Here is a 54924-nt window from a genome sequence, read left to right as displayed (position 1 = left end):
CGACGCGGGTACGCCCGAGGACCGCGCTCTGTGCGACTGCCCTCGCCTGGTCGATCGGGCAGGGCGGCGTGCTCGGCTACTACCTCGGCACCCTGCGACTACCGGTCCCCGCTGTCGCCGGTGTGGTCCTGCTCGGCGTCGTTCTGGCGACCGGCACGATCCTGCTCGCCCGCGTACTACTGCTGCGCGGACGAACCGTCCTCGCCGTCCTGGCGGTGCCCTCGCTCTGGGTGCTGGGGGAGTACGCCGCGTCCCGCCTGCTGCCGCACGGCACCTGGTGGAGCCTCGCCTACACCCAGGCCGACGTCCGCCCGGTCATCCAGCTGACCGCGCTCACCGGAGTCTGGGGCGTCACCTACCTGCTGCTCGCCGTCCCGATCGCCCTCGCCGCCCTGCGCGCAAGCCCACGCCCCGCGCTCACCTGCCTGCTCGTCCTCCTGCTCGGCACCGGCGGATGGTCGGCCTGGTCACTGGGCCGTTCCCCCGACCCGGCCGAGCCGCTGACCATCGGCCTGGTGGCCCTGCGCCAGCCCGAGGACGGGCTCCCGATCGACGAGCCGCCCGGCCGTGACCTGCTCGCGCGCTACGCCGCGCGGGTCGAGGGTCTGGTCGCCCGTGGGGCACGGATCGTCGTCCTGCCGGAGAAGGTGTTCGCCGTGACGGACACGACGATGCCCGTGCTCGCGGCCGCGCTCCGGCAGACCGAGGCTCAGGTCGTCGTCGGCGCGGTGCGGCAACGGGCCGGTAGGGCGAGCAACGTCGCGCTGGTGCTCAAACCGGGTGGGACCGTCGCGACGTACGAGAAACAGCATCTCATCCCGGGCCTGGAAGACTGGCTGACGCCGGGTGACGGCGAGGTGCTCGTGGACGGGCGGTTCGGCGTCGCGATCTGCAAGGACCTCGACTATCCCGGCCTGGTCCGGCGGTATCGGGCGCGAGGCGTCTCGGTGCTGCTCGTCCCCGCCCTTGACTTCACCTCCGATGGCTGGCTGCACGGTCGGATGGCACTGGTCCGGGGAGTGGAGAACGGGCTCGTCGTGGTCCGGGCCGCGGCGTTCGGCCGGCTGACGGTCACCGACCCCGGCGGCAGGATGCTGGGTGAGGCCACCGCCGGTGACGCGGAGATGCTGGTGGCCGCTCCGACGTCGGGCTGGGGCACTGTCTATTCGCGTACCGGAGACTGGTTTGCGCTGTTGTCCGTGGCCCTGTTGGTCCTGGCCGTGGGTGCGGCGGCGCGGTGGTGGCCGGTGGCCTGGCTCCGCCACGACAGCTGAACGCTCGGCCGGACAACCGGCCGAGCGTTCGCCTGTGCGGTGCGGATCAGCGCAGGGGTTGGTGGCCCGTCACGCCGCGGAGGCGGCCTTCGACCCTCGGTGCGACGCCACCGGTCCGGCGTTCCAGCCCCAGCGGGGGGCCGGTACCGCCGCGTCGCGGCTCCCGTCCGTGTCGACGTCGTCGCCGTCGGTCCCGTCGACGGTCAGCTCGACCGAGGCGGGTGTGCTGCGGGCCAGCCGCAGCGAGTGCTCGGCACCGGTGCGGGCCGCGCACGGCCAGGACTGCCCGGCACACTGGAGGTTGCGGCACTGGCCTTCGTCGTCCGGCTCGTGTGCGCTCAGCACGTCGATCGCCAACTGCCACAGCAGCGGGTCGGTCACGTCGTGCGGACGCTCGGCGGTGCGACTCGGTCGGTTGCTGGTGTCGTCGGACATGGTGGGCCCCCCTCGTCAGGCTGTACCCCCCAAGGGTCACCCGTCAGCCGCCGGCTAAACCGCCGACCTGCTGTGATGTGTCTCTGATCGCAGCTCGACCGTGGACGCCGCACGCTTATCGGTCAGTCCGGCAGAAGTGGCATCTCCACGCCCGGCTCCCGGCCGAGCAGTATCGCCCGGGTGAGCGCCGCTGATCCGAACCGGTCGCGGACCGCGTCGACCGCAGCGTCCAGATGGGACCCTGGGTCCGGCTGGAACGGCAGTTCAGGCTGGACCGGGTTGTCGTCGAGGTTGGCCACTGAGACACCGATCAGGGTGATGCCACGGCGATCGATCTCGGGCAGCGCCGCGCGTAGCAGCGCACGCGCGGCGGCGAGCAGTGGCGTCGTGTCCGCCGTCGCCTTACCCACCGTGTGCGAGCGGGTCGCCCGGGTGTAGTCGCCGAAGCGCAGCCGCAACACCACGGTGCGGCCGGACCGCCCGGCCGTCCGCATCCGCCGGCTGACCCGGTCGACGAGACCGGCGAGGATGGCGTCCAGTTCCGTCGAGGCGTGCGGGCTGCGACTCAGCGCGTGCTGCGCGCCCATCGAACCGCGCCGCCGCCCCACCTGCACGGCCCGGGGGTCGCGATTGTGCGCCAGCGCGTGCAGGTGCCGGCCGGCGCCCGCACCGAGCAGCGACACCAGCGCCGCCTCACCGAGGCGGGCCACCTCCCCGACGGTACGGATCCGGCGTTCGCGCAGTCTGGCGGCCGTGACCGGGCCGACGCCCCAGAGCCGTTCCACCGGCAGCGGGTGCAGGAATGCCAGCTCGGCGTCCGGTGCGACCACCAGCAGGCCGTCCGGTTTCGCCACGCCGCTGGCCACCTTGGCCAGGAACTTCGTGCGGGCCACCCCCACCGTGATCGGTAGGTGGACCCGGTCGCGGACCTCCCGTCGCAGTCGTTCGGCGATCTCGGCCGGTGGCCCGGCCAGCCGCCGCAGACCACCCACGTCGAGGAACGCCTCGTCGATGGAGAGCCCCTCGACCAGCGGTGTGGTCTGCCGGAAGATCTCGAAGACCGCGCGGCTCGCCGCCGTGTACGCCGACATCCGCGGCGGCACGACGATCGCGTCCGGGCAGAGCCTTCGCGCCTGCTGGCCGCCCATCGCGCTGCGGACGCCCCGCGCCTTCGCCTCGTAGCTGGCCGCGAGCACCACGCCGCCACCGACGATCACCGGCCGCCCACGCAGGCGCGGATCGTCACGCTGCTCGACCGACGCGTAGAACGCGTCCAGGTCGGCGTGCAGGATGCTGGCGCCGGGCGACACGTACACATGTTCGCATGGCGTCCGGCTGGTGCGGCAGTGAGCTGGGCGAACGCCGATCAGTCGAGGCAGAACTCGTTGCCCTCGGGATCGGCCATGATGAGATGACCGGCGCCCAACGGGGGAGCGGGCTCGTGCCGACTGAGCCGCTTGGCACCATGCGAGACGAGCCGTTCGGCTTCGGCCTCCAGGGCCGCCATCCGTTCGTCACCCTCCAGCCCGGGGGCCGCGCGTACGTCGAGGTGGACGCGGTTCTTCACCTGCTTGTGCTCCGGCACCCGCTGGAAGAACAGCCGTGGCCGCGTGCCCTCGGGGTCGACCACCGCCGACGCGTCGTTGCGGTTCTCCGGCGGCACACCCATCGCCTCCAGCGCCTGGTCCCACGACTCGAAGTCTCCGGGTGGTGCCTGCACCTGGTAACCGAGCGCCTCGGCCCAGAACGTGGCCAACCGCGCCGGGTCGGCGCAGTCGAACGTGATCTGGACGTCGCGGGTCACGGCGGATTCCTGCTTCCTGTTCTGGTCGGTCATGATCCCAGCCTCTCGCGGATAGCGGACAGGGTTGTTCCGCTATCCGTGCAACGATCGACGGGTGACCGTCGAGGCGACCACCGAGCGGGTGCTGCGCCTGCTGGCGCTGCTGCAACGACGACTGTCCTGGACGGCCGCCGAACTCGCCGCCGAGCTGGGGGTCACCGGCCGGTGCGTGCGCCGCGACGTGCAGCGTCTGCGGACGCTGGGCTACCCGGTGCGCGCGGTGTCGGGCGTCGGTGGTGGCTACCAACTCGGTGCGGGCACCCGGCTGCCGCCGTTGCTCCTCGACGACGAGGAGGCGATCGCCACGGCGGTGTCTCTGCGGCTGGCATCCGGGGGCACGATCGCCGGGGCGAGCGAGGCGGCGCTGCGGGCGCTCGCGAAGCTCGACCAGGTGATGCCGTCGCGGCTCCGCGCCGAGGTACGGGCGGTGCACGGCTCCACCGACACCCTCATCGGCCCGGTCGCCGAGATCGACGCGGAGCTGCTGGTGACACTCGCCCGGGCCTGTCGGGACGGGGTACGCGTTCGGTTCCACTATCCCGGCCGGGACGCTGGTGAGCAGGAACGGACGGTCGAGCCGATCCGGATGGTCACGACCGGCCGCCGCTGGTATCTGATGGCCTGGGACGTCGACCGCGCCGACTGGCGGACGTTCCGGCTGGATCGGATGCGGGCTGCGGTGGCGACGACCTGGCGTTTCCCGGAGCGCGAGCACCCGGATCCGGTCGCCTTCGTGCAGCGGGCCGTGACCGGGGCACCGTACCGCTACCTCGCCCGGGTGCGGGTGCATGCCCCACCGGAGCGGCTGCGGGAGGTGGTCCCACCACAGGTGGGGCGGGTCGAGGACGACCGCGACGGATGGTCCGTGCTGGTCGTCGGCGGCGACAACCTGGACTGGCTCGCCGCGCACCTCGCCCGCCTGGATCACGAGATGGAGGTGCTGGAGCCTCCCGAGCTGCGCGAGGCCGCAGGCCGGCTCGCCCGTCGCCTGGCGGTGCTGGCCGGTGCGACGTCGGAGCCCGGCGCGCGGTGACGCAGCGTGTAGTGGCGCAGCGACACCGGGCTGCCGTCGGGAGCGGCCCATGGTGCGGTGCTGGTGCCGACGCACCGCCATCCTGCGCGCTCGTACAGCGCGGCGGCCGCGGTGCCACCGGCGGCCAACTCCAGCACCAGGTCCGTTGCGCGTTTGTCCGCCCACTGGCGGGCCCGGTCCAGCAGCGCGCTGCCCAGCGCCAACCCACGAGCTTTCGGCACCACGAAGAGACGAGCCACCTCGGCCGTCGGCCGGCCGGGCGGCCCGTCCACCTGATCGGGGATCCGATGCACCGCGACGTGTCCGACAACGGCCGCGTCGGCGTCGACGGCGACCCAGGCTCGTGCCGGGTGCGGCTCGCGCAGCCAGCGGTGCGGGTCGGCGGGCCAGTTCAGCGGGTACCCGTCGACCCGGTGAACCTCGGCCAGCGCCGCGACGCAACCGTCCAGGTCGGTGGCGCGCCGCCGACGGACAGCGGGTCGGTTCACAGGTCGTCGAACGGGCCGGCGTAGCGGAACTCGCCCCGGATCGACTCGCGCCACGCGTGCAACGGGCGAGCCATGAAGTACTGCGGTCCCCACGGCTGCGGCGGGGTGACGCCCAGCTCGACGGCCGGCCGGAACCCGAAGCGCGGGTAGTAGTCGGGATGCCCGAGCAGGACGACCAGCGGCTCGTCCCGCGCGTCGGCCGCGCCGAGCACCGCGTGCATCAACGCACTGCCGACCCCGCGTCGCTGCCAGTCGGGCAGCACCCCCAGCGGCCCCAGCCCGAGCGCCACCGGCGCACCCCCCACCCGCCCGCGGGTCGCCACCACGTGCCCCACCACCTGGCCGTCCGAATCGGCCGCCACCAGCGAGTACGCGGGCAGCCAGCCCTCGTCGGCGCGCAGCGCGTCGACAAGGGTCGCCTCGACCGGTACGTCGTCACCGCCGTCGGCCTTGGCGAAGGCTGCCGAGTGCACCGCCCGAATGGCGTCGACGTCGGCGGGTGTCTCGCGTCTGATCAGCACCGCGCCACCATACGGGTGCCCTCGGCAGCGGCTCCACGCGTTATCCCGTCAAAAGCCGGACGACGCGGCGTCCTCGGCCCGCCCCACCCGGAGCGCTGGCGGCGATCGTCAGGATGTCCGCGGGGTGTCGCGGCAGGCCACGCGCCCAGCACCGCACCGCCGAGCAATGCCGGAGCGGCGCGGGCCGGTCGGTCGCTGAGCCGGGGCTGTTGCCGCATCGGCGGCGGCTGGAGGGCATGTCGCGGAAACGGGACATACCTCTGAGTCATAAGTATGACTCAGAGGTATATCGCTCAACGGCGAATATGGCTCCCCGGTCGGAGACCAGCGGGTCAGAGCCCAGGCCCGGTCGGGGAGCAGCGGGTCAGTGGCCGGCGGGTCGGAGGCCGGCGGGGTCGGAGTCCAGGTCCGGGCCGAGGCCGCGGGTCAGAGCCCAGGCCCGGTCGGAGGCCGCGCGGCTCAGCGGTCAGGCCGGAGCCGAGGTCAGGCCCGAGCCCAGGCCGGCAAGGTTCGGACGTTATCTCAGCCGACGGCGGTGGCGGAGGGCGGGGCGCTGCCGCCCTGTGGTGCCTCCGGGACCATCAGCCGGATGATCTCCGCCTGGTCGGCGGGCGAGGGCAGTCCCCATTCCGGTCGGTAGCCGTACACCTGGTGCAGTGGGGTGGAGCCGGTGCGGCCGTCCAGGATCTCCACGGCGTCGGTGCCGATCAGGCCGGGGTGTTCGACGCCGCAGGCCTCGGCAACCTTGGTCAGGTCGCGGCGCAGCGTCCGCAGGTAGTTGGCCGCCCGGACCGACTTCAACGTCGGGTCCAGGCCCCGGGCGAGCCACGTGTTCTGGGTGGCCACGCCGGTGGGGCAGGTGTCGGTGTGGCACTTCTGCGCCTGGATGCAGCCGATCGCCAGCATCGCCTCCCGACCGACGTTGACCAGGTCGCAGCCGAGCGCGAACGCCACGATGGCGTTGTCCGGCAGGCCGAGCTTACCGCCGCCGACGAAGACCACCTGTTCGTGCAGATCGTGCTCGGCGAAGATCTTGTACACCCGGGAGAAGCCCTGTTGGAACGGGAGCGACACCGAGTCGGTGAAGATCAGTGGTGCGGCCCCGGTGCCGCCCTCGCCGCCGTCGATCGTCACGAAGTCCACACCCCGGCCGGTGTCCCGCATCAGGGTGGCCAACTCCTGCCAGAAGCCCAGGTCACCGACCGCCGACTTGATACCGACCGGCAGTCCCGTCTCGGCGGCCAGCAACTCCACCCAGTCGAGCAGACTGTCGCAGTCGGAGAACTCGGCGTGCCGGGACGGGCTGACGCAGTCCTGACCGGCCGGGATGCCCCGGGTAGCGGCGATCTCGGCGGACACCTTCGCCCCGGGCAACAGCCCACCGAGGCTCGGCTTGGCGCCCTGGCTCAGCTTGATCTCCAGCGCCTGCACCGGTGCGCCGGCAACCAGGTCCTTCAGCCGGTCGAGGCTGAACCGGCCGTACTCGTCACGGCAGCCGAAGTACGCGGTGCCGAGTTGGAAGACCAGCTCACCACCGTTGCGGTGGTACGGCGACAGGCCGCCCTCGCCGGTGTTCTGCAGGCAGCCGGCGAGCGCCGCCCCCTTGTTGAGCGCGGTGATGGCGTTTCCGGAGAGCGAGCCGAAGCTCATCCCGGAGATGTTGACGACCGACTCCGGTCGGAACGCCCGGGCGCGTCCCCGTGCCGCGCCGAGCACCTTCGCGCTGGGCAACCGCACGTCGTGCCCGGCGGTCGGTGACGACGGCGGCACGGCACGGCCGAACGTGCGGTGCTTGATGATCGGGTACCCGGGGGTGTACTCGATGTCGTTGTCCGTGCCGAAACCGAAGTAGTTGTTCTCCTGCTTGGCCGACGCGTACACCCAGCGGCGCTGGTCGCGGGTGAACGGCCGCTCCTCGTTGTTGCCGGCCACGATGTACTGCCGTAGCTCCGGCCCGATCGTCTCCAACAGGTAGCGGGCCCGGCCGAGGACCGGAAAGTTGCGCAGCAGCGCGTGGTCGCGCTGGATCAGGTCCCGCGCGGCGAGGGCCGCGACGGCGGCGGCGACAGCGGGTACGGCTCGACGGGCCCAGGTCATGCCCGGGACTCTTTCCGCCCGGGCGGCGGATCAAACCGGTGAGCCGGCTGGTGGCGGTGCGGGTGCGCCCCGCACCGCCACCACGCGCTCAGCGGTGCCGGAACGACTCGCGGACCGATCCGCCGACGACCGTGCACCACGTGCTCGTGCTGAGCTTGCCGTTGCGGGGCAGCCCGTGCAGCGCCTGGAGGTCCTGCACCGCCCTCCGGGTGGCGTGGTCGTACGCCCCGGTGACGGTGACCGCGTACCCCTTGGTGGCGAGGATTTCCTGCACGGCCGTGACCGGCGCTCCGGCGGCGTGCTGGTCCAGCTCCGGCGCCAGCGTCTCCCAGGTCGGCGTGGTGAGTGTGGCGTCCACGTCCACCGCGATGCCGTTGCGGGCCTGCCAGTCCTGCACTGCCGCGACGGTCGCGGCGTCGAACGTGCCGCTGACGGTCACCGGGTAGCCCCGGTGGGCGAGCAGGTGCTGCACCACCCGGACCGAGGGGGAGTTGACGAAACGCCACAGGTCCGGCCAGCGGCGCGCCGGCACGTCTCCGAGCTTGGTGCCCAGGGCGGCGTGCACCCGCCGCCGCAGCTCGGGGAACTGCCGATAGAAGGCAGCGCCCGGGCACTGGGTGGTGCGGAAGTCCCAGTGGCCGAAGATGTCGTGCGCGTGCAGCCCGTACTGCCGGCAGATCGCGACGCAGAGCTTGACCAGCGAGTCGGTCAACGCCTCGGGTGGCGTCTCGGTGACGTAGGTGCCCTCGTTCTCGATGCCGATGGCCCGGCCGTTCTCACCCGGACAGTGCGCCGAGATCATCTGCCGGTCGCCGGCTTCGAGGCGCTCCAGGCTGCCCCGGCGGCCCTCCAGCACGTACCCGCCACGGCTCACCGTGAAGTGCTGGCCGGTGTCCGACCAGCCGTTGCCGTCCATGTGCAGGTCCTGGCAGTCGTGGGCCAGCTTGACCGCCTGCTCGCGGGAGTAGTCGGTGACGTTCGGGAACGCCATGTGGTGCACGATGATCTTGTTGGTGGCGATGGCGCTCACCGACAGCGGATCCTTCGGCGGGCGGGCGGCCCACTCGTCACAGCTGATGATCCAGTCCAGGTCGGTGCCCGGCGCGGCCTGCGCCGCGCCCGGGAAGGCGAGTTCGCTCCCGACGACGGCGACCGTGGCGGCGCCGAGACCGGCCCGCAGCAGCGTCCGGCGATCCACTTCGGAATGGTCGACGTGCATTGCATCTCCTCCTGCGGCCGACGGCGGGGGGATGAAAAGTAGCTCCAGTGGCCGCACGCACTCCGGAGAATATTGCCAAGACTCGTCCGCGCGCTAGAGGTCCGGCAGACCAGGTGATCACTTGTGTTTCCGCGCGTCGGGTCGGGGGTAGGTCCGGGGCTGACCGTTCCGGCTGCCCCATTTAAGGAATGACCAGATGAGTGACAACGTCAGCGACGCGGTGGGCGACGCTCTCCGCTCGGTGATGCTCTTCCTGCCCAAGGCCGTCGCCTTCCTGGCGATCCTGGTGGCCGGATGGCTGATCGCCAAGGCCGTACTGAAGATCGTGGAGAAGGTCCTCGAACGGGTCGGCTTCGACCGCGCCGTCGAACGCGGCGGCATCCGCCGTGCGTTGAGCCGCTCCCGGTACGACGCCAGTGACATCGTCGCGAAGCTCGTCTACTACGCGGTGCTGCTGTTCACCCTTCAGCTCGCCTTCGGCATCTGGGGCCCGAACCCGATCTCCGACCTGCTCGGCGCGGTGATCTCGTGGCTGCCCCGCGCCTTCGTCGCGATCGTCATCGTCGTGGTCGCCGCCGCCATCGCCAACGCGGTCAAGGACATCATCAGTGGCGCGCTCGGCGGCCTGTCGTACGGCCGGGTGCTGGCCACCATCGCCTCGGTGTTCATCCTCGGCCTCGGTGTCATCGCGGCGCTGAACCAGATCGGCGTGGCCACCGCGGTCACCACTCCCGTGCTGATCGCCGTGCTGGCCACGATCGGCGGCATTCTCGTCGTCGGTGTCGGCGGTGGTCTGATCCGTCCGATGCAGAGCCGTTGGGAGTCGTGGCTGACCCGCGCCGAGCAGGAGTCGCAGCTGATCGCCGAGCACGCCCAGGCGTACCGGGCCGGTCGCCGCGACGCCGAGGCCGAGCTGGCCCGCCGGTCGGCCACCACCAGCGGCGCGGAGGCCACCCAGGTGGTGCCCCGGCCGGCCGACGCCGACGCCACCCAGGTGGTGACCCGGCCCACCGATCCGGAGGCCACCCAGGTCGTCCACTTCCCGGTCAGCTCGGACGCCACCCAGGTGGTCGATCGCGGCGCCGTCGACGACGTTACGCCGACGTCGGCCCGGCCCTCCGCGACCGAGGACACGACCCAGGTGGTCAGCGGCTCGGCCGATTCGGACGTCACGCAGGCGGTGGGCACCGGCGCCGACCCCGACGCCACCCAGGTGGTCACGGGCGGCACCGATCGCGCGGTGCCCGGGCAGCGCACCAGCGACGACAGTGAGACCACCACTGTCATTCCGCCGATCGACCGGCGCTGACACCAGCGGTACGGCGGCGGGGCGGGATCGATCTGATCCCGCCCCGCCTCTCGTTGTCCGCCCCGCCTCGCTCACCCGGCACGGTTCGCGCTGCCCGGCACGCCGAAAGCGCTGGCCGCGGCCGCGCCGGTTGTCTAGCATCGCGGGCATGACCTGGCGACATTGATCCAGCAGCGTCGGCCGATCCCGTGGGCCACCACGGGCACCGCACGTCCGGTGTCCGTCTCCACTCCCACGGGAAGGCCCCATGATCCTCATCGCTTCGCGCGTGCCCGAGCCGGCGGTCCGTCGGCTGACGGCGACCCTCTACGGGTACGCGTTCCTCAGTGACCTCGTTCTGCTCTACCCGCTGTACGTGGTGTTCTTCGCCGACACCGGGCTGTCGGTGGGGCAGATCGCGTCGCTCTTCGTCATCTGGTCCGCCGCCGGCATCCTGTTCGAGGTGCCCTCCGGCGCCTGGGCCGACGTGCTGTCCCGCCGGCTGCTGCTGTGCCTCGCCCCGCTGGTGGCCGCCGCCGGTTTCGCGCTCTGGGTGCTGCTGCCGTCGTACCCGGCCTTCGCTGTCGGTTTCCTGCTCTGGGGCGCCGGTGGCGCACTGGTCTCCGGTGCGCTGGAGGCGTTGGTCTGGACCGAGTTGGACCGGCTCGGCGCTGTCGGCCGGTACGCCCGGGTGCTCGGGCGGGCGCGGACGGCGGGCGTGCTGGGCGTGGTGGTCTCCGGAGTGCTCGCCGGCCCGGTGCTCGCCGTCGGCGGGTACCCGGTGGTCGGCGCGGCGAGCGTGCTCGCCTGTCTGCTCGCCACCATCGTGGCCACCCGGTTCCCGGAACACCGCGCGCCCGCCGCCGTACGCGTTCCGGTCGCCGAGCCGGCGCTGACCGCCCGGCCGGTGGGCGCCGCACCGACCCGGCGGGACGAGCCGGACACCGCCCCGCCCGCGAGCCCGGACGACGATGGTGACCTGGGGTGGTGGGACACGCTGCGGGCCGGAGTGTCGCAGGTCCGCACCCGTCCGCCGGTACGGGCGGCCGTGCTGCTGGTGGCCGTGGTCGCCGCCGACTGGGGTGCTCTGGACGAGTACACCCCGCTGCTCGCCCTGGACACCGGCGTCGGGGCGCAGGCCGTACCCCTGCTGCTCCTGCTGCTCTGGGCCGGAGTGACAGTCGGCGGGCTGCTCGCCCCGGCGGGGGAGCGGCTGGGCAGCCGAGGCTACGCCGCGCTGCTGGGGCTGGTCGGCGTCGCGCTGGCCGCAGGTGCCCTGCTCCGGCACCCGGCGGGGTTCGTGCTGCTCGCGGTGGCCTTCGGCGCCGCGCAGTTGGCCACCGTGCTGGCCGACGCGCGGCTCCAGGCCCGGATCACCGGCACCAGCCGCGCCACCGTCACCTCCCTGGCCGGGATGGCCACCGACGTGCTGATCATCGTGACGTACGCCGGCTACGGTCTGGTCGCCACGGCGGCCGGCAACGCGGTGGCGTTCGCGCTCACCGCCGGGGCGTACCTCGTGGTGGCGCTGGTGCTGCTGACCCGCCGGCGCCGGACGGCCGTGCCCGCCGGCGTGGTCGCGGCTGTGCCGGGCCCGGACTGACCGAGGCCCGGCGGCGGCCTCCTCGGGCCGCCGCCGGGCCGCACGGTCAGCGGGCCATGTGCAGGAACGACCACTGGTGGCCGTCGAGGTCCCGGAAGCCGCGCATGTACATCGGCCCGTTGGCCATTCCCGGCCCGAGCGACTCCCCGCCGGCGACAGCCGCCTGGTCGACCAGTTCGTCGACCTGCCCTCGGCTCGACGCCGACAGCCCGACGATGACCTCCCGGCTGGTCGCCGTGTCCGTCGTGGCGACCCCGGTGTACGCCTCGAAGCCCGAGCGGAGGTGCAGCACCAGCCGGGTGGTGTCGGAGATGGTGAGCACCATGCTGTCGCCGTCCGGCTCGGTCTGGTCGCTGGTGAAGCCGATCGCCCGGTAGAACTCGGTCGCGGTGGTCAGGTCGCGCACCGGCAGGTTGATGAATGTCATGGTCATCGGTGGTCTCCGTCCGTTTCGAACAACACCTTCAGCGCGGCGAGCCGGTCCCGCCAGTACGCCTTCAACTCCGCGGCCTGCTCGGCTCCGGCCAGCTTCTCGTGCAGGACGTTGACCCGGGCCTTTGACTCGCCGACAGCGTCGATGCCGACGACGATGCGGGTGGGGCCACCGGCCCAGTCGGCCCGGAAGCTGCGCGGCGCGGTGGCGGTGCGGACGCGCACTTCGACGTCGGGCAGCCAGCGGGCGCGTGCCGTCTCGTCGGCGAACGCCTCGAACAAGCGCAGCGCCGGCACGGCTACCGTCCGGCTCGCGCTGGCCTCGAAGCCACCGCCGCGTCGTTGACCCGGCGCGCGCAGGCCGCGTGCCTGCTCGTACCCGACGGTGATGGTCTGCGCCCACCAGCCCGGCACCTCGTGTTCGGTGACCAGGTGACGGGCGATGCGGGTGTGCGTCCACTCGGTGGCGGACGTGGCGTCGAGCACTGCGAACCACTCGTCCCAGCCGCGGCCGGTCCGGGCGCGGATCAGGTCGTCGGCGATCCGCTCGGTCTGGGCCGCGGCAGCCGTGGCGGTCGGTTCGGTAGGTGCCGGCGGGGACGCGGCGGCGGACGCCGGCTCGGCGGCCCGATTGATCAGGTGCCGGCGGGCGGTGGTGTAGCTCTCGCCGGTCTTCTCCATCCGGGCTCGGACCCGGGCCTTGAACGATCTCTGGGTGGTCATCACATGCTCCCGGTCAACGGCACGGTCACCGGGACTCACGCTCCCGCCGACCCCGCCGAGTGGGGCATGTGGCACCACGTCCCGAGGGCTAAGGCCCCCTTTGCCTCCGCGTTGCCGGCGGCGTGAGCGCCGGGAGGGAGGTGCGGCGCAGGACTACGCCGACGTCATCCTACGCCCAAACCGCCGTCAGGGTTGGTCACCGTCGAGGTAGACCCACCGGCCGTCCTCGCGGACGAACCGGCTGTGTTCGGTCAGCGTGCCGGGCCGGCCCGCGTCCCGGTAGTGGGCGTGGAAGGTCACCGTGCCGGCGGTGTCGAGCAGGCCGCCCCGCTCGGTCTCCACGATCTCCAGTCGGGTCCACCGCTGCCCCGGGTCGAGCTCCAGGGAGGCGGGCCGGGTCGAGGAGTGCCAGCTGCGCAGCAGGTAACCGGAGTCGCCGAGGGCGAAGGCGCTGAACCGGGAGCGCATCAACGCCTCGGCCGTCGCCGGGGCGTCGCCGCCGTGCGCCGGCGCGCAGCAGTCCGCGTACGCCCGGCTGGAGCCGCACGGGCACACCCGTCCCGTCGTCGCGTTCGCCCGCCGACGTCCCGCACCCTTACCCACGTCGCCATCCTGCCGCACGCGCTCTAGTCCAGCGGCACCGGCAGCGGCACCGGCCGCTTGGCCACCCGGTCGTCGCCCGACGACTGGCCGCGCAGGTGCCGGGCGATCCAGGGCAGCAGGTGCCGGCGGGTCCAGGCCAGCTCGGCGCCGAACACCTCGCCGCGGCGCCGGCGGGGTGCCGGCGGCAACGGCTGCGTCCAGGAGTCGTCGAACCCGGGCAGACCCGCCGTATACGCCAGTGCGGCGGCGATGCGCTCGTGCCCGGCGCTGTTGGCGTGCAGCCGGTCGTCGCTCCACAGCCGGGGATCGGAGGAGACCGGGTGGGCGCCCAGGTCGAGGAGGGTGGCGCCGGTCCGTGCGGTGGCGGCCCGCAGCGCCTCGTTGAGCGCCAACATGCGACCACGGAGCGGCCGGGCCAGCGGCATCACGGGTGCCGGATCCGGCATCGTGAAGGTCAGCACGGTGGCCCCCTGCTCGACCAGTGCCTGCTGCATCGCCGCGACATCCCCGGCGACCTGGTCCGCGTCGAAGGAGGGGCGCAGCACGTCGTTCATGCCGGCGACCACGGTGGCCAGGTCGGGGGCCAGGTCGAGGGCGGGCTGGAGCTGCTCGGCCCGGATCAGCGCGGTGGTCCGGCCACGGATGGCCAGGTTCGCGTATTCCAGACCGCCCTGGGCGCGGGCCACCGCCAGGGCGAACCGGTCGGCCCAGCCCCGGTAGCCGCCGACGCCGTCCGGGTCGTCGAGCCCTTCGGTGGTGCTGTCGCCGATCGCCACGTACCGCTGCCACATCACCCGCGCGAGGTTAGCCCTCCGTCAACCCAGGCGGGCCGCCGGTGGGTCGAGAACGACAGTTGACGATCGCTCCTAGACTCGCGACATGACGCGAGCCCCTGCGGTGCCACTGGCCCCGAACGTCTGGCGTATCCCCACGGTGGGCCGCTCGGCCGTCAACTCGTACGCCTTCGTCGACGACGACGGCAGTGTCACGCTGGTCGACTGCGGGCTGGCCAAGGCGCCGGCCCGGATCGTGCGCGGGCTCGCGGCGATGGGGAAGGCGCCGGCGGACGTCACCCGGATCGTGCTCACCCATGCGCACCCCGATCACGCCGGCGGCGCGGCGGAGTTGGCCCGCCGCACCGGCGCCCCGGTCGCGGCGCACGCCGCCGACCTGCCGTACGCGCAGGCGGGTCGCGCGCCGGTCAGCGATCCGACCGTGACCGGCGGGCGGCTCTTCGCCCGGCTCAACAGCGGCCGGTTTCCGGCGGTCGAGGTGGCCCAGCCGCTGGCCGACGGGGACCTGCTCGACGTCGGTGGTGGCCTGCGTGTGGTGCACACCCCCGGGCACTCGCCCGGGCATGTGTCGCTGCTGCACGAGCCGACCCGCCTGCTGATCACCGGGGACGCGTTGTTCAACGTGCTCGGCGTCCGGTGGCCGATCAAGTGGCTGTGCAGCGACTTCCAGATGACCCGGGAGACCGCGCACGTCCTCGGCGAGTTGGATTACGACCTCGCGGCCTTCACCCACGGCCCCGAGCTGACCGACAAACCCCGCGACCGCATCCGCGCCTTCCTCTCCGCGCGCCGCTGAGCAGCCCGTCGGCGGGGCTCACAGCCAGCCGGAGCGGCGGAACAGCCGGTACAGGAACAGGGCCGCTGCCGCCATCAGGGTGAGGGCCCCGGCGTAGCCGTAGCGCCAGGCCAGCTCGGGCATGTGGTTGAAGTTCATGCCGTAGATGCCGGCGATGCCGGTCTGGGTGGCCGCGATGGCCGCCCAGGCGGCGATCTTGCGCATGTCGTTGTTCTGCTCGACGGCGAGCTGCGCCAGTCGCGACTGGACGATCGAGGTGAGCAGATCGTCGTACGCGGCCACCCGATCCACCGCCCGGCTCAGCCGGCCGTCGACGTCGACGAACCAGCGGTGCAGGGCACGCGGCGGGCCGTCGGGTTCGAGCAGCGTACGCATCGGCGCCTGCAACGGCAGGACCGCCCGCTTGAACTCCACCACCTCCCGTTTGAGCTGGTAGATATGCTGGATGTCGGTCGTGCGGTCGCGGGCGAACACCGCCTCCTCGACCCGCTCCAGGTCCCGTTCCACGTGCCCGGCCACCTCCAGGTAGGAGTCGACCATGCGGGCGCAGACCGCGTACGCCACCGCCCACGGTCCGGCGGCCAGCAGTGTGGGGCGGCGCTCGATGTCGGCGCGGACGCTGCGCAGCGCCCCGGCGGCGCCGTGTCGCACCGTGATGGCGAAGCGGTCACCGAGCAGCACCATGACGTCCCCGGTGTCGATCACCTCGGAGGTGTCGGTCAGCTCGTCGTGCTCCACGTACCCGGCGGTGCGCAGGACCAGCAGCGTGACCGGCCCCTGGCGCTGCACGGTGGGTCGGTGTCCGTCGGCGAGCGCCTGTTCGACGGTCAGCTCGTCGAGGCCGAAGGTCTGCCCGACCGCGGCGAGCACGGCCGGGCCGGGATCGTGCAGTCCCAGCCACACGAAGGTGTCGCGGCCGTGCCGCGCCCGGGCGTACGCGTCGGCGTAGTGCGGTTGACCGGGTTCCCGCCGGCCGTTGACGTAGACGGCGCAGTCGACCACGGCGTCCGGGTTGGACCGGCGAGGGGTGGGAGAGTCGCCCTCGACGCGTCCGAGCAGTCGCCGGGCCAGGGCGCGTACGCCTCGACCGGTCCGGTCGCGTACCGGTCGCTGATCCACCGCGTGCCTCCCCGTCGCCGGCGCACCGTCCCGATCAGGGGATGGTGCCACCGCATTCTGCCGAGCGGGGTCCGGCTCCCGACAGCGGGGAGGCGACTCGGGCGGCTCGGGCGGTTCGGCGCGGCTCGGGCGGTTCGGCGCGGCTCAGGCGGTGCGGGTGGCGAAGACGACGACGTTGTCGACGTAGTTGCCGGTGGCGGCGTCGAACCGGCCGCCGCAGGTGATCAGGCGCAGCCCGGCGGCGTCCGCCGGGCCGTAGACCAGGGTGGTGGGGAAGTGCTCCTTGGGGTACGCCCGGACGTCGTCCACTGTGAACGTGGCGACCCGTGCGTCGGCGCGGGTGACCTGTACCTGCTGCCCGGCGCGGAGCCGACCGAGGTCGAAGAAGACCGCCGGGCCGGACGGTGCGTCGACGTGTCCCACCAGGACGGCGTTGCCGGTCTCACCGGGGCTGACCCCGTGCCGGTACCAGCCGGCGAGGGTGGGCCGGTCCAGTGGCGGCACCTCCAGCACCCCGGTGGCGTCGGCGCCGACGGGGACGATGTCGGCGCGTACGTCGATGGCGGGGATCTGCACCCGGACCGGCGCGGCGGGTGGCAGCGGCGCCAGGTCCGGTGCGGGGTGGGTGCGGGCCGGCGCGTCGGCCGACGGTCGTGGTGGCCGCGCCGGGTCGGCGGTGAGGCCGACGGTGATCAGCCCGAGCCCGGTCACGCCGAGCAGGGCGACCACTGCCGGTAGGGTCCGCCGCCACCACACGTGTGCACCTCCGTACCGGATCGTCGGGGTGCCCGCACCGGTGTCACCGGCGCGGGCACCCGTCTCAGGGATGGAACGGTCGCCCGATCAGGCGACAGTGGACACCGGACGGCGCCGGCGGATCAGGATCACCGCGCCGGCGAGGGCGGTGCCGAGCAGCGTGCCGCCGGCGGCGAGAGCGCCGGTGTCACGGTTGTCGCCGCCGGAGCCGGCCGGTGCGCCGCCGATCGGGGTGACGGCGAAGGTGGCGGTGCCGGCCGAGCTGCCGTCGCCGCAGGTCGCCGCCACCGTGTACGTACCCAGGGTGAACCCTGCGGTGAAGAGCTCGGCGCTCAGCCCGCCGCCGGCGGCGGCCGTGGTGGATCGGACGTTCTGGTCGCGGTTGGGGCCGGTGACCCGGAAGAGGGCGTCACCCGACTTCGGGTTGCAGGTCGTCGCGGTGAGCACGACGGTCCCACCGACCGGAGTGGTGGCCGGTGACACAGTGGTGTCGGCCAGTGCGGCGCCCGGCAGCAGGAGCGTGCCGAGGCCCACGCCGAGCGCCGCCGAGCAGAGTGCTGTTGAGACCTTCATTCGCGTCTTCCCTCACTTTTCGTCCGCTGACTGCGTGGGACGTCGTTCGGGTGGCCAACTCCGTGACTAGCACCGGTGTGCCCAACACTAGGTGGGTTGGGTCCTCGATCAGGTGAAAATGAGAAATCCTCGTTGCCGTCACGTGTCCACCCGAAGGCGGGGAGAGCTGCGGAAAGGCCCGGACGGCCCGACCGGCACCGGTGCTCCGATCGATGTCTGCTCCGGCCGAGCTGTCGCCGCTGGGCCGATGGCGAGGTATTGCCGAAGACGGCGGAAATGCACCACCCGGGTCGCTCGATGCGCGCTCGGGTCAGCGGGCCTGGGCCTGGGTCGGGTCGGGCATCGGCTCGCCGGTCTCCAGCAGGGTCTTGAGGCTGGCCAGCAGCTCCGGCCAGCCGCCGCTGCCGTCGAGTTGGCCGCTGATCGCCCGGTGCATCTCACTGTCGGGGGAGAAGTCGTCGTGGATGACGGTCAGCCGGACGGTCGACCCGCTGTGCGGCTCGATCTCGAAGGTCACCGTCGACCGGCGCTCACCGAGCCGGGCGGCCAGCTCCTCGGCGGACCAGCCGAAGTGCGCGGCGTGTTCGGCCTGGAAGCCGTGCCAGCTGTAGGAGAGACGACGGTACGGCTCGGCGACGAGCACCCGCTGGCCGAGGTCGCGCGGCTCGGCGTCCGGTGCGTCCTGCCACAGCACGGGTGACCCGACCTGCCAGTCCGAAACCAGCGCGACTCCACCCCAGTAGCGACGGGTGAAGGCCGGATCGGTGAGCGCGGACCACAGTCGCTGCGCGGTGGTGGTGACGTAGGTGGTGTAGGCGAAGGTCGGGCTCTCCATGGGTTGTCGCTCCAATGCGGTGGTCAGGTCGGCCAGGGTGGCGGCGCGCTCACGGTCGTAGCGGCTGAGCCACCGGTCGGCGATGGCGTTGATCGGGGCGGCGTTGAGGTAGTGCAGCTTCTCCCGGCCGCGCCGCACGGTCGTGACGAGATTGGCCGTCTCCAGCACCGACAGGTGCTTGCTGACGGCCTGTCGGGTGCCGGCCAGCCCGTCGCACAGCTCCCGCAGGGTCTGGCCGTTGCGCTCGTTGAGCCGGTCCAGCAGTCGACGCCGGCTGGGGTCGGCCAGTGCCCGAAACACGTCGTCCATCGGCCCTCCCCGCAACAGGCAACCATTCGGTTGCTTGCCAATTTAGGCAACCAATAGGTTGCCTGTCAACCTGGCCGGGGCGGCCTTCTGACGGCGGGATAAATCCCCGTGCGGCCAGGGGAGACGCTGGTAGGTTCGCTCGCCGTGACACGGACCGTGGGAGATGGCCTGGGAACGGTGTTCGGCAAACTCTGGGCGGCGAGCACCCTCTCGGCCCTGGGCAGCGGCCTGGCCACCGTCGCCGCGCCACTCTTCGTCGCGTCGCGTACCGATGACCCGCTCGTGGTCGCCGGGGCGTCCGCCGTTGCGTGGTTGCCGTGGCTGCTCTTCGCCCTGCCCGGCGGGGTGCTGGTCGACCGGATGGACCGGCGCCGCCTGATGATCGTCATCGACCTGGTCCGGGTGGTCGCGCTCGCCGTTCTGGCCACGGCGATCCTCAGCGGCCGGGGCGGGGTGGCGCTGCTGTTCGCGGTGCTGTTCCTGGTCAACACCGGTGAGATCGTGTTCCGCGCGGCGAGCCAGGCCATGGTGCCGGTCGTGGTGCCACGGCACCGGCTGGAGCGTGCCAACGGCTGGCTCAGCGGCGGCGCCACCCTCATGCACAGCATGCTCGCCGGCCCGCTCGGCGGCTTCCTGTTCGCGCTCTCGGCGGGCAGCCCGTTCCTGGTCAACGCCGTCACGTACGCCCTCAGCGCCGTACTGGTGGCACTGATCGGCGGGGACTTCCGGGCCGCCATCGGCGACGGGCAGGCACGCCGTACCCGCTCGATGGGCGGCGAGATCGTCGAAGGACTGCGCTGGCTGGCCAACCAGCGGCTGCTGCGCACGATGGCCGTGCTGATCGGTCTGCTCAACGTGACCCTCACCGCCGCGCTCGCGGTGCTGGTGCTGCTCGCCGGCGAGCGGCTCGGACTCGGATCCGTCGGCTACGGTCTGCTCTTCACCTGCATGGCCACCGGTGGGGTGCTCGGCGCCCTCCTCGGCGACCGGATCATCGCCCGGATCAGCGCCACCTGGACGATCCGGATCGGCCTGCTCGTCGAGGCGGGGCTGCACCTGGCGTTGGCCGCGTCCCGCAGCACCATCGTGGTCGGGTTCGCGCTGTTCGCCTTCGGCGTGCACGGCGGGCTGTGGAACATCGTGTCGAACTCACTGCGCCAACGACTCACCCCAGCGAACCTGCAGGGTCGGGTGGCCAGCACGAACCTCTTCGTGGCGGCGGGCGGCAACTGCGTAGGCGCACTGCTGGGCGGGCTGCTGGCCGCCCGATTCGGCATCACCGCGCCGTACTGGGTCGGGTTGGTGGTGGCGATCGGTGTCTCCGCCGCCACCTGGCGGGTCTTCAACCGCGCCGCGGTGGCGCGCGCGTTCGCCGACCCGCCCCCGGTCGAGTCGCCCGCCCCGGTGGCCTGAGCGCCGCTCCGGCCCCTCCGGTGGTGCCGGGCGGCGGTGTGGCAGCGTGGTGCGGGTGACCGACTCCGCGCCGCTCGACGTCGACCTTGCGCTGCTCGGTGGTGGCGGTGCCGCGTCGTTGCTGCTCGCCGCTCTGGACCGGCACGGTGTCCGGGATCTGCGGATCGCCATTGTCGATCCGGTGCGCCGCCGCGGTCAGGACCGCACCTGGGCGTTCTGGGGCCACCCGGACAGCGACCTGGACCCGCTGCTCAGCGCGAGCTGGCAGCAGGTCGAGGTGGCGACGGCGGCGCGACGCCGCGTCCTGGACCTCACCCCGCTGCGGTACGCCATGCTCCGCTCCGGCCCGGTCTACGACCGGGCTGCCGATGCCGAGCGTCGCCTCGACGCCACCCGGATCGTCGCGCCCGCCGAGACGGTGCGCGACGACGGTGACCGGGTGCTGGTGGGTACCGGGGACGGGCGCGGCGTACGGGCCCGCTGGGTGCTCGACTCCCGCCCCCGCCCGCCGGCACGAGCGGGGCGAACGACCTGGTTGCAGCACTTCAGGGGGTGGTGGCTGGAGGCCGACCGGCCGGTGTTCGACCCGACGCGTGCGGTGCTGATGGACTTTCGTACCCCGCAGCCGCCCCGGGGCGTCTCCTTCGGGTACGTGCTGCCGGTCAGCGACCGCTACGCCCTGGTCGAGTACACCGAGTTCTCGCCGGACCTGCTCACCGATGCCGGGTACGACGCGGCGCTGGCCGGCTACCGGGATCTGCTCGGGCTGGATCCGACCGGGTTGCGGGTGCGCGAGGTGGAGAACGGGGTGATCCCGATGACCGACGCGCCGTTTCCGGCCCGGCCCACTCCTCGCGTGGTCCGGCTCGGCACGGCCGGTGGCGCGACCCGTCCCTCCACCGGCTTCACCTTCTCCGCCATGTACCGCCAGGCGGATCAGGTGGCCCGCGCCCTCGCCGCGGGCCGCGCGCCGGTGCCCGCGCCGGCGTACCCGCGCCGGCACCGTTGGATGGACGCGGTGGCGCTGCGCGCGCTGGACCGGGGCGGGGTGGGCGGTCCCGAGTTCTTCGACCGGCTCTTCGACCGCAACCCGGCCGAGCGGGTGTTGCGCTTCCTTGACGGCGGCACCACTCCGGCCGAGGAGGTTGCGATCATGAATTCGACCCGGCTGTGGCCGATGATCTCCGCGACCGCCGGTGACGCTGTCCACCGGGTCCGCGACCGGGTGCGCCCCATCCGGCCCGCGCCGGCCATCCCACCCGCGGTGGTGGGCGGTCCACCGGGTTCGACGCCGACGGCTCGGCGCGGCGGCCCCCCGAGCGGGGAGGACGACGTCCGCGCCCGGTAGGTTGCCGGGCATGGTGGACGCGGCGGCCGGCAGGGGCGTGCAGATCTGGACCGACGGGGCGTGCAGTGGCAACCCCGGTCCGGGTGGTTGGGGTGCGCTGCTGCGCTACGGCGATCACGAGCGGGAGTTGTGCGGCGGTGAGGCCACGCCCACCACGAACAACCGGATGGAACTGATGGCGGCCATCCAGGCGTTGGAGAGCCTGAACCGGCCGGTCACCGTGGAGCTGCACACCGACAGCACGTACGTGCGCAACGGCATCACCAGTTGGCTGGCGTCGTGGAAGCGCAACGGTTGGCGGACCGCCGCGAAGCAGCCGGTGAAGAACGCCGACCTGTGGCAGCGGCTGGAGGCGGCCTGCGAACGGCACGAGGTCACCTGGCTGTGGGTCAAGGGGCACAACGGCCACCCGGAGAACGAGCGGGCCGACGGGCTCGCCAACAAGGGCATGACCGAGGCTCGGGGCGCGCTGACCAGCCGCTGAGCCCGGATCAGCGGGTCGCGTCGGGGTGCCCCGGCATGCTCGACCCGCCGCCGCTGCTGCCCGACGAGCCACCGGCGACGCCCGAGTTGTCGGGCTCGGTCACGATGTCCGGCCGGACGTCGGTGTCCGCCGGTGCGGGGACCTCGGTGTCCGTCTCGACCTGCACCAGTGGCGTCTGGCCGACCTCGTCCTCGCTGTGCTGCGGGTCGCCCGGCTGCTCACCCTGGCGATTTCGGTAGCCCACGCCGTGCCCCCCGTCGATGCCGGTCCGCGTCGGCGCTGGCTACCCGGCGTCGTCCCGGCCGAAACCTGACCCGCCGGCGGTGACCGCCGAGCCGACCGTCTCGGCCTGCGGCGCAGCGGACGGCAGCCGCAGGGTCCGGCGGCGGCTGAGCGCGACGATCAGCGCCAGCGCGAGCGCACCGACGACCACCAGGAACGCCCAGGTGTTACCGAGGTGGTCGTTGACCACGCCACTGGTCGCCGAGCCGGCGGCGATCCCGAGCTGCCCGGCCGTCTGCAACCACCCGTACGTCTCGGGGAGCCGGACCGCCGGGGTGGACCGGGCGAGGATCTCGTCGGTGACGGCGAGGAACGGTGCCAGCGCGAGACCGAAGACCGCCAGTGCGACGGCCATCTGCGGCACGTTGCGGGGCAGCAGCAACGCCACCGAGGTGGCGGCCAACGTGCCGAGCATCGTCAGGTACGCCGCTGCCGGGCTGCCGGGCCGCCCGCGGCTCGCCAGCAGCACGCCGCCGGCCAGGCTGCCCACCGACCAGATGGTCACCAGCAGGCCGGCCTGGTCCGGGTGCCCGACAGTGGTGGCGAACGCGGGCACCAGCACCCACATCGCGCCGATGCCCATCATGTAGCCGATGTGGGTGCCGACGACGGTGCGGCGGGTGGCCTGGCCGGGCAGCGCGGATCCCTTCGCGCGAGGCTGCCGGTCGGCATCGCGCGGTGGCAGCACGGCGACCATGCCGAGCAGCCCGGCGCTGCCGATCACCGCGAAGGAGAGCAGTGCGGCAGTCGGTCCACTGATCAGCAGGCTCAGTGTCACCGCGAGGGGGCCGCCCACGTAGAGCACCTCCTGCCCGACGGCGTTGACCGCGTACGCGCGGGCCAGCGCGGCGGGGGCGACGAGCCGGGCCAGTTGGGCGCGTCCGCTGCCGACCGCCGGTGGCGTGCTGAGCCCGGCGACGGTGGCCAGCGCCACGAACGCCACCGGTTCGGTGGTGACGGCCAGGCCGAGCAGGGCGAGCAGATGGGCGAGGCCGGTGGCGAGCAGCACCGGCCGGGCACCGAGCCGGCCCAGGAGTCGGCCGACCAGCGGCGCGGTGACCGCCAGCCCGATCCCGCAGCCGGCGCTGGCCACGCCGGCGGTGGCGAAGCTGCCGGTGTTCTGGTGACCGAGCAGCACGACGAGCAGTTGCCGCAGTGCGACCGGCAGCTGCGCCACTGTCATCAACACGATGAGCAACATCGCTCGTCGAGGTACATTCACAAGTTATGAATCTACCCGAGGACGGCTCGCCCAACCTGCTCGGCGCACTCGCCCTGCTCGTCGGCTCGCGGATGCGGGCGTCGGTCAGCGCGTCCGTCGGGGCCGGTGGCGCGCTCGCCGAGGCGCTCGTCGTCCTCAAGGACCAGCCGGGGGTGACCGCCGAGTGGTTGGGCCAGGTGCTGGGGCTGACCCAGCCGGGCGTCGCGCACCTGGTCCGGCGGCTCGGGGAACAGGGCTGGGTGGAGCGGCGTCCCGGCGCCGACGCGCGCAGCCGCGCCCTGCACCTCACCACCGAGGGCACGGCGGTGGCCGTCCGGACCCTGCGCGCCCGACAGGAGGTGCTGGACGCGCTGCTCGCCCCGCTGACCGTCGAGCAGCGCGTCCAGCTCGCCGACATCGCCCGCGCCCTGCTGCACGACGAGGTGGCGGACGCCGGCAGCCTGGCCCACCTCTGCCGGCTCTGCGACCGCGCCCGCTGCCCACAGTGCCCGGTCCATGCCGGCTTCCAGGAGTTGACGGGAGCGTGCGGCGGACCGGGCCGAGCCGTTCCTAGCGGCGACGGCCCCGACGGGCGGGGGAGCGAGCCGGCTGACGGACCGGGGTGAGCGGCAGCGCCGTCCAGTGCGCCGGCCGGGTGAGCGTCTGCGGCAGCCCCGTGTGGGTGTCACCTCGGGCGGCGTCCAGCTGGGTCTGGTGCAGGAAGAGCGTGCGCCGCAGGTCCGCGCCCCGCAGGTCGGCGCCGCGCAGGTCCGCGCCGGTGACATCGGCCAGGCCGAGATCCACTCCGCGCAGGTCGGCGCCGATGAGCAGCGCCCCGCGCAGGTTGGCCCGGCGGAGGTCGGCGCGGCGCAGGTCCACCCCGAGCAGGTGCGCGCCCCGCCGGTCGGCGCCGCCGGGGGCGCGGGCCACGTCGCTGGCCCGGGACAGCAGCGGATTGACCCTGTTCCGGTGGTCGGCGACGTCCACCGCGCGAAGTTGCGCCGGGTCACCCTCGGTGAGCGTCAGCGTGTCGACGCGGGCGCGTTCCAGCTCGGCGTGCAGGTCGGCCGGCGGGCGCAGCGCCACCGCCTCGGTGAGGTACCAGAGCAGTTCGTGCAGCGGTCGCAGCACCGCGAACGCCTCCGCCATCGCCGGTAACGTCTCCGGCGCGTCCCGCCAGTCCCGCCCGCCGAAGGTCACCTGGGCGACCTGCTGCCCGGCCCCGAAGCAGTCGAACACCGTGCAGCCGGGGAAACCACGCTGCCGCAGCTCGGTGTGGATGCCGCAGCGGTGGTCGGGACGCAGGTTGGGGCAGGGCGAGCCGGCCGGCTTGTCGATGGCGAAGTCCGCCGACGCGGCGAAGGCCGGCACCACGCAGCACAGCCCGAAGCAGCGTCCGCAGTCGGCGCGCAACTGCGCCGCCCCGGACGGCGGTGCGGTGCGGTGCGACACGCCGACGGTCCTCCTGGCGATGGGGGTGGACCACCATTGTTTCCTGTGCCGAACCCACGGGTCGGTCGGGGGTCACCGTGCGTGTGTGTCACCGGCCGTCGCGGGGCGGGGCGCCGGGGTACGGGCATCGCCCGGTGGCGGCACCAGTCGGCGGACGTCCCGCTCGCCGTCGTCGTGCCCGTACTTCTGGTCGAAGTGCCGTTTCACCACGGCGACCGGCGTGCGGTCCCCGTCGGCGGGCTCGGCCAGGGCGAACACGCCGGGCGCCGCCCCGGGCGCGCGGGGCGGCAGCACGGCTCGCACCGTCAGCGGCCCGGTCACCCGGAACCCCCGGCAGTCGACGTAGTGCTGCCCGTCCACCGTCACGAACGGCACGCGTACCTCGACCACGTCCGACTCGTCGTGGCGCAGCGTGACCGTGACCGACCAGTACCGCTCCAGGTCGAGGGTGGCCTGCTCGTGCTCCCACAGCTCCTCGAACCGGGCGTGCACGAACCCGCCCCACGGGCTGTCCATGTCCACCTCGAGCTGCGGCACGTTGAACGACAACTTGCCGATCGGGAAGAACGAGATCAGCGCCCGCCCGTCCCACTGGTAGAGCTGGATCGACGGGGATGCGTCGTAGAGCCGGACCTGTAGGCGGTGGCGCAGCCGCGAGTCGAGCGCCTCGGCAAACGCGGCCAGGTGGCGCAGGTTGGTGCGGATCTGCCGGGGCACGTCCACCCGTTGCCGTTCCAGCTCCTCGGAGCGTTGCTGGGCGGCGGTGCAGTCGGGGTCGAGCAGGAGCAACTGCACCTGGGCGCCGTTGGCCAGCGCCGCTCGCACCGCGCTCAGGGTGTCCTCCCGGTGCCGTTGCTCCAGCAGGATCGTCCAGGTGTCGAGGATGCGCACCCGACGCCCGGAGCGGTGCAGCCGTGTCACGAACGCCTGCTGGTCGAAGCTGAGGTGCTCCTGTACCCGCGCCTTGCGGGCCTCCTCGAACAACGGGTCGAAGATGACGTACGAGATGGCCGCGAGGACCACGCTGGCCCCGAGGTTGAGCAGTAGGTCGCTGAGGAAGCCGGTGCTGCGCCAGGCGGCCAGCAACATGACGACGGCGATCGCGAAGAGTGCCCCACCGACGACGAAGGCCCGTCGTTGCCGCCCGCCCCGACCAGCCCACCCGGGCATCCGGTCCCCTTCCGCCGTCGGTCGGCCCCACCGCCGCTTGCTGATCACCGGAGTTCGGAGGATACGTGCCCGCTTTGCTGGGCGCTGTCCCGTTCTCCGAGCGGCTGGTTCGCCGCTCGGAGACGCTCCACCGCTCATAGGGTGACGGTAACGGAGTCGTGCGACCACGGAGGGTGGCGGGGTGGACGAGGGCGAACGCGGGCGGGCGCTTCTCACCGTCCTGACCACCGAGCACTACGCGTTGCAGACGTCCAGAGCCGGCACCATCGCCGAGGCCACCGGCCGCGCCACCATCTTCCTGTCCGTCCTGTCGGCGGCGCTGATCGGCCTCGGCTTCGTCGCCAGCAACGACAAGCTGGTCCGGCCGTACCTGGCAGCGGTGCTGCCGACGCTGGTCGTCATCGGGGTGCTGACGTTTCTACGGCTGGTGGAGACCACCGTGGAGAACTCGTTGGACCTGCGGCGGATCCAACGCATCCGGGCCTACTACCAACATGAGCTCGCCGGCGAGCACGACTTCTTCGCCGACGCGGTGGTGGCCGACGACGCCATGAGCACGGCCTGGAACCTGGTCGGCACGCGTCCGGGGCGGTGGGAATTCCTGCTGACCACGGCCGCGCTCGTGGGCGCGGTCAACGCGGTGCTCAGCGGGCTCGGCACCGCCCTGGTGGCCACGACCGTCGGGGCCGGGGGCGCGTTGACGGTAGTGGTCGGGGTGCTGGTCGCGGTGGTGGCGTTCGGTGTGCAGTTCGCGTACATCGTCCGGGCGTCGGCCGCGCCGATGCGTTGACGGCGCCCGCCGGTGCCGCTCAGACCGATCGCCAGTCGTCGTTCGTCAACGCCGCGGCCTGGGGACCCATCAGCAGCATGCCCCCGTCGACCGGCCAGGACGCGCCGGTGACGTAGCTGGCGGCGGGGGAGGCGAGCAACGCGACCACGGCGGCCACCTCCCGGGCGTCGCCGGGCCGCCCCAGCGGCACACCGGACCGTTCCTGGGTGAACGGGTCGACATCCTCCTGACCGGTCATCGGCGTGGCGATCTCGCCCGGGGCGACGGCGTTGACGGTGATCCCGTCGGCGGCCAACTCCTGGGCCATCACCCGGGTCAGCAGCCCGAGCCCGCCCTTCGCGACGCAGTACGCGGCGGAGCCCACCCGGGGCGCGTGCTCGTGCACGCTGGTGATGTTGATGATCCGCCCGCCGGCACCGGTGGCCAACATCCGTCGCGCGGCCCGCTGGGCGCACAGGAATGGCGCGTCCAGGTCGACGGCGAGCACCTCGCGCCACTGCTCCCACGCGGTGTCGACGAACGGCGTCGAGGCCCCGGTGCCGGCGTTGTTGACCAGCACCCCGATGCCGCCCAGCCGGTCGGCCAACTCGTCCACCACCGCCGCCGCGTCCGGCAGTCGGGTCAGGTCCACCTCGGCGACCTCGCAACGCCGTCCCGTCGCGCGGACCTCGGTGGCCGTCCGCTCCGCGCCGTCGGGGTCGCCGTACCAGGTGATGCCGATCTCGAAGCCGGCCTCGGCCAGCGCCACCGCGCAGGCCTTGCCGATGCCGGAGTCCGCACCGGTGACGACGGCGATCCTCGGGTAGTTCTCGTATCGCTGTGGCATGCTGCCGCACTACCCCGGCAGGGCCGGCCCAACCGCCACGAGGACCACGACCCATCGGCCGGCGGCGTACCGTCGCCTGATGCGGATCACCCGATTCACGCACGCCTGTGTCCGCGTCGAGCACGACGGTGGGGTGCTGGTCGTCGACCCGGGGACGTGGAGCGAGCCGCGGGCCCTGGCCGGCGCGGACGCCGTCCTGGTCACCCACGAGCACGCCGACCACATAGACGTGTTGCGGCTCGCCGGTCTCGGTGTCCCCGTGTACGCGCCGGAGGGTGCCCGCCTGCCGGATCTCGCCCCGCTGCCGGTGACCCGGGTCGGTGCGGGCGAGCGGTTCACGGCGGCCGGCATTCCGGTCAGCGCGCACGGCGGCCGGCACGCCGCGATCCACGAGGGGCAGCCCGACTGCCCGAACCTCGGCTACCTGATCGGCGGCGAGCTCTACCACCCGGGCGACGCCCTGCACGTGCCGGACGAGCCGGTGCGCACCCTGCTCGTCCCGGCCCAGGGGTCCTGGCTGCGCCTCGACGAGGCGATCCGGTTTGCCGGCGCCGTGCGCGCGGCGGCGGCGTACCCGATCCACGACGCGCAGCTCAACGACCGCGGTCTGGCCAGCGTCGCGGGTTGGTTCGCCGAGACGATCCCCGGCTACCGTCACCTGCTGCCCGGCGACACCGCCTGACCCCGGTCGTCATCCGCCGTCGGGGTGCGGAAACGGGGCGCGGCGGCGGTGAGCACCGCGGCGGCCGTCGGAGCGGACCACCCCTCGGTCAGCTCCGTCACGAGCTCGGCGACCAGCCGGCTCACTGCCGGCCCGCCACCCGGGTGCAGCGCCTCGGCGACGATCAGCACCGACGAGGTGCCCGCCCGCACGGCAGACCAGCCGCTCTGCCGGTTCGTCCACCGTCGGGCGTGTGCCCGCCCGGCGGAGTCGACGAAGGTCACCTCGCCCGGCTCGGGATGCTCGGTGTCGCCCGCGAAACTCAGGTACGCCTCGTCGCCGTGTGCCGGCCGGACCACCAGGTCGCCGTCGACCCGGTCCAGGTCGAGCGCCGCGACCGGGATGGCGTACGCGGCCGAGATGGCGTTGCAGAGGTCGACGAGCGGGTGCACCCGGGGCAGTTCGCCGTCGAGGCGCAGCCGACGCAGCAGCGCCTCGGCGGCGCACCGGTACTTGGTGGGCCGCAGCCCCATCGCCGCGTACGCCCGCCGCCACGCCTGGATCTCCGGGAACCCGCTCTCGGCCCCACCGGCCAACCGCCGCCGCGCCTCGGCGAGATGAGCGGCCGTGCGTGCCTCCACGTCGACGGTGGCGGTGATCCCGGCGGCCTGCACCACACCGACGACCAGGTCGGGGTACGCGTCGCGAAGCTGCGGAGAATGTTCGAACTGCACTGTGGTCCTATCGTTCGGTGAGGGCGAGGGTCACGCCGAGCGCGACGAACGTGCCGGCGGCGGATCGGCGCAGCCAGTCGGTGACCCGGGGTCGGGTCAGCACCCGGTCGCGTACCCGGGCCGCGAAGATGCCGTAGCCGCTGAACACCACGAAGGTGAGCAGCATGAACACCGCGCCACAGCCGAGCATCGCCCGGGTCGAGCCCGGTGCCGTGGTGTCCACGAACTGCGGCAGGAACGCGACGAAGAACATCGTCGGCTTCGGGTTGAGCAGGTTGACCAGCACCCCGGAGACGATCACCCGGATCGCCGAGCGGGGCGGGGCGTCGGTGGTCACCGCGAAGGCGTCGCGGTCCCGCGCCATGGACCAGGCCAGGTAGAGCAGGTAGCCGACGCCGAGGTAGCGGACGGTCTCGAACGCCACCGCGCTGGTCTGCATCAGCGCGGCCAGCCCGGTCATCGCGGCCAGCAGATGCGGCAACGTCCCCAGCGTGCAGGCGAACGCGGCCAGCACCCCGGCCCGCGCACCCCGCGAAAGGCCGGCGGAGAGCGTGAAGATCACCCCGGTGCCGGGGGTGACCACCACGATCAGCGTGGTGATCAGGAACGGGATGGTCACGATCGTCCTCCGACGGAGTTGGCAGGTCTGGCTCCTGCTCACTCTGCTGCCACAATGGTCCGATGGGCAGAGCCAAAGCGACTGCGTCCGAGAGGTCCATATCGGCCGGGTCCGACTTCCTGCACCTGACCATCACCGACGCGACGCCGGGCGGGCGCGCCGCCTGGCTGACCGACCGGCTGCGGCAGGCCATCGCCGAAGGACGAGTGCCGGTCGGTGACCGGCTGCCCCCGACCCGGGTGCTCGCCGCCGACCTCGGTGTGTCCCGTGGTGTGGTCACCGAGGCGTACCAGCGCCTGACCGAGGAGGGGCACATCGCCGGTCGGGGCCGGGCCGGCACTGTCGTCGTCGCCGCGCCGGCCGCGCCCACACCCACAGCGGCCGCCGCGCCGGCACCGGTCACGACCTTCCCGCCGGCACCGGGCACCGACATCTTCGACGCGGTACGCGCGGCGCACGCGAGCATCGACCTGACGCCCGGCGTACCCGATCTGGCCGCCTTTCCCCGCGCGGACTGGCTGCGCGCCGAACGGAGCGTGCTGCGCCGCCTCGCCGCAGCCGACCTCGGGTACGGCGACCCCTGTGGCACGCCCGCGCTGCGACAGGCCGTCGCCGCCTGGCTGGCCCGTAACCGTGGCATCAGCGTCGACCCCGCCGAGGTGATCATCGTGGCCGGCGTCTCCCAGGCGCTCGGGCTGCTCGCCCAGGCACTCACCGCCGCCGGCGTCCACCGGATCGCCGTCGAGGACCCGGGCTCGCTCGGGGTGCGCCAGCACCTGAACAACTGGCGGATGGACACCCCGCCGATCAGCGTCGACGACGCCGGGCTGCGGGTCGACGAGTTGACCGCCAGCGGCGTACCGGCCGTGATGCTCACCCCCGCGCACCAGTTCCCGACCGGCGTGGTGCTCGACGGTGACCGCCGCCGCCAACTCGTCGCCTGGGCGCGAGCCGGCGGTCTGATCATCGAGGACGACTACGACGCCGAGCACCGCTACGACCGTCCACCGGTGCCGGCGCTGCGTGGCCTGCTGCCCGAGCAGGTCTGCTACGCCGGCAGCGTCTCCAAACTGCTCGCCCCCGCCCTGCGGGTCGGCTGGCTGCTCGTGCCGGCGCGGCTGCGCGAGGCCGTGGTGGCCGCCAAGCGCAACGCCGACCTGGGCAACGCCGTGCTACCGCAACTGGTGCTGGCGGAGTTGATGACCTCCGGCGCCTTCGAGCGGCATCTGCGGCTGCTGCGTCGCCGACACATCCGTCGGCGGGACGCCATGATCGCCGCGCTGGCCCGCGCGTTGCCGTCGGCGACGGTGCACGGCGCCGCCGCCGGCCTGCACCTGATGATCACGCTGGACGACACAGTGGTCGACACCGAGCTGGCGGCGGCGACGCTGGCGCGCGGGGTGAAGGTGCAACCGCTGTCCTGGCACTGCCAGCGGCCGTACCCGCCCGGCCTCGTGCTCGGCTACGCGGCCCGCACGCCCACCGAGATCGAGGACGGCGTCGCCGCTGTCGCCGCCGCGCTTGGCTCCGGCTAGGGCTTGTTTCGGAAGTGTCGGTCGAGCCGAGACCGTCCGTCCAACGTGCTCGCCGGCGTATCCTTCGCCGGTGGGACTGCGGTTCGAGACGCGCGGGTCCGACTCGCCATGGGTCGACACCGTGTGGACCTGCACGAGCGAGCAGGTCACCACGATGACGTCCGTGGCAGGAGTGCGGTGGGGCCTGGTGTTCTGGGAACAGGCTGGCCGCACGTACGCGAGCATCACCGGTCCCGAGACCCGGACCGGCACGGCGCCGGTGCCGGAGGGCGCTACCTTCACCGGCATCGAGTTCGCCGTGGGCACCTCACTGCGGGCCGTGCCCACGCCGACGCTGGTCGACGGCGGCATCGAGCTTCCCGACACCACACGCCGGACGTTCCGGCTGGACGGTGCGCGCTGGGAGACGCCCAGCCCCGACGACGCCGAGGCCCTGGTCGACAGCCTCGTCCGGGCCGGGACCGTGGTCCGTGACCCGCTCGTCGCCGAACTGCTGCGGGGAGGCCGTCCGGCCATCTCGGCGCGTACCGTCGAACGCCGGTTCCGCGCCGCGACCGGACTGACGCGCGGCGCGGTCCGGCAGGTCGAGCGGGCCCGTGCGGCGGCGGAGCTACTGGCCACCGGCGACCCTGCCGCCGACGTGGTCGCCAAGCTCGACTACTTCGACGAGCCGCACCTGGCCCGGGCACTGCGCTGCTACGTCGGACGCACCGTTCGGCAGCTGCGCGAGGGCACCGGCGGCGCCATCGCCCTCGACCTGGATCAGCGCTTGACGTCGTAGACCAGCTTGAGGATGCCGTTCGAGTAGCTCTCCGACTCCCGCAGCGTCAGCATGTGCTTGTCGCGGTCGGCTCGGCCGAACAGGCTCTTGCCGGCACCGAGCAGCACGGGGAAGACGAGCAGGTTGTACTGGTCGATCAGCCCCTCGTCGGACAGCCGCCGGGCCAGCTCCGCGCTGCCGTGGATGAAGATCGCTCCGCCCTCGCCCTGCTTGAGCGCGGCGACGTCCCCGGTCGAGCGCAGGATCGTCGTCGGCCCCCACCCGTCGACGAGCGCGTCGTCGGACAGCGTGCTCGACACCACGTACTTGGGCAGCTCCTTGTAGTCGGCGTGGTCCTCCGAATCGGGCCAGACCGGCGCGAACGCCTCGTAGCTGCGACGGCCGAACATCAACGCCGTCGTGTCAGCGAGTTCCTCGCCCTTCAGCGACCAGGCCTCCGGGACGAACTCGAGGTCCTTGAACACCCAACCGCCGCTGCGGTGCTCCTCGCCCGGCCCGCCGCCGGGCGAGTCCACGACGCCGTCGAGCGACATGAAACCGGTGTAGACCAGGTCGCGCATTGTGTTGTCTCCTCATGCTCGAAAGCGGGCTGCCGGGGTCCACGCTAGATCGCGGTCGCGGCGCTGTCTTGGACGGAAACGACAGCGGGTGGTGCCGTGATCGGGCCCCGGGCCGACCGGGCGGATGAGCCCGCTCAGCCCAGGAACAGCTGGACGAGGACCAGCACGGCGAGCAGCGCCGGCCCCCGTGACCCCTGACGCATCAGGTCGACCGGGATCATCCCGAACGGTGTGTTGACCGTCGCGCCGCCGTAGTCGATCGGCGGGCGGGTGCCGGCCCGGAACGCGGCGGCCACCACCCCGAGCGCCAGCGTCGGTGCCAGCCAGGCCGGCCCCGGGTCGACGGTCGGCAGGGTCAGCAACCACCACAGGCCCGCGCCGACAGCCGGCACCACCACGTGGATCCCGCGCAGCAGGTTGTCGCTGCCACCGAGCGCCCGACGCAGCCCGGGTGAGCGGCTGACCGACCGCAGACCGCCGGTCAGCCGGTTGGCGGCGAGGTACGCGAAGACCACCTGCGCGGCCCCGGCCAACCCGGGCAGGGCGAGCGCGGCAGCGTACTGCACCCCGATCAGCGCCGCCCAGATCAGCACGGCGCTCGGGTGGCGGCCCAACCGGCGTACGTCGGCCTGGAGCAGCGCCCACCAGCCGGGGCCGGGCCGGAACCGGCGGCTGCGGACCCGGCCGATCCGGCGCCAGCGGCGGCTCTCCACCAGGCCGGCGAGCAGGCTCGGATCCAGCAGGATCGTGGCCGTGGCGGCGGCGTTGGCGAACTGCGCGCCGGTGGTCAGGGTGGCCCGGTCGACCCGGGGCAGCGCGCGTACCGCGAGGATCACGCCCACGCCTACCAGGGGCACCGCGGCGGCGAACAACGCGACGGTCGGTGTCGTCGTCGGCCGGGGCAGCCCGTCGTCGAGGCGACCGAAGAGCACCACCAGGGCGGTGATCACTGCCGCCGCCACCATCGGCGCCGCCCCGACCACTGTCGGCCAGCGTCGCCCCGCCCGGCTGCTCTGGGCGACGACGCTGAGCGCCAGCGCGGCCGCGCCCCACCCCGCGCCGGCCGCCGCCGCCCAGCCCAGGGCGGACGGTTCGCTGACCCCACCGAGCGCCGCCACTGCCACTGCGAGCGCCGCGGTGCCGGCCGCCGAACCCAGCAGCAACAGGACGAAGCGCGGCGCCAGCCAGGCCCGCCGGTCGATGGGCGCGCTGGTCGCCCAGCTCTGCGTCGCCGGGGTGACCAGCAGCGGGCCGAGCGCGCGCAGACCACGCCAGGCCAGCCCCGCGCCGGCCAGCAGCGCGGCGACCGCCAGCCACCACCGCACGCCCGGCTCGGCCTGCCCCACAGTGGGGGAGTCCAGCAGGTCGCGGCTGGCGCTGATCGCGAACCACCCGTACATGCCCACGAACAGGACCATGACGTACGCGTCGCCGAGCACGTCACCGAGGGAATGGTCGTGGTGCCGGCTGCGGGCCTTGCGCAGGTGGGTTCGCACCTGCCGGGCGGTCGGCACCCCGGCCGGCGTGTCGGCGATCGTGGCCGGCGCCGCGGTCACTTGCCGATCTCGATGCGCTCGTCGACCACCGCGTCGATCAGCTCCGGATCGTGCGAGGCCAACAGCACGGCCGTGCCCGCCGCCCGTTCCCGCAGGAGTCGGTCGGCGAGCCACTGTCGCCCGCGGACGTCCAGCCGCTGCTCGGGCTCGTCCAGGATCAGCACCCGGCGGGGCCGGACGAAACAGGACGCCAGCGCCAGCCGGCGGCGCTGCCCGCTGGACAGCGTCACCGGCAGTTGGTCGCGGGCCGCCTCGAGGCCCAGCTCGGCGAGGACCTCCTCGACCGGCTCGGCGTCACCCCCGTGGGCGTACGCGACCAGCTCCAGGTGCTCGACCACCGACAGGTCGGGGAAGAAATCGATGTCGTCCAGGGCGGCCGCCACCAGCGCCCGTACCTGAGGATCGGTCTCGTCGGCCCGGCGGCCCTGCACCAGCACCTCACCCGCGTCCGGCCGGTCGGCGCCGACGACACAGCGCAGCAGAGTCGTCTTGCCGCTGCCATTCGGGCCCAGCACCACCGCGATCCGGCCCGCCGGGAGCGTGAAGCTCACCTCGTCGAGCACCACCAGGTTGCCGAAGTTGCGACTGAGTCCCCGTACCGAGAGCGCGTCCACGATCACAGAGTCTCCCAGAGCCACGCCACCGACCAACCCGAGCGACCTACGTCACCCGGCTGTCCGCGTCGTCCTCCAGTCGGGCGTCGGCGGCGGCCAACCCCTGGGCGTCGGCGACCTCCTCGGCCACCGCCGCCGCGTCCGCCCAGTGCCGCCGCGCGTCGGCCGGCTCGCCCAGCGCGGCGCAGGCGTCACCCAGGTAGAGCAGGGTACGCGCCAGCCCGGCGGTCGGCCGGGTCTCCTCGCGCAGCCGGCGGCTCTCGGCCAGCAGCTCGTACGCCGTCCGCGCCTGCCCCGGCGTGCTGCTCAGCAGCGTCGCCCCGGCGTTGAGTAGCGCCGTCGCCCGGCTGGTCGGGTCGTTGACCGACTCGTACTCGCGCAGTGCGGCCCGCCACGCCTGGGCGGCGTCCAGGTGCTCGCCGAGCGCCGCGTGCACCAGCACCAGGTTCGTCAGCGCCGCCGCGTACCCGCGCGCGTCGCCCACCGACCGGAACGTGTTGGCCGCCCGCACCAGGTGGTGGTGCGCGGTGTCCGGTTCGCCCCGGGCCAGTTGGGCCGCGCCCAGGCCCAGCTCGGTGAGGGCGTGCCCGGCCCGGTCGGCGCCGGAGCGGTGTCGACGCGACATCTCCAGGTGCTCCACCGCGTCGTCGAGCTGCCCCAGGTCGAGCAGGGCCAGGCCGAGGTTCATCCGCGCCTGGGCGTTGCCCCGCCGCCCCCGCTCGTTGACCGCGAGGGTGAGCGCGGCCGCCGCACCCTGCGGGTCGTGCCGGCGTCGACGCAGCACCCCCAGCTCGTTGTGCGCCCACCCGGCGATCTCCGGACGGTCATCAGCGGTCGGGGTGGCCAGCACGGTGCGGCAGACCTGCTCCCACTCGTCGAGCCGGTCGGCGTACGCCAGCCACCCACACAGCGCCACGGCCAACCGGAACCACCACCGACGGACCCGGCGGGGCAGTGTCTCCTTCGCGCCGGCCGGCACCCGCACCACCGCCAGCAGCAGCTCCTGGTGCAGGTCGAACCAGCCGTACGGGTCGTCGTCCAGCGGCAACGACCACTCCCGGTCCCCCGGGGAGCCGAGCACCGCCAGGTTGGCCACGTGCCGTTCGGCCCGGCGGGCCAGGTGCCGGGTCAGCCGGGCCTGCGCGGCGACCCGGGCCCGGACCGGATCCGCGTCCCGCAGGTGCAGTCGGGCGCTGCCGGCCAGCAGGGGCCGGATCTCGTACCGGTCGCCGGGCGCGCCGACCACGAACGCCGCCGCGGCCAACCGGTCGAGCAGTGCGGTCACCAGCTCGGGGTGCCGTCCGGCCAGCGCGGCGATGGTGGGCCGGTCCACCGGGGCGGGAACCAGCGACATCAACCGGTACAACCGTCGGGCCTGGCGGGGCAACACCCGGTACGCGATGTCCCGTTCGGTGACCAGGCGGGCCGCCGGTGAGACGGCGAGCCGCTGGTGCGGTGGCGTCTGCACCGCGCGGCGCAGCGCGTCCAGCACGTCGGAGTGCCGCCAGCCGTGTTGAGCGGTGCGGTAACCGAGCGCGCGGACGGTACGCGGTTGCCGGCCGCACAGGTCGACGATCTCGCGTACCGCCGGATCGGTGCGCGGGTCGGCGCGACGGACCCGGGCGGCGGGCGCGGCCCCGCCCGCCGTCGCGAACAGCTCCACCGCCTCGGACGTGCCCGGTTCGGCGATCCAGTGCGCGACCACACCCTCCAGACCGACCAGCGCCGGACCACCGGCGAGCAGCAGGCGGCAGGTGCGCGCGGTGGGCGGCAACAGTGGCCGGACCTGGTCGGGACGGTCCACGTTGTCCAGCACCAGCACGATCTTGCGACCGTCGAGCTGACCGCGCAGCGCGTCGGCGGCGGCGGCGAGCGCGTCCGGCCGGCCGGAGATCGGCGGGGTGGTGCCCAGGATCCGGGCCAGCGCGGTGAGCACCTGCCGGGCCGAGCGGGGTCGGCCGCGCCGCCGCAGGTCCAGGTAGTACTGCCCGTCGGGGAAATCCTCCCGGCACTCGTTCGCGGCCTGCACCGCGCACGCGGAGGTGCCCACCGCGCGTCGTCCCAGAACCGCCACCGCGTGCTCCCGGGTGAGCAGACCGACCAGCGCGTCGACGTGCTCCTCACGACCGGTGAACTCGGCCGTGTAGGGCAGATTGGGTGCCCCGGCGGCCGGGGTGGTGAGCACCTCCGTCGGCTCGGGGTCGACCTCCCGGCCAGCGCGGCGGCGGCGCACCTCGTACACCACGTAACCGACGACGCCGCCGGAGGCCAGGACGATGGTCACCGGCCCCAGCACGCTGGCAGCCAACTCGGAGAGGACATTGCCGGCCAGGTTGCTGGCCACGTTGGCGAGGACGCTGCCGACCACGCCGCCGATCGCGATCAGCGCCGGCCAGCGCGAGCCGCCACGCGAACCACCCGGCCCGGTCACCGCACACCCCCGGAGACGAGCCCGGCGACCAGGTGCCGCCGCGAGAGGACCACCAGCACCACCGGCAGCACCGAGGCGAGCACCGAGCTGGCGGCCAACGCCCCACTGTTGCTCACGAAGCTGCGGGTCTGCTCGGCCAGGAACGGCCCGAGCGGCGACGACCCCGGCCCCCCGAACAGCCGCCCCACCACCAGGTCGTTCCAGACCTGGACGAACTCCAGCACGGAGACCGCCACCACCGCCGACAGGTTGTGCCGGGCCAACCGACGCAGGGTGTGCCACCACCGACGCCCGCCCAACCGGGCGTCGCGGACCTGCTCCACCGGCAGGTCGGCGAACGCGTTGCGCAGCACCAGCACCGCGAACGGCACGCCCAGCGCGATGTGCACCAGGGCCAGGCCCTGGGCCGTGCCGGAGGAGAGCACCAGGCCCAGCACCTCGTTGACCGGCCCGGCGATGACCTGGATCGGCACGACGCTGGCGGCCAGCAGCAGCAGCCCGGTGGCCTGCGCGGCCGGCCCGGTCAACCAGGCCAACGGGTACGCGGCCAGCAGCGCGACCACCAGCACCGTGGCGGTCACCGCGGTGGCCAGCAGCAGGGTGAAGCCAAGGGTGCGCCACAGCTCGGTGCCGGTGACCAGGTCGCGGTAGGACTCGCCGTTCGGCGGCGCCGACCACCAGCCGCGCGCGGCGGCGTCCACCCGGCCGTGCGCCGACGTGGCGACCAGCACCGCCAGCGGCACCAGCCAGGCGATCGCGGCACCCGCCGCGAGCAGCCGGAACACCCGCCGGGGCGGGGCGACCGGGGCGGGCTCCGGTGCCGCCTCGACGCGCGGCGGGGGCCAGGCCTGCCGGACGAAGAGCGCGGCCACCATGATCCCGCCGATCACCGCCACCAGCCACACCACGCCGAGCGCGGCGCCGTCGCCGGTGGTGGTGCCCCCGGACGTCTGCCAGATCCGTAGCGCCAGCACCGAGGCCTCGTCGCGGACCGAACCCGGGGTCATCACCAGGATCAGGTCGAACGTGCGGCTGGTGCCGACCGCCACCAACGCGAAGACCACAGCGGTCGTCCGCAGTAGCAGTGGCCGCCACTGCGCGTCCCACAGCACGTGGCGACGCGTGCCGCCGTAGGCACGGACCGCGTCGGCGAGGCTCGGCGGCACCGCGTCCAGCGCCGATCGGAAGACCAGCACCGCCAACCCGACCCAGGCCCAGACGAACGCCGACATCAACGCGACGGTGACCATCCCCGGCCCGAGCAACTGCGGCGCATCCTCGACCGGGCGGCCGGTCAGTCGGGTCGCGACCAGGGTGGCCAGCCCCCGGCTCGGGTCCGGGTCGTACATCAGCCGGAAGGTGACCCCGGTGACGACCAGCGGCAACGCCACCGGCACCAGGAGGATCAACCGGACCAGGCCGCCCTCCTGGGAGCGGCGGGACGCGGCGGCGAGCAGATAGCCCAGTGCCGTCACCACCGCCGGCACCAGCAGGGCCCAGAGGACCGTCCTGCCGACCACCGCGCCGGTTCCCGGGGCGGCGAGCGCGGTCCGGAAGTGCGCCGCGCCGACCCAGCGACCGTCGGTGGTGACGCTGGCGTGCATGGTCCGCAGCACCGGCCACAGCACCAGCCCGCCGAGCAGCACCGCGGCCGGCAGCAGCAGGGCCGACGTGGCCCCCGCCGCCGGATAGGCCCGACCCCGCCGGGCTGGACCGACGTCGTCGAGGACCGCCAGCTCGCCGAGGACCCGCACCTGGCTCATCGGCCGCCCCCCGCGCTGCGGGCCGCCGCGGCGAGCAGGCCGGTGGCCCGGCGGATCGCCTCGCTGGCGCGGACCCCGTCGGTGACGTCGGCGAAGAAGCCCTGCATGATCCGCCAGATGCCGACCCCGTCCGAGCCGGTGAACGCGCCGGGCAACTGGTCGGAGAGGTCGAAACGCAGGGTGCCAGGCGCCCGCATCTCCTCGGCGAGACCCTGGCCGACGCGGTCCCGGTAGCTGCCGATCGCGACATTGGTGTTGGGCGAGAGGTAGCCGCCGTCGCGCAGCCACGGCCGGAACGAGTCGGCCCTGGTGAGCCACTCGACCAGCTCGACTCCACCCCGGGCGTCGGCGAACGCCACGGCCGCGTCCCCGCCGACGATCAGGGGGCCGCCGCCCGGCTGAGTGCCCGGGAACCGGAACGTGACAGGTGCCTCCGGGCCGCGCTGGAACGGGTCGGCGACGTCGGCGGTGAAGTCGGCTCCGACGAGCATCACCGCCCGCTTCGTGTGCACCACCTGGATCACCGACTCCTCGTACTGGGTGAGCAGGGCACGACGGCCGCCGCCGACGAACGCCCCGTTGATGCTCCAGAGCCCGGCGAGCCGGTCCAGCGCCTCGCGCACCGGTCTGCCCTGCCAGTCGGCGTCCGGCCGGGCCAGGGCGTTGTAGCTCTCGGGTGCCAGATCGGCCAGCACGTTCTCGAACCAGTCGGTGAGCACCCAGCCGTCCGCGGCGCCGATGGCCAGGGGCGCCGGCCCGCCGCCGCGCCGGGCGAGCGCGCCGAGCTCCTGGGTCTGCCGGACCAGCGCGTCCCAGTTGGCCGGCTGCACGGGCAGCATCGAGGGCAGGTGCCAGACCAGCGACTTGTGCGCCGCCTTGACCCAGACGCCGTAGCGCTGGCCCTCGGCCGTCAGTAGCTCGCCCAATCCGGCGGGTACGGCGTACTCGGTGGACGCGCGCACCGGGCTCAGCCAGCCGCGCTCGGCGTACTCGGTGACCAGGCCGGGGCGCGGCAGGATCGCCACGTCCGGGCTGGTGCCGGCGAGGTGTCGGGCACGCAGGAACGCGTCGATGTCGTTGCCGGCGCTGATCACCTGCACCTGGGCGGGGTAGCCGGCGACGACCTCGCGGAACCGGTCCAGCTCGCTGGTGCTCCAGACCACCGCGACCTGTACCGACCGGGTTCCGCCGGAGCAGCCGGCGGTCAGGGCGGTGGTGCCCGCGGCGGCGGCGCGCAGCAGCGTACGGCGACTCACCCGGGCGACCGGCCTCATCGGGCCGCCTCGCTCGGCTCGGTGACCAGCTCGTGCCGCACCGGAATCTCGGCAAGGGTGGCCGGGTCGGCGGTGCAGACCAGCACCGCCACCCCCGGGGCGTCCGGCGGCGAGAGGCGGGGCATCAGGTCACCGAGGCGGCTGTCGCCCGCCGAACCGGCCGGCAGGTCGACCACCAGCACCTCGGGCAGGCAGGCCGCCGCTCGGGCGAGCGCCACCCGGAACCGCTGGGCGTCGGAGATCTGGTGCGGCAGCAGCGCGAGGGAGAGCGCCAACTCCAGCCGGTCGACCACTGTGGCTGTCCAGTCGTTTGCCACCTCATGCACCCGTTCGCGTTTGCGCTGGCCGTACTCGATGTTGCGCCGCACGGTGAGCTGCGGCAGCAGCGCGCCACCGGCGGGCACGTAGCCGATCTGCCGGCGGGGCGGCGGCAGGCTGGTGACGTCCCGGTCGCCGACGAGCACGCGACCGGTCACCGGCGGGGCCAGCCCGGCCAGCACCCGGGCGACGGCCGTGCCGAACCGGGGCGGCGCCACCAGGGCGGCGAGCGTGCCGGCGGGAACGTCGAGGGTCACCGGCCCGGTGCCGGGGACGGCGACAAGTGCGCGTAGCCGTAACGTGACCCTCACCTCCGGTGACCATTGATGACCGTCCCAGGGTGGCACACCGTGACGACAATCGACGCCCCCGACCCTTCCACTGTGGAGACGATCGGGGCTGTTCAGGCGGGGGAGTAGAGCGCGGCGAGCCCGGCCGCCGTGGCGGCCAGCCGTTCGCGCAGCGCCACCGGGGTCAGCACCTCGACGTCGGCGCCGAGGCGCAGCAGGTCACCGTGGGCGTGGGTGAGCGACTCGATCGGCAGCACCGCGGTCACCCAGCCCCGCGCGTCCGGTGGCCCGGCGCTGCCGTCCATCGCTGTCACCACCGGATCGCTGCCGATTTCACGCAACCGCTCCCGCCCGGCGGGGGAGAGCCGGACGTGGGCCTCGTCGCGGTGCAGCCGGGCCCGGAACTGCACGACATGCGCGCGCCACCAGGACGGCAGGTCGAAGTCGGCGGGGCGGTCGAACTCCTGCGCCAGTGGGGTCAACGCGAGGATCTGGTTGACCCGGTAGGTCGCCGGCGCACCCCGGCCGGGCTGGTCGGCCACCACATACCAACGGCCGCCCTTGAGCACCAGGCCGTACGGCTCCAGGACCCGGGTCACCTCGCCGTTCCAGCCGCGGTAGCGCACCTCGACGCGGTGCTGCCGCCAGACCGCCTCGGCCGTGCGGGCCAACTCGGGGGAGGCGTCGCCGTCGGCATACCACCCGGGAGTGTCCAGGTGGAAGCGCTGTTGCAGTTGGGTCGCCCGGTCGCGCAGCGGCGCGGGCAGCGCTGCGTGCAGCTTGAGTTGCAGCGCGGCCACCACGTCGCCGTAACCCAACTCGTCGGCGGGGCCGGGCAGCCCGGCGAGGAACAGCCGGTCGGCCTCCTCGGCGGTCAGCCCGGTCAGTCGGGTCCGCCAGCCGTCGACCAGTTGGTAGCCGCCGGCATGCCCCGCCTCGCCGTAGAGCGGGATGCCGGCGGCGTGCAGCGACTCGACGTCGCGGTAGATGGTGCGGGGGGAGACGGCCAACCGCTCGGCGAGCTGCGCGGCGGTCAGCCGCCCGTGCGACTGGAGCAGCAGCAGGACGGAGAGAAGTCGAGAAGCCCGCACTTCACTGACACTAGTTGTCAGGGGACCCGTCCTACCGTCCCGGCATGGCATTTCGCGACAAGGAATTACGAACGCCCGGACCAGTGCTGATCGGCGACCGCCAACTCAAGCGCTACCACATAGACCAGCCGGAGCGACCGATCGAAGCCGAGGTGGAGAAGGCCGCGTACGACCTGCTGCCCGACCTGCTGGCCGACGTCGTCGACGACGGCACCCCGGCCGCCGGGTGGGTGGTGCTGCACCGGGGCGCGGACACCGGCGCCTATCTGCTGGCGTACACCTGGGTGTGGGACAACGCGGTGGAGGTCCGCGTCGCCGCGGCCGGGCAGCCGGCGCTGGACTGTCCCGACGACGACCCGGCACACTTCGTCCACCTACGCCGCCCGGCGGTGGGCTGCGTCTGGGAGTTGGCGGTTCTGGAACACGAGCGGGCCGCCTGGGTCCGGCACATGCTGCTGCCGGAGAGTCCGAATCTGATCAATTATCTGCGTGACACGCGAGCGGAAGGGCCGGTGGGCCGCTGATGGGCGACTTCGACTTCTTTGTGGGCACCTGGAACGTCGTCAACCGCCGGCTGCGCAAGCGGCTGGTCGGCTCCGACGAGTGGGAGGAGTTTCCCGGGGTGTCGGTGGCGCACGGCTTCTTCGCCGGCGGCGGTCACTTCGACGAGATCACCTTCCCGACCAAGGGCTCCGCCGGCGCCACGATCCGGATCTTCGACCCCGCCCGGCAGGAGTGGTCGATCTACTGGATGAGCAGCGACGTCGGGGTGCTGGGACAGCCGCCGATGGTGGGCCGCTTCGTCGACGGAGTCGGCCACTTCTACGCCGACGACCAGCACGAGGGGCGCCCGGTCCGGTGCCGGTTCATCTGGTCGGGCATCAGCGCGACGACCGCCCGCTGGGAGCAGGCGTTCTCGGTCGACGGCGAGCAGACCTGGGAGACCAACTGGATCATGACCTTCACCCGAGCATCGGAGGACTAGCCTCCAGGCCATGCGGAGATGGCAGCGGATGGACCCGTGGGGCGCCCGGCAGGTGTTCACCGGGTTCATGCTGCTGGTCGGGTGCACCGCGGCCACGACACTGTCGGTCGTGGCCGGGCGGGCGCTGATCCGGGGTGAGATCGACGTCCGGGCCGCCCTGGGCATGGCCGGCATGTTCCTTGTCATGGGGGTGTGGCTGACCTTCGCCTTCCGGTTGCACCTGACCGGGATCTACGTCAACGATCGGGGCGTCCGGCTCCGGCACGTGTTCTCCACCCGCACCCTGCTCTGGTCACGGGTGACCGGGTTCGAGGCGAGTCCGGCGCTGTTCCTCGGCGAGCCCACGTCGCGCCTCGCCTGCTGGGTGCGCACGACCGACGGGGCGTTCGAGTCGGCGGTGCAGCGGAGGTCCCGGCGTGTGGGCTGGCGGAAGGAGAACGGGCCGGTGCTCGACGCGGCCGACTTCGACCAGTTGCTCGTCCGGCTCGCCGACCAACGTGCGCGAGCGCGACTCGACCGCGGGGGAGTGGTCTCGCGCTGACTTTCGGCCGTTCGGGTGCGGTGTTAGGGTCCGATCACCGCCCCGGATGGAGGAACGCGATGGCCTCCGACCACGTCGACGTGCTGATCATCGGCGCCGGCCTGTCCGGCATCGGCGCCGCCTGCCACCTCCGTCGTGACTGCCCGGACAAGACGTACGCGGTGCTCGAGGCGCGCGACGCCATAGGCGGCACCTGGGACCTGTTCCGCTACCCGGGCATCCGCTCCGACTCGGACATGTTCACCCTCGGCTACTCGTTCAAGCCGTGGACCGCGCCGAAGGCCATCGCCGACGGCACGACCATCCGGGAGTACGTGCGGGAGACCGCCCAGGAGTACGACGTGCCGCGGCACATCCGCTTCCGCCACCGGGTGCTGCGGGCCGAATGGGACAGCGACACCGCCCGCTGGACGGTGCACGCCCAGCGCACCGACACCGCCGAAATCGTGGTGCTGACCTGCTCGTTCCTCTTCGCCTGCGCCGGCTACTACCGCTACGACGAGGGTTACACCCCGCCCCTGCCCGGTGTCGAGGCGTACGCCGGGCGGCTGGTGCACCCGCAGCACTGGCCCGACGACCTCGACCACACCGGCAAGCGGGTGGTGGTGATCGGCAGCGGCGCCACCGCTGTCACCCTGGTGCCGGCGATGGCGCAGCGGGCCGCGCACGTGACCATGCTCCAGCGCTCACCGACGTACATTCTGGCGCTGCCCGCCCGCGACCGCCTGGCCGACGCGTTGCGGCGTCGGCTCCCGGCGAAGGCAGCGTATCCGGTGGTGCGCTGGAAGAACGTGCTGCTGTCCACCGTCAACTTCCAGCTCAGCCGGCGTGCGCCCGGCCTGGTGAAGCGGGTGCTGCGCCGGGCCGCGCGGGGCATGCTCCCGGTGGGGTACGACGTCGACCGGCACTTCTCGCCCCGCTACGACCCCTGGGACCAGCGGCTCTGTGTTGCCCCCGACGGTGACCTGTTCACGGCGGTGCGCGACGGCACCGCGTCGGTGGTCACCGACACCATCGACACCTTCACCCCGAACGGTGTCCGACTGGCCTCCGGCGCACAGCTGCCCGCCGACATCGTGGTCACCGCGACCGGGCTCAACCTGCTCGCCCTCGGTGGCCTGACGCTGCGGGTCGACGGCGTGGACGTCGACCTGCCGAACACCGTGGCCTACAAGGGCATGATGCTCTCCGGCGTGCCGAACTTCGCGCTGACCCTCGGCTACACCAACGCGTCGTGGACGCTCAAGGCCGACCTGGTCGCCGGCTATGTCTGCCGACTGCTGCGGCACCTGGACCGCACCGGCCAGCAGGTCGTCACCCCGCTCCCACCGCCCGACCCAGAGCGGGTGCCACTGATCGACCTGCGCTCCGGCTACGTGCTGCGCGCCGTCGACACGCTGCCCAAGCAGGGTGCGACCACGCCGTGGCGGCTGCACCAGAACTACGTCCGCGACGTGCTGCTGATGCGGCACGGCCGGCTCACCGACGAGGGGGTGCGGTTCTCGCGGGCCGGCGGGGTGGCCGTGCCCGAGCGCACCCCCCGTCCCGTCGCGTCCGAGCGTCGGTAACCGCCAGCAGAGGAGCAGGATCGTGCAGAGGTTCGACTTCGCCGGCGCGACCGCCGTGGTCACCGGGGCGGCCAGTGGCATCGGCGCCGCGCTGGCCCACGCGTTGGCCCGCCGAGGCAGTGATCTGGTCCTGCTGGACCGTGACGCCGAGCGGCTGGACGCGGTCACCACCGCGATCCGCGCCGAGCACCCGGATCGTCAGCTCGCCACGTACCTGGTGGACCTCGCCGACCAGACCGCCACCGCCCAGGTGGCCGCGGAGATCGGCCAGCGACACCCCCGGGTACGCCTGCTGATCAACAACGCCGGCGTGGGCCTCGGCGGTCGGTTCGACCAGGTGACGTTCGACGAGTTCAGCTGGGTGATCGACGTCAACTTCCGGGCCGTGGCGCAGCTGACCCACGCGCTGCTGCCCACCCTCCGGGCCGAGCCGGGCGCGCACCTGGTCAACATATCCAGTCTGTTCGGGCTGATCGCGCCGGCCGGGCAGACCGCGTACGCGGCGAGCAAGTTCGCCGTACGCGGCTTCACCGAGGCGCTGCGCCACGAGCTGGTCGACGACGGAATCGGGGTGACCTCGGTGCACCCCGGTGGCATCCGCACCCGGATCACCGAGAACGCCCGGATCGGCAGTGGCGTCTCCCACGACGAGTACGCGGCCGGTCGGGCGCAGTTCGAGAAGCTGCTGACCATCGCGCCGGAGCGGGCCGCCGAGGTGATCCTGCGCGGCGTCGAGCGGCGTCGGGGCCGGGTGTTGATCGGCTGGTCGGCGAAGCTGCCCGACCTGCTGGCCCGGGTCATGCCGGCCTCGTACAACCGGCTCCTGGTCACCGGCCTGAACCGGGGCGTGGTCCGCCCTGCGCCGCCCGCTCCCGCCGTCCCCGCGCAACGCCCCGCCGACACCCTCGCCGACCCGGCCCGCGAGGTGGCGTGAGCGCGGTCAGGCAACGGTCGCGCTCGGGCCCGTATCGCGGCAACGCAACAACACGGTCAACGCCACGAGGGCGACCAGCAGTGCCGCCATCGCGTACACCGGTGCCGGACCGAGCGGTGCCAGCAGTGCCAGCAGCGCGACGGCCGGGAAGGCGACGACCACCGCGCCGTGCTGCTGCCGACGTACGTGCAGCACCCAGACCGTGAGCAGGAAGACGGCGATCGGGACGGCCACCGCGTACCCGGCGGTCCTCTCCGAGATGTGCGCGAGGTGCCGCTCGTGGTCCACCGAAACGCTCAGGCCCGCGCCGACCGCGGCGACCGCCGCGAAGATCAGGTAGTGGCCGTAGCCCCAGACCAGGGAGTACGGCAGCCGGCCGGGCGCCTCGATCGGCCGGTCGAAGTAGAGCCACCAGAGGGCGAACACGATCACGGTGGCCGCCGCCGCCAGCGACCAGAGCTGGCGGTCGCCGGCGTCCACCCCGGTCTGGATGGCCACCGACGTGGCCAGCACCACGTCACCGAGCACGATCAGGGTGAACAGCCCGTACCGTTCGGTGATGTGTCGCGGATGCCAGGGAGTCATCCCCGGCCGCTCGGCCACCGCCGGCACCAGCAGGTCGGCCACGACCAGCAGCAGCAACGCCGCGGTTCCCCAACTCTGCGGCAGGGCCAGCCGGAGCAGCCAACCGAGCTGGACGACGGTGACACCGATCGCGTACCGCCGGGCCGCCGGGCGGTGCGCCGGGTCACCGGCGGCGGCCCGGCACCACTGCACGACGAGCGCGATCCGCATCACCACGTAGCCGTACGTGATGACGCTGAAATCGCCGTCGGTGAACGCCCGTGGCACTCCGGCGGCGATGATCAACGCGCCGGCGATCTGGACCAGCGTCGCGATCCGGTAGAGGTCGTCGTCGGTGTCGTAGGCCGAGGCGAACCAGGTGAAGTTCATCCACGACCACCAGATCGCGAAGAAGACCGTCAGGTAGCTGGTCAATGCGTGGACGAGTTGATCCTCGGAGACGGCGTGGTGCAGGTTGGTGGCGGCCTGCGACACGGCCACCACGAAGCACAGGTCGAAGAAGAGTTCCAGCGGCGTGGCAGCGCGGTGCGGCTCGTCGCGACGGCGTGGCCGCATCGGCCGGTAGAACGGCCGCACCGACCGAGGCTGGCTCACCGCAGTTCCTCAGGCCGCCCGCGGTCAGCCGCGCCGACGTCCGTGCGTCAGCCCCTCCAGCACCAGGGTCAGCCCCGCGCCGACCAGCCAGACGTCCTTGGCCAACCCCGCGCCCTGCTGGGTCGGGCGGATGCTGCCGGGTTCGCGCATCCCCGGCGTCTTCAGGTACAGCTGCACCAGACCCGCGCCGAACGCGGTCAGGCCGAGCCCGACCAGGGGCGCCGGGACGAACGGCGCGATCAGCGCGGCCCCCAGGGCGATCTCCGAGTACGACAGCAGCTTGGCGAAGCGCGCCGGCTCCAACTGACCGAGCTGGGGCATGGCGGCGACGGCCATCCCGTGCAAGCCCTCCGCGGCGGTGCCCTCCAGAGTGCGCTTGCCCAGACCCGAGTTGAGAAAGTACGCGCCGATACTGACCCGCAGTGGCAGGTGCGCGGATTTCATGGTCACTCCCGTCGGCCGTGGTCGAATGCGGCCCGCGTACCCCGGACCGCCCGCGATAACCCGCCGGGCCGGCTGGGCTGGCCGTGGTGGTCGCGGTAGGTTCGCCGGGGGCCCACCGCCGAGCCCGTGGCACACCCGCCCACCCGGCGCCCGGCCCTGCCGCAGACCACCAGCAGGAGGCGAAGTGAGCCAGGAAGTCCGGGGAGTCATCTCCCGCAGCAAGGGCGCGCCGGTCGAGGTCACCACCATCGTGGTGCCCGATCCCGGGCCCGGTGAGGCGATCGTCCGGATTCAGTCGTGCGGTGTCTGCCATACCGATCTGCACTACCGCGAGGGTGGCATCAACGACGACTACCCGTTCCTGCTCGGTCACGAGGCGGCGGGCATCGTGGAGCAGGTCGGCGAGGGCGTCACCGACGTCGCCCCGGGCGATTTCGTGGTGCTGAACTGGCGGGCGGTCTGCGGGGTCTGCCGCGCCTGCCGTCGGGGTCGGCCCTGGTACTGCTTTAACACCCACAACGCCACCCAGCGGATGACCCTCACCGACGGCACCGAACTCGCCCCGGCGCTGGGCATCGGCGCGTTCGCCGAGAAGACCCTGGTGCACGCCGGGCAGTGCACGAAGGTCGACCCGGCGGCCCGACCCGCCGCCGTGGGTCTGCTGGGCTGCGGGGTGATGGCCGGGCTGGGTGCGGCGATGAACACCGGAAACGTCACCCGGGGCGACTCGGTCGCGGTGATCGGCTGCGGTGGCGTCGGGGACGCGGCGGTCGCCGGTGCGCTCCTCGCCGGCGCCACCACGATCGTCGCTGTGGACACCGACAGCCGCAAGCTCGACTGGGCTCGCAAGTTCGGTGCCACGCACACGGTGAACGCCTCAGAGACCGACCCGGTCGAGGCGATCCGTGCCGCCACCGGTGGCTTCGGCGCTGACGTGGTGATCGACGCGGTGGGCCGACCGGAGACGTGGAAGCAGGCGTTCTACGCACGCGACCTGGCCGGCACGGTGGTGCTGGTCGGCGTACCGACCCCGCAGATGCAGATCGAGCTGCCGCTACTGGACGTCTTCGGGCGTGGCGGCGCCCTCAAGTCCAGTTGGTACGGCGACTGCCTGCCCAGCCGGGACTTCCCGATGCTCACCGAGCTGTACCTGCAGGGCCGGCTCGACCTGGACGCGTTCGTCACCGAGGAGATCGCGCTCGACCAGGTCGAGAACGCCTTCGACCGGATGCACCACGGCGACGTGCTCCGCTCGGTGGTGGTGTTCCCGTGACCGCCCGCGTCGACCACGCGGTCACCTCGGGCACGTTCTCCCTCGACGGGCAGACCTTCGACGTGGACAACAACGTCTGGGTGATCGGTGACGACCGCGAGTGCGTCGTCCTGGACGCGCCGCACGACGTGGCGGCGATCCTCGCCCTGGTGGGCGACCGGCAGGTCCGGGCGATCCTGGCCACCCACGCCCACGACGATCATGTCCGGGTGGCGCCCGAGCTGGCCGAGGCCACCGGCGCACCGGTGCTGCTGCACGCCGCAGACCGGGTCCTCTGGGACATGGTCCACCCGCACCTGCCGCCCAACGGCGAGCTGCACGACGGGCAGAGCATCGAGGTGGGCGGCACCACGCTGCGGGTGCTGCACACCCCCGGGCACAGCCCCGGGGCGTGCAGCTTCCACGCGCCGGAGCTGGGGGCGGTGTTCACCGGCGACACGCTCTTCGCCGGTGGTCCGGGCGCTACCGGCCGCTCGTACAGCGACTTCGACACCATCGTCCGGTCGATCCGCACCTGCCTGCTGACCCTTCCCGCGGAGACGGTCGTGCACACCGGCCACGGCGACGACACGACGATCGGCGCAGAGGCCCCGCACCTGCAGGAGTGGCTGGACCGCGGCCACTGACACCCCTGCGGGCGTCTCAGGTCGGGCTGACGAGACGGTCTGCTGGCGTGGTTGGCGCGTTGGTCGACGGTCTGCTGGCGTTTTGGGGTGGTCGACGGGCTCAGCGTTCGTCGGCCGCGCCCAGCACCGGTTTGACGTCCAGGATCGGGGTGCCGTCGAGGGCTTCCAGGTCGGCCACCTCGACGCGCAGCCCGTCCACCGCCAGGACCCGCACCCGGTGCAGCCCGATCGGGTTGGGTCGGTGCGGTGAGCGGGTGCTGAACACCCCGGTCTCCGGACGGTTCTCGTCGCCGCGCGGGTGCACCGCGAGCACGTCGCGCCGGGCACGGTCCAACCAGGTCAGCAGCAGCATTTCCGTGCCGACCCGCAGGTCACGCACGGCCCGCTCGACCTGCGGGTCGAAGACCAGCCACGCCGTCGGCGCGCCCTCGTCGCCCTGCCGTGGCGCGCTCGCCGCGTCGGTCAGCGACGAGGCGACCCGGCCGACCGGGTGCAGCAGGTACGCGTCGTCACTCACTGCCTCGACCATCGTCGCTCCCTCCTGGACCGTCCCAACCTAGCCCTACCCAGCCCTGCCGCGACGCTAGGATCTCGCTCATGGCCGCCGACTCGCCCGCCCCCGCCGACTCGCCCGCCCCTGCCGATTCGCCGGCCCTTGCCGACTCGCCGGCCCCTGCCGGCTCATCCGCCCTCGCCGACTCGCCGGCCCCCGCCGTCCGTCAGCTGCGCCTCGTGGTGGAGGCCACCGACCACGAGGCCGCCGTCGCGTTCTTCCGCGACGCGCTGGGCCTGCCGGAGGAGGCGGCGTTCAGCGGCGAGGGGGATGCGCGGGTGGTGATCCTGGACGCCGGCCGCGCCACCCTGGAGATCGCCAACCCCGCACAGAAGCGCCTGATCGACGAGGTCGAGGTGGGTCGGCAGGTCGCGCCGCGGATCCGGGTGGCCTTCGAGGTGGACGACACGGAGGCGACGACCGCCCGACTGGTGGCCGCCGGTGCGAGCGAGATCGCGCCGCCGACGCGTACGCCGTGGCAGTCACTCAACTCCCGCCTCGACGCCCCTGCCGGGCTCCAGATCACCATCTTCCAGGAACTCCTCAGGCCGGACGAGGGCGTCGGTACGCGGGATGCGGAGCCCAAAGGTGACGGGGACAGCTGAGTCCGGCGGTGGGCGGACCGGGCCTTGTCGACCGAGACCCTCCGGCACCCCGAACAGCCTGGCGCGTTCTCGTCCGCTAGGGCGAGCCGCGCGACTAAGTCAACCGACCGTGCTGGCCTGGACAGCCCACTCACGGTAGCGACGCACCGCTAGTTGCCTGCCCTCCATCACCCTGCATGGCCCCTTTGCTCTGCTTACCTATAGGCGCCATGTCCCCGCGAGCTGCGAATGGGCACTCTCCCCACCAGCCGCGAGGTCTCTTACCGCAGTCGCGGAAAGTGACCGGTGCGTATAAGTAGGCAGAGCAAAGGCTGGCGTTCGGCCATTGCCCCCGGGCTCCGAAAACACCCTGCGTCACGGCTGTCTGGCCTGATGTCGGCAGGGCCGCCATGTCCGACTCTGCGCGTGACCGGGACCGCACCCGGCCAAGCTTCGGGCAATTCCGGAATGCCCGACAGGTGAACCCGGTTGTGTCCCCCGTACCGCCGGAGCCCAAACCCTTTTCCGCGGTCATCTCCCGAGGAGTGTTCACCCCGGAGCGCTCCGCACGATCGAAAGGGCAACCATCGTGAAGGTCGACTTCACTCGATGGCTCCCCGCCATCGCTAAGGACTCGTACCGCAAGACCGCGCTGAGCGTGGCGGGTGTCGCCGCTCTCGGCGGTTTGGCGCTCGCGCCGACCGCCGCCGCCGCCCCGGTCACCTCCGGACCGCACCAGGGCGCCGTCGCCGCCATCGACCTCGCCACCGGCAAGGCCGCCACCTCGGCACGCCAGGATGAGCAGCCCGTCGAGTCGGGCCTTACCACCGGCTCCGCCACCGGCAAGCCGCCGGCCGGCAAGCCGAGCCGAGCCCAGCTGATCCCGCACGGCATCGAGGGCGCGCAGTCGCGCGTACCGCTCGACGACGCGCAGCTGGCCAACGCCCGGGCCATCGTCGACGCCGCCAAGAAGACCGGCGTCGGTGACCGAGGTGCGGTGATCGGCATCGCCACCTCGCTGCAGGAGTCGAAGCTGTACAACCTCGGCCACCTCGGCGCGTACAACGACCACGACTCGCAGGGCCTGTTCCAGCAGCGTCCGTCGTCCGGTTGGGGCACGCCCGACCAGATCACCGACCCGGAGTACGCCGCCACGGCGTTCTTCACCGCACTCAAGAACGTTGGCGGCTGGCAGGACCTGCCGCTGACCACCGCCGCGCAGACCGTGCAGGTCTCCGCCTTCCCGTACGCGTACGCGCAGTGGGAGGAGCAGGCGGCGGACATCGTCCAGCAGCTCTGGTGACACCCGCACACGAGGCCGGCCGGCTCCCTTCGACGGGAGCCGGCCGGTTCTTCGTGTCCGGGGTACCTCAGCAGGCCGGGTAGAGGCGGCGGGTGCCGACCCCGGCCGCGTACGCGTCCCGGTCGCTGAACCGGCAGCCGTAGTCGGGTCGAGCCACCACCGCCGGGTCGGTCACGGTGTCGCCGGCCGGGCGCTTGCCGGTGCGTACCCAGGACACCAGGTCGTCCCAGGCGGCGCCGGCCTCCGCCGGGGTGAACTCGCAGTGCTGCGTGGCCCGGATCGCCCGCTGAACCACCAGCCTGCTGCGACCGTGCCGCGCCACGTCGGTGGCGTACGCCTGCTCCATGCTGAACGGTACGAACAGGTCGCCGAGACCGTGCAGGCTGAGCACCGGCGCGGTCGGGCGGCCGGCAATCCGCGGCACCTCGGTCAGCGTCGGCAGGAGCCGCTGCCGCAGGTTCTCCGGGGCGACCCGCTGCACTGTCGCGTTGACGTTCACCGGGCTGTTCGGGCTGTAGCGGGTGAGCAGGTTGGTGGACAGCTGACCGGGCCGCTGGGCGGGGGAGTTGCCGCTCCCGGTGGGCACGCTGATCGAGAAGAGGAAGTCCTTCCAGACCGCGAACGCGGCGTCGGCTCCCGGACGCGGCCCGCCCGAACGGTTCACCGTGATCGCCCGCAGCTGCTTGCCCCGCTCGGTGGTGGTGTCCGGCCCGGTGGGAGTCAGCCCGGCCAGGCCGAGCGCCACCTGGATGCGGGGCACCGCGTTGGTCAGATAGTCAGCCGGCGTGGGATAGGCCGGTACTCCGGCGAGCGCCTGCGCGACCAGGTTGTAGTCCAGGTAGAAGTCGAGCAGCGTCTGATCACCGAGCACACCGCACATCGGCAACGCGCCGTCGTAGAAGCCGGGGTACTGCTCAAGTGAACGACCGATGACGTACCCGCCCATCGACACCCCGGCGACGTACGTGTGCTGCGGCCGGCGGACCGTCCGCCCGAAGTGGTCGGCGAGATCCTTCGTCCCCAGCACCCCGGAGCGGATGTCGAAGCCGTTGCGGTCGTACGAGGACGACGCCCAGGCGTACCCCTGCTCCAGCAGGCGCTGGCGCAGCCCGAACGCCGGCGGTTCCGGCGAGAGCACAGTGCCCTGGCCGCGGTAGCCGTGCGCCCACAACACCAGGTCACCGTTCCACCGGGCGGGGACCTCGATGATGTACCCGGCGTGGCGGTGCACGCCCTGACGTACCGTCGTCGGCTTGCCGCCTACGACCAGTGGCGCCAACGGCGGATTCTCGATGGTGTAGCCGGGCAGCGGCTCGCCGCCCCTCGCGTCGCGACCGGTGGCGGTGGCCGGTGCGGCACCGGCCAGTCCGACCGCGAGGGTCAGCGTCGCAGCGGCGGCGAGCAGGCGGCGGAGGGTACGAACGGGTGTGGACAGCATCGATGCTCCCCATCGGACGGTTGTCGCCCGGGGGCGACCAGCGGGACGGTTGCCTACCGGCCGGTAGCGTCCTGAACCTAGAACCGCCGTCGACCAGTGTCAATGGGTTCGCTGATCCGCCGGTCAACACGGTTGTCCAGCCGTACCCGGTCGTTCGGGCCGGTGGGCCGATCGGGTTGACTGGTCGTCGTGGACGAGTCGATCTGGGCGGCGGCCCGAGCGTCACGCGGCTGGCTGGACGCGGCGAACGGCACCGGGCAGACCGAGCTGACCTGCCGCATCCTCAAGCTCACCGAGGAAGCGGGGGAGGCCTCGGCTGCCTGGATCGGCCTGCTCGGGCAGAATCCGCGCAAGGGTGTCACCCACACCCGCGAGGACGTCGCGGCGGAGTTGGCCGACGTCGCCTTCACCGCGTTGGTGGCCATCGAAAGCCTCGGGCTGGACGCGCAGACGGCTCTGGACGCCTGCGCCGCAAAGGTGCGCTCCCGCCTGACAGGCCAATAACCGCCCGTAGCGCCCGCTCACTGCCGTCCGCCCTTCCCGCCGGCCGACTGGTGCGTTGACCGCATTGGGCGTTGTGCGCCGGTCGCATCGTTCGTGGTCGACTCGGGTTCCTTGATGTCGCGGTGTCCCGGAGACATGTCGCGGTGTCCTGGAGACCCGGATGCCCCGACTTCCGTGAACCCGAGTGGATCACGCGGGGGATGGGGGTGATTCGACGCGATGGGGCCTGGCGTGTGTGGGCGGTTTGTCCGATGTTGGGTGTTCGTGGGGTGTGGCCGGGCGCACTCGTGGGCCGGAATCATGGCCGGGTCGGGGTCGTTACATACCCTGACGATCGCAGTACCACCGACCCGCCGCCCGACCTTAGGGGGCTGGTCGCGCAGGTCGGAATGCCAGCCTCCACCCGGTCGTTGCAGTCCCCACGAACGACCGCAGGCACCGCCACGATGAGGGTGCCGGCAGGTGGGCCAACCCCGGAATGACCCCGGCCCCCGGGTCGTTACACAGGGACCCGGCGCCGCGAGCCCCCCGCTCGCAGGTCGCCGACCCGACGCCCGACACGGGCGTCACCCCCCCCAAAACTTTCCCCCCTTGTACGTGCAGCGCCGGACGAGGTGCTCACACCCTGCCGCCGCCCCCCTTGGCGGTTGGGGTGTCCTACCCCCGAAGGAGCTACCCCCATGAACACGATCATGCGTAAGAGCGTCCTGTCTGTTGCTGGTCTCGCGTTCGCCGGTGGTGTGTTCGCCGGTCCGATCGCCCACGTGGCCAACCCCGTCGACGCCAAGCCCGTCGCGGTAGCGGTACAGGCCGACAAGCCCGACACCAGCAAGCTGATTCCGCACGGCACCCAGGGCGAGCAGTCCCGGATCAGCCTGAACGACGAGCAGACGGCCAACGTGAAGGCGATCATCGCCGCGACGAAGAAGGCGGGTCTGCCGGAGCGGGCCGCGGTGATCTCGATCGCGACGAGCCTGCAGGAGTCGAAGCTGGAGAACCTGGGTCACCTGGGCGACAGGAACGACCATGACTCGCTGGGCCTGTTCCAGCAGCGCCCG

56 protein-coding genes and 3 pseudogenes (1 of these 59 only partly in view) are annotated in these 54924 nt (G+C 72.9%); 25 read left to right on the top strand and 34 right to left on the bottom strand.

The features are described 5' to 3' along the window. Positions 1-1274, top strand: partial view of a nitrilase-related carbon-nitrogen hydrolase gene (locus GA0070561_RS26700; RefSeq protein WP_091406642.1) — the 3' portion only. Its footprint begins 112 nt before the window's first position; only the last 1274 of its 1386 coding nucleotides appear in the window; the start codon falls outside the window, past its left edge; it ends in the stop codon at positions 1272-1274. A gap of 69 nt (positions 1275-1343) precedes the next feature. On the opposite strand, the gene GA0070561_RS26695 is transcribed toward GA0070561_RS26700, so the two are convergent. The 3 genes from GA0070561_RS26695 to GA0070561_RS26685 all read right to left on the bottom strand — a co-directional run bounded on the left by GA0070561_RS26695 (position 1344) and on the right by GA0070561_RS26685 (position 3546). Continuing rightward, positions 1344-1709 (bottom strand): hypothetical protein, encoded by a 366-nt coding sequence (locus tag GA0070561_RS26695; protein WP_091406640.1) that lies wholly within the window; start codon positions 1707-1709, stop codon positions 1344-1346. A gap of 122 nt (positions 1710-1831) precedes the next feature. Then, complete coding sequence (dinB, locus tag GA0070561_RS26690; protein WP_091407313.1) at positions 1832-3019, bottom strand: DNA polymerase IV; 1188 nt, start codon at positions 3017-3019, stop codon at positions 1832-1834. Between the two features lie 56 nt (positions 3020-3075). After that, positions 3076-3546, bottom strand: coding sequence for a VOC family protein (locus tag GA0070561_RS26685; RefSeq protein WP_208603862.1), 471 nt, complete (start codon positions 3544-3546; stop codon positions 3076-3078). Positions 3547-3607: 61 nt separating this feature from the next. Here GA0070561_RS26685 and GA0070561_RS26680 point away from each other — a divergent pair, with 61 nt between their 5' ends. After that, on the top strand, positions 3608-4585 hold the full coding sequence (locus GA0070561_RS26680) for a helix-turn-helix transcriptional regulator (RefSeq protein WP_091406637.1): 978 nt from the start codon (positions 3608-3610) through the stop codon (positions 4583-4585). Here GA0070561_RS26680 and GA0070561_RS26675 read toward each other — a convergent pair. The 4 genes from GA0070561_RS26675 to GA0070561_RS26660 all read right to left on the bottom strand — a co-directional run bounded on the left by GA0070561_RS26675 (position 4477) and on the right by GA0070561_RS26660 (position 8910). Beyond that, positions 4477-5073: a GNAT family N-acetyltransferase gene (locus GA0070561_RS26675; RefSeq protein WP_091406635.1), complete on the bottom strand. Its 597-nt coding sequence runs from the start codon at positions 5071-5073 to the stop codon at positions 4477-4479. The genes GA0070561_RS26680 and GA0070561_RS26675 overlap by 109 nt on opposite strands. Then, positions 5070-5594, bottom strand: a complete 525-nt coding sequence (locus GA0070561_RS26670; RefSeq protein WP_091406631.1) for a GNAT family N-acetyltransferase — start codon at positions 5592-5594, stop codon at positions 5070-5072. Before GA0070561_RS26670 ends, GA0070561_RS26675 begins: the two co-directional genes overlap by 4 nt. Positions 5595-6116: 522 nt before the next feature. Further along, a complete protein-coding gene (locus GA0070561_RS26665; RefSeq protein WP_091406629.1) occupies positions 6117-7691 on the bottom strand; it encodes an FMN-binding glutamate synthase family protein in 1575 nt (524 codons plus the stop codon). An 88-nt stretch (positions 7692-7779) separates the two neighbouring features. Then, the gene (locus tag GA0070561_RS26660; RefSeq protein ID WP_091406627.1) at positions 7780-8910 is read right to left on the bottom strand and encodes a peptidoglycan recognition protein family protein; all 1131 of its coding nucleotides are present in this window, start codon (positions 8908-8910) and stop codon (positions 7780-7782) included. Positions 8911-9106: 196 nt separating this feature from the next. Here GA0070561_RS26660 and GA0070561_RS26655 point away from each other — a divergent pair, with 196 nt between their 5' ends. After that, a complete protein-coding gene (locus tag GA0070561_RS26655) occupies positions 9107-10219 on the top strand; it encodes a mechanosensitive ion channel family protein (protein WP_091406625.1) in 1113 nt (370 codons plus the stop codon). 247 nt (positions 10220-10466) lie between these two features. Next, positions 10467-11801: an MFS transporter gene (locus tag GA0070561_RS26650; RefSeq protein WP_091406623.1), complete on the top strand. Its 1335-nt coding sequence runs from the start codon at positions 10467-10469 to the stop codon at positions 11799-11801. 46 nt (positions 11802-11847) lie between these two features. On the opposite strand, the gene GA0070561_RS26645 is transcribed toward GA0070561_RS26650, so the two are convergent. From GA0070561_RS26645 to GA0070561_RS26630, 4 genes are all read right to left on the bottom strand, one after another. Continuing rightward, complete coding sequence (locus GA0070561_RS26645) at positions 11848-12234, bottom strand: VOC family protein (protein ID WP_091406621.1); 387 nt, start codon at positions 12232-12234, stop codon at positions 11848-11850. Continuing rightward, complete coding sequence (locus tag GA0070561_RS26640) at positions 12231-12956, bottom strand: hypothetical protein (RefSeq protein ID WP_112623442.1); 726 nt, start codon at positions 12954-12956, stop codon at positions 12231-12233. Before GA0070561_RS26640 ends, GA0070561_RS26645 begins: the two co-directional genes overlap by 4 nt. A gap of 186 nt (positions 12957-13142) precedes the next feature. Continuing rightward, entirely contained in the window at positions 13143-13559 is a 417-nt protein-coding gene (locus GA0070561_RS26635) for a YchJ family protein (protein WP_091406619.1), read from the bottom strand. Positions 13560-13582: 23 nt separating this feature from the next. After that, complete coding sequence (locus GA0070561_RS26630) at positions 13583-14350, bottom strand: SGNH/GDSL hydrolase family protein (RefSeq protein WP_091406618.1); 768 nt, start codon at positions 14348-14350, stop codon at positions 13583-13585. 88 nt (positions 14351-14438) lie between these two features. Here GA0070561_RS26630 and GA0070561_RS26625 point away from each other — a divergent pair, with 88 nt between their 5' ends. Continuing rightward, positions 14439-15149, top strand: a complete 711-nt coding sequence (locus GA0070561_RS26625) for an MBL fold metallo-hydrolase (RefSeq protein ID WP_091406616.1) — start codon at positions 14439-14441, stop codon at positions 15147-15149. Between the two features lie 18 nt (positions 15150-15167). Here GA0070561_RS26625 and GA0070561_RS26620 read toward each other — a convergent pair whose 3' ends face one another. From GA0070561_RS26620 to GA0070561_RS26605, 4 genes are all read right to left on the bottom strand, one after another. After that, positions 15168-16268, bottom strand: coding sequence for a magnesium and cobalt transport protein CorA (locus GA0070561_RS26620; RefSeq protein ID WP_091406614.1), 1101 nt, complete (start codon positions 16266-16268; stop codon positions 15168-15170). Between the two features lie 144 nt (positions 16269-16412). Continuing rightward, positions 16413-17024, bottom strand: coding sequence for a class F sortase (locus GA0070561_RS26615; protein ID WP_091406612.1), 612 nt, complete (start codon positions 17022-17024; stop codon positions 16413-16415). A gap of 87 nt (positions 17025-17111) precedes the next feature. Beyond that, positions 17112-17597, bottom strand: a complete 486-nt coding sequence (locus GA0070561_RS26610) for a hypothetical protein (protein WP_091406610.1) — start codon at positions 17595-17597, stop codon at positions 17112-17114. A 310-nt stretch (positions 17598-17907) separates the two neighbouring features. Next, positions 17908-18741: an ArsR/SmtB family transcription factor gene (locus GA0070561_RS26605; RefSeq protein WP_091406608.1), complete on the bottom strand. Its 834-nt coding sequence runs from the start codon at positions 18739-18741 to the stop codon at positions 17908-17910. 144 nt (positions 18742-18885) lie between these two features. Here GA0070561_RS26605 and GA0070561_RS26600 point away from each other — a divergent pair, with 144 nt between their 5' ends. The 3 genes from GA0070561_RS26600 to rnhA are packed head-to-tail and all read left to right on the top strand — an operon-like array spanning position 18886 to position 21986. Beyond that, positions 18886-20154 carry an MFS transporter gene (locus GA0070561_RS26600; RefSeq protein WP_244166445.1) on the top strand — a complete coding sequence of 423 codons (1269 nt, stop codon included), beginning with the start codon at positions 18886-18888 and terminating at the stop codon, positions 20152-20154. Positions 20155-20203: 49 nt separating this feature from the next. Continuing rightward, positions 20204-21502 (top strand): lycopene cyclase family protein, encoded by a 1299-nt coding sequence (locus tag GA0070561_RS26595; RefSeq protein WP_425255915.1) that lies wholly within the window; start codon positions 20204-20206, stop codon positions 21500-21502. Positions 21503-21512: 10 nt separating this feature from the next. Further along, entirely contained in the window at positions 21513-21986 is a 474-nt protein-coding gene (rnhA, locus tag GA0070561_RS26590; RefSeq protein WP_091406604.1) for a ribonuclease HI, read from the top strand. Between the two features lie 7 nt (positions 21987-21993). Here rnhA and GA0070561_RS26585 read toward each other — a convergent pair whose 3' ends face one another. After that, the gene (locus tag GA0070561_RS26585) at positions 21994-22230 is read right to left on the bottom strand and encodes a preprotein translocase YidC (RefSeq protein ID WP_091406602.1); all 237 of its coding nucleotides are present in this window, start codon (positions 22228-22230) and stop codon (positions 21994-21996) included. A 39-nt stretch (positions 22231-22269) separates the two neighbouring features. Beyond that, positions 22270-23469, bottom strand: a complete 1200-nt coding sequence (locus GA0070561_RS26580; RefSeq protein ID WP_091406600.1) for an MFS transporter — start codon at positions 23467-23469, stop codon at positions 22270-22272. A 26-nt stretch (positions 23470-23495) separates the two neighbouring features. Here GA0070561_RS26580 and GA0070561_RS26575 point away from each other — a divergent pair, with 26 nt between their 5' ends. Continuing rightward, positions 23496-24095: a MarR family winged helix-turn-helix transcriptional regulator gene (locus GA0070561_RS26575; RefSeq protein WP_091406599.1), complete on the top strand. Its 600-nt coding sequence runs from the start codon at positions 23496-23498 to the stop codon at positions 24093-24095. On the opposite strand, the gene GA0070561_RS26570 is transcribed toward GA0070561_RS26575, so the two are convergent. Beyond that, the gene (locus GA0070561_RS26570; protein ID WP_091406597.1) at positions 24040-24921 is read right to left on the bottom strand and encodes a pentapeptide repeat-containing protein; all 882 of its coding nucleotides are present in this window, start codon (positions 24919-24921) and stop codon (positions 24040-24042) included. The two genes, GA0070561_RS26575 and GA0070561_RS26570, sit on opposite strands and share 56 nt — an antisense overlap. Before the next feature lie 72 nt (positions 24922-24993). Beyond that, positions 24994-26091 carry a DUF5919 domain-containing protein gene (locus tag GA0070561_RS26565; RefSeq protein WP_091406595.1) on the bottom strand — a complete coding sequence of 366 codons (1098 nt, stop codon included), beginning with the start codon at positions 26089-26091 and terminating at the stop codon, positions 24994-24996. Between the two features lie 181 nt (positions 26092-26272). Here GA0070561_RS26565 and GA0070561_RS26560 point away from each other — a divergent pair, with 181 nt between their 5' ends. Then, positions 26273-26881 (top strand): hypothetical protein, encoded by a 609-nt coding sequence (locus tag GA0070561_RS26560; RefSeq protein ID WP_091406592.1) that lies wholly within the window; start codon positions 26273-26275, stop codon positions 26879-26881. A 19-nt stretch (positions 26882-26900) separates the two neighbouring features. Here the strand turns inward: GA0070561_RS26560 and GA0070561_RS26555 are convergent, their stop codons facing one another. Continuing rightward, a complete protein-coding gene (locus tag GA0070561_RS26555; RefSeq protein ID WP_091406590.1) occupies positions 26901-27707 on the bottom strand; it encodes an SDR family oxidoreductase in 807 nt (268 codons plus the stop codon). Between the two features lie 79 nt (positions 27708-27786). On the opposite strand from GA0070561_RS26555, the gene GA0070561_RS26550 reads away from it, so the two are divergent. Beyond that, positions 27787-28389, top strand: coding sequence for an MBL fold metallo-hydrolase (locus tag GA0070561_RS26550; protein ID WP_091407304.1), 603 nt, complete (start codon positions 27787-27789; stop codon positions 28387-28389). On the opposite strand, the gene GA0070561_RS26545 is transcribed toward GA0070561_RS26550, so the two are convergent. After that, positions 28362-29102, bottom strand: a complete 741-nt coding sequence (locus GA0070561_RS26545) for a B3/B4 domain-containing protein (RefSeq protein ID WP_091406587.1) — start codon at positions 29100-29102, stop codon at positions 28362-28364. The two genes, GA0070561_RS26550 and GA0070561_RS26545, sit on opposite strands and share 28 nt — an antisense overlap. 7 nt (positions 29103-29109) lie before the next feature. Beyond that, positions 29110-29721 (bottom strand): LysE family translocator, encoded by a 612-nt coding sequence (locus GA0070561_RS26540; RefSeq protein ID WP_091406584.1) that lies wholly within the window; start codon positions 29719-29721, stop codon positions 29110-29112. Between the two features lie 62 nt (positions 29722-29783). On the opposite strand from GA0070561_RS26540, the gene pdxR reads away from it, so the two are divergent. Beyond that, positions 29784-31256, top strand: coding sequence for a MocR-like pyridoxine biosynthesis transcription factor PdxR (pdxR, locus tag GA0070561_RS26535; RefSeq protein ID WP_091406581.1), 1473 nt, complete (start codon positions 29784-29786; stop codon positions 31254-31256). 70 nt (positions 31257-31326) lie between these two features. After that, a complete protein-coding gene (locus tag GA0070561_RS26530; protein ID WP_091406579.1) occupies positions 31327-32037 on the top strand; it encodes a helix-turn-helix domain-containing protein in 711 nt (236 codons plus the stop codon). On the opposite strand, the gene GA0070561_RS26525 is transcribed toward GA0070561_RS26530, so the two are convergent. From GA0070561_RS26525 to GA0070561_RS26490, 8 genes are all read right to left on the bottom strand, one after another. Next, on the bottom strand, positions 32019-32597 hold the full coding sequence (locus GA0070561_RS26525; protein WP_091406577.1) for a dihydrofolate reductase family protein: 579 nt from the start codon (positions 32595-32597) through the stop codon (positions 32019-32021). The genes GA0070561_RS26530 and GA0070561_RS26525 overlap by 19 nt on opposite strands. A gap of 134 nt (positions 32598-32731) precedes the next feature. Next, complete coding sequence (locus tag GA0070561_RS26520; RefSeq protein ID WP_091406575.1) at positions 32732-34153, bottom strand: DUF6297 family protein; 1422 nt, start codon at positions 34151-34153, stop codon at positions 32732-32734. Continuing rightward, positions 34150-34773, bottom strand: a complete 624-nt coding sequence (locus GA0070561_RS26515) for an ABC transporter ATP-binding protein (RefSeq protein WP_091407301.1) — start codon at positions 34771-34773, stop codon at positions 34150-34152. Before GA0070561_RS26515 ends, GA0070561_RS26520 begins: the two co-directional genes overlap by 4 nt. Positions 34774-34813: 40 nt before the next feature. Further along, the gene (locus GA0070561_RS33965) at positions 34814-37198 is read right to left on the bottom strand and encodes a tetratricopeptide repeat protein (protein WP_091406573.1); all 2385 of its coding nucleotides are present in this window, start codon (positions 37196-37198) and stop codon (positions 34814-34816) included. Then, a complete protein-coding gene (locus tag GA0070561_RS26505) occupies positions 37195-38961 on the bottom strand; it encodes an ABC transporter permease (protein WP_091406571.1) in 1767 nt (588 codons plus the stop codon). Before GA0070561_RS26505 ends, GA0070561_RS33965 begins: the two co-directional genes overlap by 4 nt. Continuing rightward, on the bottom strand, positions 38958-40235 hold the full coding sequence (locus GA0070561_RS26500; RefSeq protein WP_091406569.1) for a type 2 periplasmic-binding domain-containing protein: 1278 nt from the start codon (positions 40233-40235) through the stop codon (positions 38958-38960). The genes GA0070561_RS26505 and GA0070561_RS26500 overlap by 4 nt, the downstream gene beginning before the upstream one ends. Next, positions 40232-40864, bottom strand: a complete 633-nt coding sequence (locus tag GA0070561_RS26495) for an ATP-binding cassette domain-containing protein (RefSeq protein WP_167362495.1) — start codon at positions 40862-40864, stop codon at positions 40232-40234. The genes GA0070561_RS26500 and GA0070561_RS26495 overlap by 4 nt, the downstream gene beginning before the upstream one ends. Positions 40865-40956: 92 nt before the next feature. After that, positions 40957-41934: a helix-turn-helix transcriptional regulator gene (locus GA0070561_RS26490; RefSeq protein WP_091406564.1), complete on the bottom strand. Its 978-nt coding sequence runs from the start codon at positions 41932-41934 to the stop codon at positions 40957-40959. 44 nt (positions 41935-41978) lie between these two features. On the opposite strand from GA0070561_RS26490, the gene GA0070561_RS26485 reads away from it, so the two are divergent. The 5 genes from GA0070561_RS26485 to GA0070561_RS26465 are packed head-to-tail and all read left to right on the top strand — an operon-like array spanning position 41979 to position 45962. Beyond that, on the top strand, positions 41979-42458 hold the full coding sequence (locus GA0070561_RS26485) for a hypothetical protein (RefSeq protein WP_091406561.1): 480 nt from the start codon (positions 41979-41981) through the stop codon (positions 42456-42458). Next, on the top strand, positions 42458-42919 hold the full coding sequence (locus tag GA0070561_RS26480) for a hypothetical protein (protein ID WP_091406559.1): 462 nt from the start codon (positions 42458-42460) through the stop codon (positions 42917-42919). The genes GA0070561_RS26485 and GA0070561_RS26480 overlap by 1 nt, the downstream gene beginning before the upstream one ends. Before the next feature lie 10 nt (positions 42920-42929). Continuing rightward, entirely contained in the window at positions 42930-43460 is a 531-nt protein-coding gene (locus GA0070561_RS26475; protein WP_141710458.1) for a hypothetical protein, read from the top strand. A gap of 59 nt (positions 43461-43519) precedes the next feature. Then, positions 43520-45028, top strand: a complete 1509-nt coding sequence (locus GA0070561_RS26470; RefSeq protein WP_091406556.1) for a flavin-containing monooxygenase — start codon at positions 43520-43522, stop codon at positions 45026-45028. 22 nt (positions 45029-45050) lie between these two features. Next, positions 45051-45962: an SDR family NAD(P)-dependent oxidoreductase gene (locus tag GA0070561_RS26465; RefSeq protein ID WP_091406555.1), complete on the top strand. Its 912-nt coding sequence runs from the start codon at positions 45051-45053 to the stop codon at positions 45960-45962. A 6-nt stretch (positions 45963-45968) separates the two neighbouring features. Here GA0070561_RS26465 and GA0070561_RS26460 read toward each other — a convergent pair whose 3' ends face one another. Then, positions 45969-47141, bottom strand: a complete 1173-nt coding sequence (locus GA0070561_RS26460) for a low temperature requirement protein A (protein ID WP_208603860.1) — start codon at positions 47139-47141, stop codon at positions 45969-45971. A 24-nt stretch (positions 47142-47165) separates the two neighbouring features. Beyond that, complete coding sequence (locus GA0070561_RS26455; protein ID WP_091407295.1) at positions 47166-47585, bottom strand: hypothetical protein; 420 nt, start codon at positions 47583-47585, stop codon at positions 47166-47168. A 184-nt stretch (positions 47586-47769) separates the two neighbouring features. Between GA0070561_RS26455 and GA0070561_RS26450 the strand changes: the two genes are divergently transcribed. After that, on the top strand, positions 47770-48858 hold the full coding sequence (locus tag GA0070561_RS26450) for an S-(hydroxymethyl)mycothiol dehydrogenase (protein ID WP_091406553.1): 1089 nt from the start codon (positions 47770-47772) through the stop codon (positions 48856-48858). Continuing rightward, complete coding sequence (locus tag GA0070561_RS26445) at positions 48855-49484, top strand: MBL fold metallo-hydrolase (RefSeq protein ID WP_091406551.1); 630 nt, start codon at positions 48855-48857, stop codon at positions 49482-49484. The genes GA0070561_RS26450 and GA0070561_RS26445 overlap by 4 nt, the downstream gene beginning before the upstream one ends. 100 nt (positions 49485-49584) lie before the next feature. On the opposite strand, the gene tsaA is transcribed toward GA0070561_RS26445, so the two are convergent. After that, complete coding sequence (gene tsaA / locus GA0070561_RS26440; RefSeq protein WP_091406550.1) at positions 49585-50013, bottom strand: tRNA (N6-threonylcarbamoyladenosine(37)-N6)-methyltransferase TrmO; 429 nt, start codon at positions 50011-50013, stop codon at positions 49585-49587. Positions 50014-50081: 68 nt separating this feature from the next. On the opposite strand from tsaA, the gene GA0070561_RS26435 reads away from it, so the two are divergent. From GA0070561_RS26435 to GA0070561_RS34785, 3 genes and pseudogenes are all read left to right on the top strand, one after another. Further along, positions 50082-50642, top strand: a complete 561-nt coding sequence (locus GA0070561_RS26435) for a VOC family protein (RefSeq protein ID WP_244166444.1) — start codon at positions 50082-50084, stop codon at positions 50640-50642. 568 nt (positions 50643-51210) lie between these two features. Next, a pseudogene (locus tag GA0070561_RS34790) lies at positions 51211-51403 on the top strand (hypothetical protein); the annotation flags it as partial. 80 nt (positions 51404-51483) lie between these two features. Then, positions 51484-51924, top strand: a pseudogene (locus GA0070561_RS34785) (hypothetical protein); the annotation flags it as partial. Between the two features lie 67 nt (positions 51925-51991). On the opposite strand, the gene GA0070561_RS26425 reads toward GA0070561_RS34785, so the two are convergent. After that, a complete protein-coding gene (locus GA0070561_RS26425; protein ID WP_091406546.1) occupies positions 51992-53362 on the bottom strand; it encodes an alpha/beta hydrolase family protein in 1371 nt (456 codons plus the stop codon). 189 nt (positions 53363-53551) lie between these two features. Between GA0070561_RS26425 and GA0070561_RS26420 the strand changes: the two genes are divergently transcribed. Beyond that, positions 53552-53866, top strand: a complete 315-nt coding sequence (locus GA0070561_RS26420; protein WP_091406543.1) for a MazG-like family protein — start codon at positions 53552-53554, stop codon at positions 53864-53866. Between the two features lie 680 nt (positions 53867-54546). Next, positions 54547-54924, top strand: a pseudogene (locus GA0070561_RS26415) (hypothetical protein); the annotation flags it as partial.

The sequence above is a fragment of the Micromonospora saelicesensis genome (genome assembly GCF_900091575.1).
GTDB classification, from domain to species: domain Bacteria; phylum Actinomycetota; class Actinomycetes; order Mycobacteriales; family Micromonosporaceae; genus Micromonospora; species Micromonospora saelicesensis.
This window is presented reverse-complemented; position numbering and strand designations above follow the sequence as displayed.

Bases quoted from the DNA above. Each gene is read 5' to 3' on its own strand.
- GA0070561_RS26695 (WP_091406640.1), bottom strand. From the start codon at position 1,709: ATGTCCGACGACACCAGCAACCGACCGAGTCGCACCGCCGAGCGTCCG.
- GA0070561_RS26685 (WP_208603862.1), bottom strand. From the start codon at position 3,546: ATGACCGACCAGAACAGGAAGCAGGAATCCGCCGTGACCCGCGACGTC.
- GA0070561_RS26665 (WP_091406629.1), bottom strand. From the start codon at position 7,691: ATGACCTGGGCCCGTCGAGCCGTACCCGCTGTCGCCGCCGCCGTCGCG.
- GA0070561_RS26660 (WP_091406627.1), bottom strand. From the start codon at position 8,910: ATGCACGTCGACCATTCCGAAGTGGATCGCCGGACGCTGCTGCGGGCC.
- GA0070561_RS26655 (WP_091406625.1), top strand. From the start codon at position 9,107: ATGAGTGACAACGTCAGCGACGCGGTGGGCGACGCTCTCCGCTCGGTG.
- GA0070561_RS26650 (WP_091406623.1), top strand. From the start codon at position 10,467: ATGATCCTCATCGCTTCGCGCGTGCCCGAGCCGGCGGTCCGTCGGCTG.
- GA0070561_RS26645 (WP_091406621.1), bottom strand. From the start codon at position 12,234: ATGACCATGACATTCATCAACCTGCCGGTGCGCGACCTGACCACCGCG.
- GA0070561_RS26640 (WP_112623442.1), bottom strand. From the start codon at position 12,956: ATGACCACCCAGAGATCGTTCAAGGCCCGGGTCCGAGCCCGGATGGAG.
- GA0070561_RS26630 (WP_091406618.1), bottom strand. From the start codon at position 14,350: ATGTGGCAGCGGTACGTGGCGATCGGCGACAGCACCACCGAAGGGCTC.
- GA0070561_RS26625 (WP_091406616.1), top strand. From the start codon at position 14,439: ATGACGCGAGCCCCTGCGGTGCCACTGGCCCCGAACGTCTGGCGTATC.
- GA0070561_RS26610 (WP_091406610.1), bottom strand. From the start codon at position 17,597: ATGAAGGTCTCAACAGCACTCTGCTCGGCGGCGCTCGGCGTGGGCCTC.
- GA0070561_RS26605 (WP_091406608.1), bottom strand. From the start codon at position 18,741: ATGGACGACGTGTTTCGGGCACTGGCCGACCCCAGCCGGCGTCGACTG.
- rnhA (WP_091406604.1), top strand. From the start codon at position 21,513: ATGGTGGACGCGGCGGCCGGCAGGGGCGTGCAGATCTGGACCGACGGG.
- GA0070561_RS26580 (WP_091406600.1), bottom strand. From the start codon at position 23,469: ATGTTGCTCATCGTGTTGATGACAGTGGCGCAGCTGCCGGTCGCACTG.
- GA0070561_RS26575 (WP_091406599.1), top strand. From the start codon at position 23,496: ATGAATCTACCCGAGGACGGCTCGCCCAACCTGCTCGGCGCACTCGCC.
- GA0070561_RS26565 (WP_091406595.1), bottom strand. From the start codon at position 26,091: ATGCCCGGGTGGGCTGGTCGGGGCGGGCGGCAACGACGGGCCTTCGTC.
- GA0070561_RS26555 (WP_091406590.1), bottom strand. From the start codon at position 27,707: ATGCCACAGCGATACGAGAACTACCCGAGGATCGCCGTCGTCACCGGT.
- GA0070561_RS26550 (WP_091407304.1), top strand. From the start codon at position 27,787: ATGCGGATCACCCGATTCACGCACGCCTGTGTCCGCGTCGAGCACGAC.
- pdxR (WP_091406581.1), top strand. From the start codon at position 29,784: ATGGGCAGAGCCAAAGCGACTGCGTCCGAGAGGTCCATATCGGCCGGG.
- GA0070561_RS26525 (WP_091406577.1), bottom strand. From the start codon at position 32,597: ATGCGCGACCTGGTCTACACCGGTTTCATGTCGCTCGACGGCGTCGTG.
- GA0070561_RS26505 (WP_091406571.1), bottom strand. From the start codon at position 38,961: ATGAGCCAGGTGCGGGTCCTCGGCGAGCTGGCGGTCCTCGACGACGTC.
- GA0070561_RS26500 (WP_091406569.1), bottom strand. From the start codon at position 40,235: ATGAGGCCGGTCGCCCGGGTGAGTCGCCGTACGCTGCTGCGCGCCGCC.
- GA0070561_RS26485 (WP_091406561.1), top strand. From the start codon at position 41,979: ATGGCATTTCGCGACAAGGAATTACGAACGCCCGGACCAGTGCTGATC.
- GA0070561_RS26480 (WP_091406559.1), top strand. From the start codon at position 42,458: ATGGGCGACTTCGACTTCTTTGTGGGCACCTGGAACGTCGTCAACCGC.
- GA0070561_RS26475 (WP_141710458.1), top strand. From the start codon at position 42,930: ATGCGGAGATGGCAGCGGATGGACCCGTGGGGCGCCCGGCAGGTGTTC.
- GA0070561_RS26470 (WP_091406556.1), top strand. From the start codon at position 43,520: ATGGCCTCCGACCACGTCGACGTGCTGATCATCGGCGCCGGCCTGTCC.
- GA0070561_RS26455 (WP_091407295.1), bottom strand. From the start codon at position 47,585: ATGAAATCCGCGCACCTGCCACTGCGGGTCAGTATCGGCGCGTACTTT.
- tsaA (WP_091406550.1), bottom strand. From the start codon at position 50,013: ATGGTCGAGGCAGTGAGTGACGACGCGTACCTGCTGCACCCGGTCGGC.
- GA0070561_RS26435 (WP_244166444.1), top strand. From the start codon at position 50,082: ATGGCCGCCGACTCGCCCGCCCCCGCCGACTCGCCCGCCCCTGCCGAT.
- GA0070561_RS26425 (WP_091406546.1), bottom strand. From the start codon at position 53,362: ATGCTGTCCACACCCGTTCGTACCCTCCGCCGCCTGCTCGCCGCCGCT.